Origin of the sequence: Pseudoalteromonas simplex, from assembly GCF_015278155.1 — a bacterium.
GTDB classification, from domain to species: Bacteria; Pseudomonadota; Gammaproteobacteria; order Enterobacterales; family Alteromonadaceae; genus Pseudoalteromonas; species Pseudoalteromonas simplex.
The window spans coordinates 57,162-114,832 of record NZ_JADILN010000006.1; the positions used below are offsets into that span (position 1 = coordinate 57,162).

Here is a 57,671-nt window from a genome sequence, read left to right on the forward strand (position 1 = left end):
ATGGCATCCTGACTTATTTTGCAAAACAAGCTGCAAAATGGTTAAAAAACAACTAACTTAAAAAAATGTTCTTAAAATAGGTCATTATTTCTATTTTATTAACATTTTGTATTTAATTTGTCATAGATTTTTCTTAAAGTACTGTGTCCCATATTGGGACTTTAATAATACATACACGGGAAAAATAATGATAAATACAAAATTAACGCCGCTCGCGCTTGTTATTGCAAGCCTGAGCGCGCCTGCTTCTGCCAACCTAATCATCTCTGAATATGTTGAAGGAAGCTCTAACAATAAAGCGGTAGAGCTATACAACACATCGAGTACTGAACTATCGCTTGACGGTTACACCATCTCTTTATACTCAAATGGTAACGGCGATCTAGCAGACCCTAATAACAGCTTAGCTTTAACCGGTACTCTTGCAGCAAATGCAACCTACGTTATTGTAAATGCGGGCTCTGCTGATGAGTTAAAAGCCAATGCAGATACTGAATCAACAATCACTTACTTCAACGGTGATGACGCATTAGTGCTAACTAAAGATGGTGCAATTGTTGATAGCTTTGGTCAACTGGGCGTTGATCCAGGTTCAGCATGGGATGAAGGCGGCGTTTCAACACAAAATAAAACACTGCGTCGTAAAGCAACGGTTACTACAGGCCGAACTGATGCAACCTCTGCGTTCAACCCAAGCGATGAGTGGGAGCAATTCGACCAAGACGATTTCAGCAATATTGGTCAATATGGTGAGAGCACAGAACCAACGCCTGAGCCAGAACCTGTCACTCCCCTTGAGTGTGGTGCAGCAAAAACCTTAATCAGCGCAATTCAAGGTGAAGGCGGCGACAGCCCGCTTATTAACACTGAAGTAGAAGTTGAAGGTGTTGTTACAGCTGACTTCCAAGGTGATGATCAACTAAAAGGTTTCTTCATTAGCTCACTTGCTGCTGATGTTGATACAAACCCACTAACTTCTGAAGGTGTATTTGTTTATTTCGCAGATACCGACGTTGCAGTTGGTGACCATGTGCGTGTAAAAGGTAGCGTTGCTGAATACTACAGTGCAACACAACTAGGCGATGTTAGCCAAGTTGAGATCTGTGCGACAGGTTTATCTACTGATGCAACCGCTATCACTTTACCAGTTACTGACGTGGCAGACCTTGAAGCTTACGAAGGTATGTTAGTAACCATCGCGCAACCTTTAGTCGTTAATAACAACTACGGCCTTGGTCGCTATGGTGAAGTTGACTTAGGTACTGAGCGTTTATACCAAGGAACTCAAGTAGCGCTTCCAGGCGATGCAGCAAATGCTGTTGAAGCTGAAAACCTGAAAAAACAAATCTTAATCGACGATGGTTCAACAAAGCAAAACCTTGATCCTATTGCTTACCCAGGTACGGGCCTTGATGCCTATAACACATTACGTTTAGGCGATACTGTTAATACGATTACCGGTGTAATGGGTTACAGCTTCGACCGTTATCGTATTCACCCTACAGTACAACCTGAGTTCACTGCAACTAACCCTCGTACAGATGCACCAGAGCTTAACGAAGATGCAGATCTACGTGTAGCAAGCTTTAACGTATTAAACTACTTTAATGGCGACGGCCAAGGTGCAGGCTTCCCAACTAGCCGTGGTGCAGATAGCGAAGAAGAGTTTACTCGCCAAGAAGCTAAATTAGTTAGCGCAATCACGGCTATAAATGCTGATGTGATTGGCTTAATGGAAATCGAAAATGACGGTTTCGGTGAAAATAGCGCCATTGCTAGCCTAGTATCTGCACTTAATGATGAAGATGCAGAAAATACCTACGCATTCGTTGATTTCGGCGTTGACCAAATTGGTACTGATGCAATCACAACAGCACTGATTTATCGATCAAATAAAGTATCTGAAGTTGGTAAGGCTGCTCATACTACAGTAGAACCTTTCGATTACAGTAATCGCCCGCCAATTGCACAAAGCTTCCAATCTCTTGAAAGCGAAGAAATTTTCATTGTTGCCGTTGCCCACCTAAAATCTAAAGGCGGCTGTGGTAGCGCTGAAGGTAATAATGCTGACCTAGGCGATGGTCAAGCATGTTGGAATGAAATCCGTGTTGCGGGTGCAAATGCATATGCTGATTGGTTAGCAACTTACCCAACTGAAGTTGAAGATGAAGATATCATCCTAGTCGGTGATATGAACGCTTATGCGATGGAAGATCCTATCCGTGCATTTGCAGATAAAGGTCTGAAAAGTGCAGTTGCTGAACTAGACGGCGACACATTAGGTTACTCTTATAGCTTCTCTGGCCGCATTGGTAGCCTTGACCACGCACTAGTCTCTGAATCTATGCTTGCTAAAGTTGTTGCTGCTACGGATTGGCATATCAATGCCGATGAGCCAATCAGCCTAGACTACAACCTTGAGTATAAATCATCGACACAACAAGCTAGCCTTTACGCTGACGATGCATACCGTGCATCTGATCACGACCCAGTGATTGTTGATATCCAATCTGCTGAGCCTGTTCCAGAACAACAAGCGCCAGTAATCGAAGTTCAGCAATCATTCGAAATCGTTGAAAACAGTGAGGTGGGCGCTGTGATTGGTCAACTTGTTTTCTCTGATGGTGACGCTGATTATACACCTGTCGTTAGCTTTAGCATTGAAGGTGAACATGCTGACGCGATTGCAATCAGTGCTACAGGTGAAATCACAGTAGCCAAAGAGCTCGATTTTGAAGAAGAAGACAAGCTTACATTAATGATCCGTGCAGAAGATAGCGCAGGCAACTTATCAGAAGCACAATTACTCTACATCAACATTACCAATGATGTGGCAGATGATGTAACCGAAGAAGTTGAAGAAGATGAAACTGAAGAAGAGTCAAAAGATGATGATTCTGGTTCATTTGCTTGGTTAAGTCTACTTGCTTTACCATTTGCACTTCGTCGTCGCATGAAAAAATAAGCGACACCGCATTAAGTAAAAAGGCCGCTTATCGCGGCCTTTTTTATATTTCACACTCTAAAACTGATTCAACTCTAGAGTTGGCTTTTGCCTTATAGAGTCTTTCAATCTCAATTTTTTGCTCATCGCTAACTTGCCAATTAAAGAATTGGCAGCTTTTTCCATTTACTAAATCTACTTTAAAAATAGTTAGAAATGCGAGCTGAGAGAACTCAACTGCAGCAATATCTTCAGTGTTAATATAACGCTTTTTAATTCCACGCGAATAACAAATTCCCGCTTTATAACAGTGTAAAAAGCGCAGTTGTAAGAAATTTAAAATAGTTATAAAGAGCAAAATAGGTAAAAGAAACAAAAGTAGCGATGTTCCAAGAAAAGTAACGCTTAATAAAACAAGAATAGCAAACGCTATCTTGGTTCCCTGTAGAGTCCAATTAGGACTTAACTTTATCGTTTTCATGAGGCTGAATCTTAAAATTTTAATGATAATAAGCTGACGTTTAATACAAAATGATTAAAGAATCATTCGATTGCTATTTTACAGAGTCTAAAAAAGGGACACAAGGTACAAAAAAAATACTTTTGTACTAGAAAAAAGAAACTGGACCACAACTCATTATAAAACCGCTACTTTTTACCTATCATAGATTTAAATTAAAATATTATAATTTATACCACTCATACCAATCCGCCTAATTAAGTTGTCTATTTTGAGGCAATAAAACCTCAAAATGATTAAGTATTATTGCGGGTTGGTATCACACCAATTCATTTAATAAGCGGTCTATTTTAGGCAATAAAAAACCCGCAACAAGTGCGGGTTTTTTTAAAAGAAGTTAAAAGGCTAATTACTTAGCAGCTTTTTTCTCTTTTTCTGCAGCGATTACTGTTTCAGCAACGTTTGCAGGACATGGTGCGTAGTGTGAGAACTCCATAGAGAACTGACCACGACCAGAAGTGATAGTACGTAAGTGGCCGATGTAACCGAACATTTCAGAAAGTGGTACATCACCCTTGATGCGAACGCCCATTGCGCCAGCTTCTTGGTCTTTGATCATACCACGACGACGGTTAAGGTCACCGATTACGTCACCTACGTTGTCTTCCGGAGTGAATACGTCAACTTTCATGATTGGCTCAAGAAGTTGTGCACCCGCTTTAGGGATAGACTGACGGAAAGCGCCTTTAGCAGCGATTTCGAACGCGATTGCTGATGAGTCAACTGCGTGGAAAGCACCGTCGAAAAGTTCAACTTCAACGTCTAATACTGGGAAGCCAGCTAGAACACCTTCTTGCATCATTGATGCGAAGCCTTTCTCAACTGCAGGCCAGAATTCTTTAGGTACGTTACCACCAACAACTGATGAAGAGAACGTGAAGCCTGAGTTTTGCTCGCCTGGCTTGATGCGGTAATCGATCTTACCGAATTGACCAGAACCACCAGATTGTTTCTTATGCGTGTAGCTATCTTCGATTTCTTTCGTGATAGTTTCACGGTAAGCAACCTGAGGTTGACCAACAACTAGGTCTACGCCGTAAGTACGCTTAAGGATATCTACTTTGATATCTAAGTGAAGCTCGCCCATACCTTTAAGGATGGTTTCGCCTGAATCTTCGTCAGTTTCAACTTGGAATGAAGGATCTTCTGCAACCATCTTACCGATCGCGATACCCATCTTCTCGTTACCGCCTTTGTCTTTAGGAGCAACAGCGATTGAGATAACTGGATCAGGGAAGATCATCGCTTCAAGTGTACATTCGTGCTTAGGATCACAAAGAGTGTGACCAGTTTGAACGTTCTTCATACCAACAACAGCGATGATGTCACCCGCTTGTGCTTCAGTAAGTTCGTTACGCTCGTCAGCTTGCATCTCAACCATACGGCCGATACGCTCTGTTTTACCAGTTGCTGAGTTAAGGATTGTGTCACCTTTCTTCATGCGACCAGCGTAGATACGGATGAACGTAAGTGCACCGAAACGGTCGTCCATGATTTTGAACGCTAACGCTTTAAGTGGCTCATCTGCAGAAACAGTTGCTACTTCACCAGTAGGCTCACCTGTTTCAGGATCAGTTAGAGGTTGTGGGTCAACTTCTGTAGGCGAAGGTAGGTAATCTACAACCGCGTCTAATACTAACTGCATACCTTTGTTTTTGAATGCAGAACCACAGTATGTTGGGAAGAACGCAAGATCACGAGTACCTTTACGGATACAACGTTTGATGTCTTCTAGAGAAGGCTCTTCACCTTCCATGTAAGCCATCATTAGGTCTTCGTCTTGCTCAACAGCAGACTCAACAAGCATCTCATGGTATTCGTCAACTTTGTCTACCATGTCAGCTGGAACGTCTTGTACTTCGTAGTTTTCAGGAAGACCAGTCTCGTCCCAAACGTATGCTTTTTTCTCAAGTACGTCTACAACACCAGTGAATTGGTCTTCGATACCGATTGGTAAAGTCATAACTAGTGGGTTAGCACCTAGTACTTTCTCAACTTGACCTACAACGCGGTAGAAATCAGCACCCATACGGTCTAATTTGTTTACGAAGATTACACGTGCAACTTCTGATTCGTTCGCATAACGCCAGTTAGTTTCTGACTGCGGCTCAACACCACCAGAACCACAGAATACACCGATACCACCGTCTAGTACTTTAAGTGAACGGTATACTTCTACTGTGAAGTCAACGTGTCCCGGAGTATCGATAACGTTTAAGCGGTGGCCTTTCCACTCACAAGTTACAGCTGCTGATTGGATTGTAATACCGCGCTCAGCTTCTTGTTCCATGAAGTCAGTAGTAGACTCACCGTCGTGTACCTCACCAGTCTTATGAATTTTACCCGTAAGCTTAAGGATACGCTCAGTGGTGGTAGTTTTACCCGCGTCAACGTGGGCGAAAATACCAATATTTCTGTACTTCGATAAATCTGCCATTATTTTACTCTTAATAAAGTCGAAAAATTATTCGGCGGGAGTATAGCATTACTTAAAGCGAACATCACCATCGAAGTCGCTTAAAATGCAATCAATTTTATAAAATTTTTCTATGCTCAGGATAAGCGGCACTTTTTAACGTGCCGAACAGTGAGTTTATGCTACTAAAATCGCTAATTTAGCGCTGATTTGGCAATTAAATGATGCGATTAGCTACTTGTCATTTTATAACAACGCTCGGGTCGCCCGATACTTCCGTAGCTCTGATCAGCACTGACTTGCTCAGCTTCAAGCAAGTATTCAAGGTAACGACGGGCTGTTGAGCGGCTTACGCCGACTAAATCACCCATTTGCTGAGCAGTAAAAGCCGTGCCAATATTCGCTTTAAACGCTTTTAAGATCTTTTGCAAAGTAAGCTGATCCACCCCTTTTGGCAACCTGACCGGGGCTTTTAACTGTTCTTGCGATCCAAATAAAGTATCGACCATAGATTGAGTTACTTCATCGGCATCTGACAAACATTGTTGCCTTGCTTCGAATCGCGCCAGTGCTTGATCTAAACGATTTAGCATTAATGGTTTTACTAAGAAGTCACAGGCGCCAAGTTGCATGGCTTTTTCCAGTGTTTCTACTTCTTTTGCTGCGGTTAATAGCATTACTTCGCTTTTCATTTCTTCGCGGCGTAATTCATTAAGTAAATCAAGGCCATTACCATCGGGTAAATGAATATCGAGCAAAATTAAATCGGCATTAATCGCCGATAATAGCGCTTTCGCAGTAGCAAGATTGCCTGCAATACCAACAACCTGATATTGCCCCTGACGCAGTGTTTGCCGCGCCCCTTGTTGGCCAGCAACGCCATGAGGAAGTAATAAGTATTGCGCCAATAATTGGGCTACTTCAACTTCGTCTTCAACAATGACAACTGAGTAAGTCATGTTCTTTACCTTTTATTTATAGGCTGATCATTTTTTATTATTTTGGAATGTAGACACTTAAGCGTGCCCCCATCAGATCAGACTCACCTATTTCTAAACTACCACGACACGAATCTAAGTTGGTTTTAACTAAATAAAGGCCGATACCATGCTCAGCCCCTGACTTAGAACTGTATTGTGGTGTAAATATCACATCCTTGTCATCGCCTAAACCAAAACCGCTGTCTTCAACATCAAACAATAGTGTTTTACTGGTTTCATCAACCGTAACACGAACCTTAGGGGTACGTGTATCGCTAGCTCGAATAGCAGCTTCAATTGCGTTATCAATCAAATTGCCAAGTATCGAGACAACCCGTTCAAGCATATCTTTACGGGTGATCGATCCTAATAAGCTATCTGGATTAAGCTCAAGTATCACGTTTAATTCACGGGCTTTGTGGTATTTACCAACCAATAAACCTGCTAGTACCGGATCTTGGATCCTTTCGAGTAAATGATGGATCTGCGCTTGCGAGCCTTTACTTTCTTGACCAATTAACTCAATTGCCTGATCCGTTTGCCCCATTTGAATTAACGCACCAATTAAGTTTAGCTTGTTCGAGTAATCATGCGTTTGCACCCGCAATAACTCAGCAAAGGCTTGCACTTTAGTTAATTGCTGCGATAAATATTCAAGCTCATCCGCAGGGCGCATACTCAACAAAATACCATCAGCCTGACCTTGCACTTGCAATGCATATCGCGACAACACAATGCGTTTATCGGCGGCAAACAATTCAAAACCTACAATCGGACGCTGTTGGTTATGCATCAAAAATTCGCTATGTTCAGGAAGCAAATCTGCAAGCTTAAGAGGCTGATGAATACAGCTAATCGGTTTACCGAGAATTTCGCAAGCACGTTGGTTTAAGTTACGCACGTTACCCTCAGGATCGAGAGCGATAATGCCGCTACGAACAGTGTTCAAAATAGCATCTTGCTCCGAGAACAACCGTGCTATTTCGTCAGGCTGTAAACCAAAAATAGCGTTACGTACCCGTTGACCGATATATACCGCAGCCAGAATGCTCAAGCCCACTAACAACAAGCCCCAAAGCATAATTTCAGCACTGCGAGCACGAATAAGCGGTTCAATTGACTGCACTAAAAAGCCAACCGAAACCAAGCCGATAACTTCGCCCTGCTCTGAAAGCACAGGGACTTTGCCACGAATAGACTCGCCCAAACTCCCTTTTGCAATCGACACATACCGCTCACCACGTAGCGCCGCTTTACTATCACCACCCACCATCGGCTTACCGAGCTTGTCGGGGTCGGGGTGAACAATGCGGCGAGTATTTTTATCGCCAATTACGATAAAGCTGGCAGCGGTGAGTTCACGAATATGCTCTATTTGCGTATTTAACTCATCAAGCCCTTGCTTGGTTTGCAATGCATTTTGTACGTCATCCCGTGAGGCAATACTGGTTGCGAGCGCAAGCGCTTTATCACCCATGTGGTTATGTAAGCTTTCTGCAGTGATCTGATACACCAATGCGCCAAACAACACAGCCTGTAAAACACATAGACCAGTAACCCAAATAATGAGTCGCGTTTCTAAGCGCTTAGGTTTTTTAACCATATGCTGAAATGGGTTTAGCTTATTGGTGTATCTCATATCAGTGCCTTGTTCTACGCATGTTGCTCTGCTTGCGTAGCTGCTTTTTCTTTACGACGTTGGACAATATAGTCTTTCAGTGGGAACAACAACACTAAGATCGAAATCACAAAAATACTCAGTGTTAATGGGCGGTCCCATAAAAAGCTCAGCGAACCATCTGAAATCATCATGGCACGGCGGAAGTTTCGCTCAATCATATCACCGAGGATAAAGCCAAGTAATAAAGGTGCCATCGGGAAAGCTAACAATCGAAGCACCAAGGCCACCAGCGCAAAGCCCACCATCATAAATAAATCAAAGGTGTTAAATGACACTAAATACACACCAATTAAGCTGAAGAATAAAATCATCACTGTCAGCACAGATTTAGGCATTGCCAACACTTTAGCAAAATATGGGATCAACGGCAGATTCAAAATCAGCAGTACAATATTGCCAAAGTACATACTGACAATGACAGCCCAAAACACGCTTGGGTTTTCTTGCATTAACATAGGGCCCGGCTGAATACCGTAGGCAATTAATGCACCTAGCATAATAGCTGTTGTACCAGAGCCTGGAATACCTAAAGTCAGTAGTGGTACAAATGAGCCAGTACAAGCTGCATTATTAGCCGACTCGGGTGCCGCTAAGCCACGCATCGAACCCTTACCAAATTTATCTTTCAGCGCTTTTGGAGCAAGGTTACGCTCAGTAGCATAGGCCATAAAGCTGGCAATGGTTGCCCCTGCGCCCGGTAAAACACCGACTATAAAGCCAAGTAAAGATGAGCGGCCAACCACAGGAGCCATATCTTTTACTTCTTCTTTAGTCAGTTTTGTTGAACCAATTTTTGGCGTATCAGGATCGTCAATTTTTTTATCTGGCTCAGCTTCTGGGCGCGCCACATTAATCAGTGCCTCAGCCAACGCAAACGTTGCCATTGCTACTAATAAAAAGCTAATACCATCTAATAAATCAGCTTGGCCAAAGGTAAAGCGCTCGGTACCTGAAGAGGGATCAATACCTACCGTTGCCAGCATTAAACCAAATACCGTCATCATCATGGCTTTTAAAAATTGCCCTTTATTAGAGAACGCAGCGATAGCCGTTAAGCCTAAAAACATCAGTACAACATAATCAGGCGACTGAAAACTTAATGACACTTTCGCTAATAATGGCGCAGCCACCATCAATAAAATGGCGCCAATGGTCCCGCCTATAAAGGATGAATAAGCTGCAATCGCAAGGGCTTTACCGGCCTTACCTTGTTTTGCTAGTGGGTAACCATCAAACGATGACGCTACTGTCCCCGCTACACCCGGCGCATTAATCAAAATAGAAGAAGTAGAGCCACCGAATATAGCCCCGTAGTAAACACCGGCCATTAAAATCATGCCCGAATCAGCACCGATGCTGTAAGTGATCGGGATCATCAACGCAATCGCGGTAATTGGACCAAGACCAGGTAGCATACCAATGAACGTGCCAACAAAGCAGCCTACAATCACATATAACAAATTGTTCCAGTCGAGTACGGTCGACAAACCTAACATAATTCCATCAAGCATAACTTAACTCCACAGATTGCCAGGTACTAAGTAAATGCCCAGTACTTGTGTCATTAAAAACCAAAAAACCACGGCCACAGGCACAGAAGCAAACAACAACACTGCCTTACGGCGTTCGCCCATGATAAAAAAGCCCGTAATTAAAAAGGCACTGGTGGCAATTAAAAAGCCGAACGGTTCAAGCATGGCGCTATAAGCAACCATTAAAACCAACAGTGCAAAGGTACGTAGTAAGTTGCCCTTACTGAGTAGCTCTGCTTTTTCTGCAGGCGCTTGCTTTAATAAGTTGGCACCAATCGATAGTACACACACCACGATACCGAATACTGCATACACTTTTGGTAAGGTTGCAGAAGTAACGCTTTCGTACTCTTCAAATGGCATAAGTGGAATTTGCCAAGCCACAAGGGCGTAGAGGGTAAAGAGGACCAAGAATAAACTTGGTCCTATTAGTTCACGGTTTAACATCGTCTAACCTTAGCCTCGGATAAAACCAAGTTCTTTCATTACAACGCGTAATTGCGCTTCTTGCTGCTCAAGCGATTTAATAAACGCTTCTTTTTCTTGAAATAGATTTAGCCAACCATTGCGGGCACGAACCGCTTCCCATTCAGGGGTTTGTTGCAACTTACGTAGCTTTTCTGTGTACTCTGCAAGTTTGTCTGCTGGTAAATCTGGGGTTGCAAAAAAGCCGCGCCAGTTTACGAACTCCATGTCGTAACCTAGCGACTTTAAGGTTGGAATTTCTGGGTAATCTGGCAATTTATCTGCAGAAGTCACCGCTAAAATACGTGCCTGACCACCATTAGCGACTTCGAGTGCTTCACTTAAGCCTGTTGAAAGTAAGTTGACCTCACCCGACAATAAACCAGCTTTCGCTTTACCACCGGCATCGTAAGGAATGTAACGTAATCGACGACCATCAAGACCCGCCGCTTTCACCGCTTGTGCAGCCACTAAGTGATCCATGCTGCCGCGCGCAGAGCCACCTGCTACTTTTACAGAGCCTGGGTCTTTTTTCATGGCATCAATAACGTCTTGCCATGTTTTAAATGGCGAGTCATTACGCACCACAAATGCACCATAATCAGCAATCATGCTGGCAACTGGTGTTAAATCGCGATAGCTGTAAGGAATTTTGCCTGATAATGCGCGCAGAACGATAGGCGTTGAGTTAACCATCAACATATCGCCTTTTTTAGTGCCCGACTCAATCAAGTAAGCAATTGCACGGCCACCGCCGCCGCCCGACATATTCTGAAACGATGCATTATCTTCAATGCCCGCTTTTACCATTGCTTCACCAACACCACGTGCTGTGGTATCCCAACCGCCGCCTGGGCCACCTGGTACCAAAAAGTGTAAGTTTGCCAATGCCAATGGGCTGGCTACTAATAATGAAGCTGCTAAAACAGATCTTTTTAATGATTTAAACATAGTCATAATGCACGACTCCTAAAATAAGTACTGCATACGAGCACTGATGCCCATACCTGAATCTTCATCACCTACCAGCGTAGAAGCACCGGCACCATCAACATCGCTGTAAATCAGGTTGCCCATAAATTTGATATCGCTGCTTAGGTAATATGATGTGCCTAATGTATAAGTGGTTACATCGGTACCTTGCTGTTTGCTGCTGGCGTTCATTTGTGACACACGTGCAACCAGCTCCCATGCATCTTTAATCCCTTTTGGTTGTACAAATAATGCTGAGCCTGCTTTGTAACGGCGCTGCTCACCGCCTAAGAAATAACTCGCCGAAACATGAAAGCCATCAAAACGCTCACCATCAAGTTCGTTGCTACTATCAACCGTATCGAGGTAACGGCTGGCATATTCAGCCTCTAGAGTGAATGCATTCGCTTGGTAGGCAAATTCAAGACCGCTTTGCGACATGCTATTTAGCGCTGCGGCTTCACCACCGACTGCGTAATCCACTAAGCGCACATTGGTTTCACGCACTTCACCACGGGCAAAACGAGCGCTCAAATCATTGTCGCCCATATCACGATAAGAATGCCAAGCACCTAAATGGATCACATCACCCGGCGCTGCACTTGACCAAGTTAAGCGACCTGTTACAGCCAATGTCAGTTTGTCATTTTCGTCATGGCCTGAAGCACCAAACGCATCGTTTTTGTAAACACCCACCGCGTAACGTAAGCCTGAATCTTTAAAGTATTGAGAAGCTGAGATACCCCAGCGGAAGAAAGGCGAGAAGGTGTTAGCAAGGGTGCTACGCTCAATGGTATTAATGTGTTTAGAACTGGTTAGCGCATTGAGCGACATGTCTTCACGGATTTTACCGGCTTTTACTTTTAAGCCGTTGTCGAATGCATAACGTACCCGCGCTAACACGATTTCAGCCGAGCCTTCAGAAAATTCGAGTAGTAATTTGTGATCCCAGTTACCATGTTCACTTTCAACATAAGTACGGATACGACGTGGGAAGAAGTCGCTGCCTCCAGCGCCATCATTGTCGGCATTGTAAGCACCGTCGAAATAGTTGTAATCAAGTTGCACGCGACCACCAAATTCTAGGTTGAAGCCGCTAGATGTTTTTAATGAATCCACTTCTTTTTGAAGTGCATCGAGTTGTTGCTGTAGTTGTTCAGTGTCGCTTTGTGCGAATGCTGATGTACTTGCTAACGCCGCTGCAACGGCTAAAGCGAGCTGTGTGTTACTTGCTTTCATGAATTACTCCACACCAGATTATAATTATTTGTTGTCGTTGATCGGCCTACTGCAAACGGCGATCTGGTTTGGAGCATAGTGTTAACGATAGATTAACGAAATGTTTAGGGGGTAAGTTGCATTGATGGTGATAAATGGCTTTTTGTTCATAAAACTCATGAACAAAAAGCACATTACTGGGGGTTAGTATAAAATCTAGGCAAATTAGCTGCTTAAAAGTCGCAAAACTAGCTAAAAGTCATCTCAGGAACGTCACCAGATACAATCAGCTTGCCCTGTGTTTTAGCAATAATCTCATCAACCGAAACACCCGGAGCACGCTCTAATAAATGAAATGCACCGTCTTTAATTTCTAAAAGTGCCAAATCGGTGATCACTTTATTGATACAACCAACGCCCGTTAACGGCAAACTACATTCGGTCAGCAGTTTTGATTCACCATGCTTGTTGGCATGGGTCATGGTACAAATAATGTTTTTAGCACCGGCCACTAAATCCATCGCACCGCCCATCCCTTTAACCAGCTTTTTCGGGATCATCCAACTGGCTATGTTGCCGTTTTGGTCTACTTCAAACGCGCCCAGCACGGTTAAATCAACGTGGCCGCCGCGGATCATGGCAAAGCTTTCTGCAGAGCTAAATATAGCCGCCCCCGTTGCAGCGGTGACCGTTTCTTTACCTGCGTTGATCATATCAGCATCAACTTGGTCTGCACTTGGGTATGGCCCCATACCGAGTAAACCATTTTCTGATTGCAGCATCACTTCGATGCCATCAGGGACATAATTAGCGACCAAGGTTGGAATACCTATACCTAAGTTAACGTAGTAACCATCCTGTAGTTCCATCGCCACGCGTTTAGCGATTTGTTCTCGTGATAATGCCATCAGCGTGCTCCTTATTGATTCTCTTGCTTAGTGGTAACTTTCTCGATGCGCTTTTCAAATTCACCTTTAATCACTCGGTCAATATAGATACCCGGCGTGTGAATTTGGCTTGGCTCTAGCTCCCCTGGCTCAACAATTTCTTCAACTTCAAGAACCGTAATTTTGCCAGCGGTTGCTGCCATCGGATTAAAGTTCATCGCCGTATGACGATAAATGCAGTTACCATAACGATCTGCTTTCCACGCTTTAACTATCGCAAAGTCGCCAGTAATGCTTGGCTCCAATAAATAGTCACGACCATTAATATTGCGGGTTTCTTTACCGTCAGCCACCGGTGTACCGACACCCGTTGCGGTATAAAATGCAGGAATACCCGCGCCGCCAGCACGCATTTTTTCAGCTAAGGTGCCTTGCGGTGTCAGCTCAACTTCTAGTTCACCATTTAATAGTTGCTGCTCAAATAACGCGTTTTCACCAACGTAAGAGGCAACCATCTTGCTGATTTGCTTGTCTTCAAGTAGCACCCCTAAACCAAAACCATCAACACCACAGTTATTCGATACCACGGTTAAATCTCGGGTGCCTTGACGTTTAATTTGCGCAATCAAGCCTTCAGGAATACCGCATAAGCCAAATCCACCGGCTATCACTGTCATGCCATCTTCAAGGCCAGCCATTGCTTCGCTATAACTTGTAACTACTTTATCAAAACCTGCCATTGGCTCCTCCTATTGTGCAGTCCAACCGCCATCAATGGCGATTGCTTGGGCGGTAATATTGCGTGCTGCATCGGCCATTAAAAAGCTAACGGTATGCAGGATCTCATCTAAGCCGATAAATGCTTTTTTCGGCATTGGTGCTAGCATAATTGTGTCGATCACTTGTTGCTCAGAAATGCCATGTTCTTTGGCTTGCGAGGCAATTTGTTGCTCCACAAGCGGCGTTTTTACATAGGCTGGGCACACAGTATTAATCGTGATGTTGGCATCACCAGTTTCGAGTGCCATGGTTTTAGCAAAGCCGATTAAGCCATGTTTTGCAGCGATATAAGCCGACTTATATTTAGACGCCACCATGGCATGAATTGAGCCAATATTAATGATGCGACCAAAATCTTGCTCACGCATGCGAGGGAGTACCGCCTTGGTCATCATCGCCGGGCCAACGAGCATAACTTGCTGTAAGAACTGCCATTTATCAGCAGGAAAATCTTCAAGCTTTGCCACGTGCTGAATACCTGCATTATTAATAAGTACATCAATTGGCTGATTAAGCTCAGTGAAAAACTGCTCAATTGCATCACTATCTGCCACATTAAGCGCATACCCTTCGGCGCTACCACCTTGCTCAACAATGCCTGCCGCCGCTTGTTGTGCTGCTTGCTGATTTAAATCAGTCACAATAATAGTGTGACCTTGCATCGCCAGTTGCTGGGCAACATATAGACCAATCCCACTGGCTGCACCGGTAATTAAAACTGTTTTGCTCATCGGGTTACTCCTCTAAAAACTCACTGATAAGCTGCGCTTTCGGGGCGATTGAGAAAATGCCATCAAGGTGTCCCCAGCCCCCTTCAATTTCTGAAATCTCAACGTCTTTACCTGCCGCTTTCATGGTGTCAAACACAGTACGCATGTTTTCAGGGCGAAGCAGTAAGTCGTTCGTTGCGGGTAGTAATAATGTTTTGGCAGAGACATTTTTAAGTGCCGTTGTTAAATCGCTTTGCATACCAGCGGTAAATAATTGTGATGCCCGGACCAAATAAAGTACATGGTTGGCATCTTGCGTTTTCGCTCGTGCCATTGCGCGCTGAGCGAGTACTTGGTTTAACTTAGGCAAGGTACGAATATCTTTTAATGCACCTTCATCCAATACATTAAAGTCAGGGAAGCTCGCGTTATAAATAATTGGATGCATCGCATCTTGCGTAATATTAAGCATGGTTGCCGCTAAACCATCTAACGGGCGCTCTTTGCCGTAGTAATTACCTTGCTGCCAGTTTTTATCTAGACGAATTGGTAACGCCCATTTTTCAAGTGCCGCGACTGTCCATGCATCCATCGTTGCAGCGCCAATCACATGAATTAAACGCTCTACTTTATCTGGGTAACGTGTTGCCCACTCAAGTGCTTGAAACGACCCCATTGATGCGCCCATCACAGCATGTAACTTAGTGATACCTAGGCTGTCGAGTAAACGCTTTTGCACATTCACAAAGTCAGTAATCGTAACCACAGGGAAATTCAAACCATAAGGTTTACCTGTTTTTGGATTAGTTGACGCAGGACCTGTGGTGATTACATTTTCATCATGCCAGTTGGCATTCACTAAGGTATCTGAGCTAATCACATAATATTTATTCGTATCGATAGCTTTACCTGGGCCGATAATCGCATCCCAATAACCCGGTAGGGCATCATCCGCTTTATATTTACCTGCGGCATGAGAAGTACCAGAGAAGTAATGAGTGATTAAAATCACGTTATCTTTATTGGCGTTTAGTTTTCCGTAACTTTCCCAACCAATATCCACTTGCTCTAACGTCACACCAGACACAGTGGTAAAATCTTTTGTCGTAAAATGCTGCTTTTCCACCAGCATGGTGTCGGCTTTGTTTGCAGCGCCAAACGCGGTGCTACTAAATACAACCAGCCATAGCAAAATTATTAATTTGGTTTTCATTGCTGTTCCTTAAAAGAAAATAAAGAGTCCGAGTGCCAATGCGACACCGATAAGCGGAATGACCGCAGTCAGCGCTGCCATTGACCAATACGCACGTTGGTGCGTTTCTTTACAGATAGCGCGTATTGTTGTGACCACATAACCATTATGCGGCAAGGTATCGAGGGCTCCAGAGCTAATTGCCACTACTCGGTGCAGTTGTTCAGGGTTTACACCCATGTCTAAATAACCTGGTGCGACAAGGGGTAATGCAATGGCTTGCCCGCCAGAAGCAGAGCCAGTTAAACCAGCAATTACACTAACCGCAACCGCAGCACCAACCAACTCATTCCCCGGCATATGGGTCATCACATCGACAGCGGCGGTAAATGCCGGTGATACTTTCGCCACAGCGCCAAAACCAACCACAGCAGCGGTATTACCGATTGCCACTAAAGCGCCGGTTGTACCAACATTAATAGCGTTACCCATATCGTGAAAATGCTTAAAATTGATAATCACAATACTCAGTACACCACCAAGCAAAGCGACAATAAGCGCGGTTTGCTGCAGTACATCATGTAGCGTAAATGATAAAAGCAGCACCACAATCAGTGGGATCACACCCGTAATTGGATGCGGACGACGACGCTCAATAATGACAGGATCATCATCACGCGCTTCAAAGGTTTCGCCATTAGCAACGGCTTTTTTGATCATCTTGTTCAACCAAAAGTAACCTGCTGTGGCCATGAAAATAGCGACCACTAAGCTCACTTCCCACGCTGCATAGGGTGACGTACCAAGGTGCTTAACCGGGATCCAGTTTTGAATTTCTGGCGAGCCTGCCGAAGTCATGGTAAAGGTCACCGAACCAAATGCCAGCGTTGCTGGAATAAAGCGGCGCGGTAAGTTTGCATCTTTAAACAGACTTAATGCCATTGGATAAACGGAAAACGCAACAATAAAGACGCTCACGCCACCGTAGGTTAAAACAGCACAGGCAATCACAACCGCAAGAACGGCATGCTTCATACCTAGTTTACCCACAATGTAGCTTGCAACACTGTCTGCAGCACCGGTGTCTTCCATGAATTTACCGAACAACGACCCCAGTAAGAACATAAAAAACCACGCACTTAAGAAGCCTGCAAAGCCATCCATATAGGCGTTAATAAAGTTTGTATCTGCCGATACAGGGAAAATGGCCATGCCACTACTAAGTGCAACTAACAGTGCACAGATTGGCGCAGCGATAAATAAATTTACCCCACGCAGCGTTAAAATGATCAGCAGTATTAAACCGCCTAACAGTCCTATCATGCTCAGCATAGACATTCCTATAATTATTGTTATTACACAGATGAGGTGACATCGGAATAATGCTTTCAGTCTTACCCTAAGCGCTCAAAAAATACATAACACTAAGGTACTATCTGCTTTAAAAATAGCTTAATTGCTTGATAAATAAAGGGCTGTGGCGGGTATAGCACTATGGTACTAATTCAATTTCTGCAACTATCTTCTACATTAACTGACAGGTGACACGGGCAAATCTTATTCAGTCTTCGGCAACATCGATGTGAGTGGCCATAAGACTAATGACAACAATAACAAGGAATACAACATGATAAAGCTTAACCCAAAAGTCGCGCCACTTACTCTGGCTGTATCACTTGCTTTGGCAGGTGTCAGTACTCAAGCGGCAGAACAAGCCGAACCTGCAGCAAAAAAAGGGGAACTTGAACGTATTCAGGTAACAGCACGTAAAACTGTTGAAAACCTGCAAGAAGTGCCAGTCGCAGTCACTTCAATTGGTGCTGAAGAGCTGGCTGAAAATGGCATTGTCGTTATGACCGAAGTTCAGCAGTTCTCGCCAAATACTACCTTGCAAGCAAGCCGTGGTACTAACTCTACAATTACTGCGTTTATTCGTGGTGTAGGTCAACAAGATCCACTTTGGGGGTATGAGCCAGGCGTAGGTATTTATATCGATGATGTTTATCTTGCTCGCCCTCAAGGTGCCGTGCTTGATCTACTTGATGTTCAACAAATCGAAGTATTACGCGGCCCGCAAGGGACGCTTTACGGTAAAAATACCATTGGTGGTGCCATTAAATACGTCACCAAAGAAATGAGCGGTGATGCAACATTAAATATTCAAGGCACTGTAGGTAGCTATAACCAAAAAGATTTAAAAATCACTGGCCAATTACCGATTGTTGACGAAAAACTTTACGTGGGTTTTGGTTTTGCAACGCTTAACCGTGATGGCTTTGGTGAGTTTTTAACATCGGCTCTTGATAACCAAGACCGCGAAAACTACAACAAAGACGTAACCGCAGCTCGTGTTACACTCGAATACACACCGACTGATGACTTATTCTTCCGCCTCGCGTGGGATAAAACAGAAGACAAATCAAACGCAAAAGGTGGTTACCGTTTACTACCAAGTATTCTTACTGATGCACCAGTTCCAGACAGCGTGTATGACTCTTACACCAGCTTACCAACATGGAATAAAGTTGAACTCGAAGGTTACAGCCTAACTGCTCGTTGGGATATGACTGACAGCACTAGCATTAAATATATCGGTTCAAGCCGTGAGAGCTACTCACCAACCAATATCGACTTTGATAACACGTCACTGCAAATTTTCGACGTACCTGCTATTTACGATGATGAGCAAACGACTCACGAGTTGCAGCTAAATCATCAAGGCGATAACTACAAATTGGTTTCAGGTATTTACTACTATGATGGTGAATCTTGCGGTCAATTTGAGGCTATTTTAGGTATCTTAGGTCAAAGTCTAGGTGCTCCGGGTCTGACTCGTGAAGTAAGCGGCTGTAGTAACTCAAACAGTAAAGCAGCGTATATCCAAAGCTCGATTGATTTAACAGATAAATGGTCAATGACACTCGGCGCACGTTACACCAAAGACAAAAAAGAAGCGCAGGTTAACAATGGCCTAATCTTTGACATTGTTTACCCTGAATCAGGTTGGGTACCAGGTTACACTCGCCCAGAAGGTCAGCTTGTACCAACGGTACTCGATGATGAAGAAGAATGGTCACGCTTCACACCACGTGCTGGCGTTGAATACCAGTACAATCGTGACATCATGTTCTTTGCAAGTTATGCGCAAGGCTTTAAGTCAGGTACTTTCAATCCACGTGCAACCACTGCAGAGCCAGCTGCAAAGCCAGAAATCGTCGATTCATTCGAAATCGGTATGAAGAGTGAGTGGAACAACAACTTACGTGCAAACGTCACGTTATTCACCCTTGACCATAAAGACCGTCAATATATTTCGGTATTACCGGGCGATAGCGCAGCAGATCTGAACCAACGTTTAGGTAACATTGGTGAGTCAACCTCAGATGGTATCGAGCTTGAACTAAACTATGTTGCATCAGAATCACTCAGCTTTGATGCGTCAGTGGGTTACATCGATAGTAACTTCGATAACGTAATTGATTACGACCCAGAAACCGGTGAAGCATTCGATAAATCAGACCGCTTTACGGTATCAAACACACCTGACTTAACCTTTAATCTGGGTGCAACGTACCGTATGTACACAGAAATGGGTGACTTCGTTATCAATGGTAACTACTACCACAGAGGCGACTACGCGCTATTCGAAGAAGATAGCCTACTAACGCAAGATGCTTACGGTATCTTTAATATGGGTATTACTTGGTACAGCACAGATGGTCACTGGACGGCAGGTCTTTACGGTAAAAACTTAACGGACGAAGAGTACATGATTGGTGGTTACCAGTTCGTGGCACCGGATCCAACAGACCCAACAGATACCAGCAAATACACCCCAGGTTTAGGTGGTGATAATACGCTAATTGGTTACTACGGCGACCCTCGCACTGTAGCCTTCACTGTTGGTTACCGTTTCTAAAATAGAATCTAAATCCTTGTGTGAGAAAGGTTTGTCTGAAACTTCCCCTCAGGCAAACCTTGTTTCAAAAGGCAAAATCACTTATAACATAACGCATTGGAGAATCGAGGGAATGTCTTTAGCTGTGAACACCATAATCGCCGATGATCACCCGTTATTTAGAAGTGCGCTGCGTCAAGCTGCCGCGACATCAGTGCCTGAAGAACATATTAAAGAAACCAGTGACATTGATGGTTTGTTTGCACTGTTAAGCGCTCATCCTGAGATTGAACTGATATTTTTAGACCTCACCATCCCAGGTGCAAATGGCCTGCAAGCCCTTTCGCAACTGCGTAACCACTACCCTGATATCTTGGTAATCATGGTCTCTGCCAATGAGACACCCGCCATAATCAAACAAGCGATGAGCCTTGGCGCTGCTGGCTATATTCCTAAGTCATCTTCTTTAGATGTTATTAGTGAAGCAATTAGTCATGTACTCAATGGCGACACTTGGTTACCACCTGAAGTGGATTTAACCGATGTGGTGATCAACGACGAACAAAGCGAATTTGCTCGTAACCTTGAAAAACTAACTCCGCAGCAATACCGCGTACTAGCGATGATTGCCGACGGTTTATTGAATAAACAAATCGCCTTTGAAATGTCGATTCAAGAAACCACAATAAAACAACATGTGTCAGCGATTTTACGCAAACTTAATGTCTATAACCGCACCCAAGCAGGCATTTTGTTTAACCAGCTTTCGCAGGTTGGCAAAATCGAAGAAAGCTAATTTAAGCATTCACTCCCAGTTTTAAAACTCGCTTTCCCAGTAGTGGGAAAAGCTCACGTTGCAAAAGATAAAAAGTTACTACTTTTCAACACCTTAACTTTTGGCACAAAACTCGCCTTAGCTATTCCATGATTATTTATTTTTCTCAGTATCATGGATTTAGACAGCACACTAAAACGCAAACCTCAGCAATCAAAAGCTAAAAAATGGCTGGCTGTTGCAGCCATTGGCGTATCGGCTCTTGGCGCTTTAATGGTGTATCAATGGACAACCCCCACAGTGGTTGCTGCAAGCCAGCTGCAAATAGCAACCGTAGAACAAGCCGATTTTGTGGTAAAAATACGTGGCTTTGGCCGTTTAAAGCCAAAGTATCAACGTTATTTAACCAATACCGACACCGCAATGGTCGAAGCTATCCATGTATACCCCGGCACTATCGTCAAAAAAGACACAGTGATTTTAAGCCTCGTCAACCCACAGCAAGCGCAGCGTTTATCGGTCGCTCGGCTAGAACTTGCTCGCCAAAAAGCCAGTGTTAATGAGCAAAGAATTAACCAGCAAAGTGAACTACTTGAGCGCCAAGCAAATCTCGCCATATTAAAAAGTGAGCTGCAAAGTGCAGAGCTTAGAGTCGATGCTGAAAGCAAACTGATCGAGCAAGGGATTGTTTCAAGCCTCGATTACAAACGAAGCATGCTAAACGTTGCACAGCTTACAGAACGCGTAAGTATCGAGCAACAACGCCTTGCACAGCTTAAAGAAATGCACTTACAACGTAGCAAAATACAGCAAGAACTATTAAGCCAATTTGAGCTTAATTATCAAGTTGAGCAACAGGCTTTTGATCAGCTGCAAATAACGTCAGGTATCGATGGCATGCTGCAAGAATTGAATGTTGAACTTGGCCAAAACCTCGTGCCCGGTACCCGCCTTGCGGTGGTTGGCTCAAATAAAGCACTCAAAGCAGAGCTAAGCGTTAAGCAAGCAGATGCCGAAAAAGTGGCACTCAATATGGCAGCGAAAGTAAATACTTTTAGCCAAGCAGACCACGGTGAAGTTGATGCCAAAGTCACCCGAATTGACCCTATTGTTACCGATGGTCGAGTTATTATCGAACTTGATTTACAAGGCACACTGCCCGCTAATGCTCGCCCCGATTTAAGCATCGAAGGCTATGTCGTTAGCAACATTATTCCCGATGCATTAACCATTAACGTGCCACAAAAAGCACAAGCACACAGCGAAGCCACGCTGTTTAAACTTAATCCAAATACCCAGTTAGCAACGCCAACCAATATCGAATTTGGTACACTTAGTGACAATCAAATTCAACTTTTGAGCGGTGCCACCGTGGGCGAACAGCTGATCATTTCAGACCTTTCTAAATGGCAGCATTTGGCAACAATAAAAATCGAACAGGACAGTTTATGAAAACCAATACGCTTATCTCATTAAACAAAATCGCCAAAGTTTATCGCGGCCAAAATGTTGAAACCTATGCATTAAAAGACATCAGCCTGAATATTAACCAAGGTGACTATATCTGCATTAGCGGCCCATCTGGCTGTGGTAAATCGACGTTACTGTCATTATTAGGCTTACTCGATAGCCCAACTGCTGGCGACTATTTCATTAAAGAAGTCGACACAAAAACCCTTGATATGGATCAGCAAGCTGAACTTAGAAACCTTCACATTGGTTTTATATTTCAGTCGTTTAACCTAATTGATGAATTATCGGTATTTGACAACGTAGCACTGCCGCTCACTTATCGAGAGCCAGCCATGAGCCCAAGCGAAATTGAGCTTGCTGTAAAACAAGCCCTTGATGAAGTTGAGATGGGCCATCGTGCTCAGCATAAACCAAACCAATTATCAGGTGGTCAGCAACAGCGTATTGCTATTGCCCGCGCACTGGCTGGCAAGCCAAGCATTTTATTGGTGGATGAGCCAACTGGTAACTTAGATTCAAAAAATGGTGATGCCGTCATGGACTTGCTTGATGAGCTGAATAAAAAAGGCACCACCATTTGTATGGTAACCCATGATTTACGTTATGCCGGACGTGCTAAAACGCAACTTAAATTGCTAGATGGTGAAATTGTTTCCTACTCTGAAGCTCGCCAAGCACCTAGCAGCGACAATACTGAGCATGCACTTGAAAGCGCTGAGGTGATGTAATGAAATTAACCAAAACACGCGCCCAATTTAGCTTAGCGTGGGCATCATTAATGAATGCTCCGGGCTTTGTAACAGCAGTTATCGCAACGCTTGCTTTAACTCTTGCCACCTTGTTTGTGGTGCTTAGCCTTGTTAACAGCTACTTTTTAAAGCCCCTTGATGTGTACGATGAAAGCCGTATGGTGGTGGTTGAGCAATCACTTACCTATGATGACTACGATGCTACCGGCTTTCAAAGCTATCAATCGATGGTGCATTGGCTTAAGCATAATCAAAGCTTTGAACAAAGTATGATGATCAATGCGGGTGAGCAAATCTTTGCAAACCTAGATGGCGAACCGAAAGAACCAGTGCTGTATGTTGGCGGCAACTATTTTGACTTATTAAACACACCATTTTTAATGGGACAAGGTTTTGACCTTGGAGAAACACTCGAAACTCCTGATGACCGCGTTGTTATCTCTGCTAACTTCTGGCGCAAGCATTACAACAGCGACCCGAACATTATTGGTAAAACACTTTCAGTCATGGCGGGTGAAACCGATTACGTTCACCGTATCGTCGGTGTTGTTGATGACTCATTCAGCCCACCCTACATGTTTAAAGCAAGTGACGTTGAAGTGTGGTTTCCATCCAGTGCGGACCGCCGTTTCTTTCACAATGACGATTGGCAAAGCCCGTGGACAAACACTTTCAAAAACCTAAAACTGATTGCAGTTTTAAAGCCTGGGGTCACCATAGATCAAGTTAAAGTCGATTTAAAACAGCAAATTGATACGGTTAAATCAGAGTGGCTAAACAACGGGGGGATCACCGATGTAAAACCTGAAGTAACCCCGTATCGTGACGTTGAGCTGGGTAATAACGATGACTTAAGCTTAATGATGTTAGCCGGTGCAGTAGGGCTACTGATTATTGCAGTACTTAATGTAAGCACGTTGTTTTTCTCACGCGCTCTTGCTCAACATAAAACCCTCGCTTTGCAGGCGGTATTAGGCGCTAAACGCAGCACATTATTTAAAAGTATCTTTTTACAGTCACTGATTTTAATGACCTTATCGGTAAGCATTGCGCTGTTTTTATCGGTATGGGGCATACGTTTATTTAAAGTACTAGCAGAAGGCCGACTGCCACTGGTTAATAGCTTGGCCGTGGATAGCACGTTGGTCATTGTTGCCATCATACTGTGTATTGCTCTTGCTTATATTTTCTCTGTAATTACAGCGCGTTTGGTGAATTACAAAACCCTAAATACGCAAATGCAGAACAGTGGTAAAGGCGGGGTTTCACAGGTATCTGGCCGTACAGTGCGTATTTTAATTGGTTCACAAATGTTTGTTGCCGCGCTGCTTGTGAGTTTTTCGGTGATGGTAGTGAGTAAAGCCATGGGCACGATTAACCGCCCACTCGGCAGTGATACCGAAAACCTATATTTTGCCAACCTTTTCCAGCCAAATAATCAGATGTCATTGGCTGAGCGCTACGAACATATGCTGCAATACAAGCAGGTTTTGCTTGATAGCCAAGGCATTGATGATGTTGCCCTGGGTCATAGCCCGGTTTCGCAAAGACAAAACGCCAACACCTTGACTGATGTAAACGGTAAAAGCTCCGTTTTCTTCCCTAGTCAGTGGGTAGGGCCTGATTACTTTGTGTTAGTTAACACCAAAATTCTCGCTGGCCGCACCTTTACTGAACAAGCAATACGCGGTGAAACTAACGAGATACTGGTATCGGTCAGCGTGGCTGAAAACTTATTACCAGGCCAAGACTATCGAAATATCATCGGCAAGAGCTACCAAGGCTTAGAAGAAAAGATGTATGAAGTGGTGGGTGTAACCGAAGATTTTAATCACCCTAAATACTACGATGAATCGTTTGGTCGTCACATTTGGTGGCCTGCGACACCGTATAGCTACATGTTTACTATCAAAGCTTCTGAAGGCGTTAAGCTGACTAATAAACAAATACTTAATACGCTAAAAGAAAAAAACAGCGACCTAACCATGTGGCAGTTTAATGACCTGCAACAAGAGTACGACAATTTACTGTACATGAGCCGACTGACCGTGGTTCTGTGTAGTACCTTAGCGCTATTTACTCTATTATTAGCAGCAATCGGTATTTTTGGGGTACTGAGCTACAACCTGGGTCTGCGCCGCTATGAGTTTGGTATTCGTATGGCATTAGGTGCGAAAAAAGCGCGCTTATTTAAGCTGATGAGTGTTGAAGCTATTATCCCTGTGCTCATTGGTTTTGCGGTTGCTCTCGCCGCAGTAATAGTGGGTTTTTACATGTTACAAGGACAGCTAATGTCTTGGCTGATACTTGATGTAAGACTGCAATTACTCGCTTGGAGTATTACCTTATGTATTGCGCTATTCGCTTGCTTTAGACCTTTGGTTTTACTGCTTAAAGCAAAACCTATGGCCGCACTACGTAACGATTAACAGCACAAAATGGTGGCTTAAATTTAAGCCACCTCAACAGGATAATAAGAAAACATCATGGACAAAATCTTAGTCATAGACGATCAAGCTGATGTGCGTCTGGCTGCTACTGTTGCATTACAACAACTGGGCTTACATTGCCTTGAGGCCGAAGGCCCTGAACATGCCCTTGAATTATTAAAATCGGAGCACATTAGCCTGATTTTGCTTGATATGAACTACAAGCTCGACACGACCTCAGGTGAAGAAGGGTTACGCTTTTTAAAGCAACTAAATCAATTAGGTTCGACCATACCTGTCATTGTCATGACCGCATGGGCCAGCATTGATGTCGCTGTTAAAGCCATGCAATTAGGGGCTGTCGACTTTGTTGAAAAGCCATGGAATAACTTACGCTTAACCGCCGTTGTGCAACAACAACTCAAGCTCAAGCAAAGTAATCACGACAACGCGTGCTTAAAGGCGCTAACCAGTGACACAGAAGCACATTACATAGCTCAATCAGAAATCATGCAGCTGTTGCTTGCCAAAGCTGAGCGCGCAGCTAAAACCGATGCCAGCATTTTAATTACCGGCGAAAATGGCACTGGCAAAAGCTTATTAGCACATTATATTCACCAGCATTCACTCAGAGCTGATAAACGCTATGTCAGCGTGAATGTTGGCGCCATTGCGCCAACGCTATTCGAAAGCGAATTATTTGGCCATAAGAAAGGTTCTTTTACTGATGCCAAAGAAGACCGCCTAGGGCGTTTTGAAATTGCCGAAGGCGGTACTTTATTTTTAGATGAAATTGCGACTTTAAGCCTTGAGCTGCAAAGTAAAATGCTCCGTGTGCTAGAAAGCAAAGAATTCGAAGTGCTAGGCTCAAGCCAAACCAAAACCGCGGATGTTCGGATTATTTCTGCCACCAATAGTGAATTAGCTACGACCATTGAGCAGGGTGAATTCCGCCGTGACTTATTATTTAGACTCAATACCATTGAACTACACATTCCACCGCTTCGCGACAGAAAAGACGACATCGCTCCCTTGGCAGAACACTTGTTGTTAGTGCATGGTAAAAAATACCAACGAGCGAATATGGCGCTAAGTCCTGATGCCCTAAACGCGCTAAAAAATTACAGCTGGCCTGGTAATATTCGTGAGCTAAGTCACTGCATTGAACGCGCGGTGATCATGAGCGATAACAACAATGTTCAAGCCAATGACCTCATTTTAGATCAACCAAGTTGCGAGCAAACAAATAGTAATGCAGAACAAGCTTTGCCACTATTGCCCCTTGAAGAGCTTGAAAAACAGATGATTCAAAAAGCACTGCTGCAATTTAATGGCAATGTTATCGCCGCAGGAGAGTTTTTAGGATTAAGTAAATCAGCTATTTATCGTCGCATTGATAAACATCAGCTCGATTTAAAAGAAGTAGAACGCTAAATGAGTAGCAAGTTGTCGTTAGAGCAGCGTGTTCGACGCTATTTTTATATGGTTATAGCGGTGCTATTAGCACTTGGTATTGCCCTTTCGCTCAGCTTAGAACTAGATTTGTTTGCCAGTATCAGCCTATTATTGCCGTTTATCGGGATAAGCGCTTTTGCTTTAATTAAAAGCTACCGTGCGATCACCGATGTGGTTGAACGCTTTGGCCTGCAACTAGATGCACTGGCAAATGACGAAAGTAATAGTTGGCATTTAGCGTCTTATCAAAGTGGACGAGTCGCAGCGCTTAAGCAAGATTTTGCCAAGCTCAGCAATAAAATAGCCAAGAACAAACGCCATTATATGCAAACAGAAGAGTTTGTTTTTGAGTTTGCCAGCATGCTGGACTTACCCATCGTTATACTAGACCCCCATGGCTTGATTTACTTTAGTAATAAGGCGTTTATCAACAGTATTAGTCATCGCCAGATTGAAGGTAAATCGGCCAGCGACTTAGGCATTGCACTGCATGATGGCGAATGGCAACAAAACAGTGACTCACTGTTTAAACAACGCTTTCAAATCTCATCGCAGACTTTTTGGCGGACCGGCAGAAACTTTGAATTACTAACCTTCTTTTCAATTGAGCAACAGCTTCGCGATAACGAACAACTTGTTTGGCAACGTTTAATTCGCGTGTTGAATCATGAAGTACGTAACTCACTCACGCCGATTTATTCAATGAGTCAATCATTGCAAACCCTCAAGCGCCAAGGACAAATTAGCAGTCACGATGATCTCGCCCAAGATATGCTGCAAGTAATAGAAAAACGCGCTCAACACTTGCTTGATTTTGTAGCCAGTTACAGTGCATTTGCCAAGCTACCACCCGCACAAAAACAAACAATCAGTAGCGAGCAACTAAACACACGTTTAAACGCTATCTTTCCTGAACTAGTAATAAATAGCAGCGAAGAGTTACATGTTAATGCCGACTTTGGTCAGCTAGAACAAGCATTGATCAACTTGATAAAAAATGCCTTTGAAGCAGGCAGCAATTCTGCCCCAACCCTCACTTGGTCAAGGCAAGGTGATAACTTAAATATTGCAATTAGCGACCAAGGTTGTGGTATTCAAAACCCCGATAACTTGTTCGTACCATTTTACTCAACCAAAGCAAATGGCACAGGCATCGGGCTTGTGATCACCCGAGAACTTGTGCGCAACCAAGGTTTTGAGTTATCGATAAATTCAAAACCCCAGCAAGGCACACAAGCTATAATTACTGTGCCCTGCTAACTTATTTTACAAATGTGGCTTTCACACGCTTAGATAAACCTAAATAAAAAGCAAAACTTCAGCGCCATTTTCTAGGCATTTATATGAGCCAAATTAAAAAAGCCCTAAATAGTGAATTTTATTTGGCTCATGCAGCGAAATTCAGTAATTTGTCATATAAAGCTAAACGTAATTAGAAAATAACAATGAAATGGATGCACTTACAACTTAAGCTACTGGCTGTTTTTTTATTCTTTGTGAGCTGCTTTGCAGCCGCAGAAGAGTATCAAGTTGCGCCCGCAGCTAACTGGGTAAAACAACATAAGTTACTCACCCCTGAGATTCCTCGAGACCAAATACGAGACGGGACTTTCTACCTGATGCTCGACACTCAGCTTCAGGTATCTGAGCAAGCCCCACAGCAACGCTTTAATCGTACTGTAATGCAAGCGGTCAATCAGTCTGGGGTTGATTATATTAGCCAGCTGAATATTGATTTTGACCCAAATTATCAATCTCTTACGCTCAATAGTTTAGGCATCATTCGTGACGGCCAATATATAGATAAACTAAATAGTGCCGAGCTACAGGTGTTACAACGCGAGACTGACTTAGCAAGTCGTATATACAATGGCACCTTAAGCCTAAATGTCATTATTGATGATATGCGGGTCATGGATATTTTAGATTACAGCTATACGGTTTCGGGGAGTAATCCGGTTTATCAACACTTCAGCACCATGCGCACACTAAACTGGTCGGTGCCGATAGTGCAGCAATTTATGCGGGTAAAGTGGCAAAAGCCTACGCCCTTATATATTAACTTTATGAATGGCGAGTCACCAGTTACTAAAACCAAGCTCGATACGGGTTTTGACTACCAAATTAGCCAACACAATGAGCCGACCCTTAGCTCTGCAAGCGAAGTACCGCATTGGTATTCACCTTACAAGGAAGTGTATTTCTCTGAAGTAAATAATTGGCAAGAGGTGATCAATTGGTCGTTACCTTTGTACCAGTCGGCCATCGAAGTAAGCCCTGCTATTGAAACAATTGCCCGTCAAATTAAGTTTCAACATATCGATTTAGAGTCTCAAATTGTTGCAGCCCTGCGCTTTAGCCAAGACGAAGTACGTTATTTAGGCCTAGAAATGGGCACCAACTCGCACCAGCCTACTCCTGCATCAGAAACCTTGGCACTGCGCTATGGCGACTGTAAAGACAAAACCGTCTTGCTCATTTCTTTACTTAAAGCGCTCGGCGTAGAGGCTCATCCAGCTTTAGTTAACACCGAAGACAGAAAACGTACTGCCAGCTTACCGGTCTCTCCTAGCTTGTTTGACCATGTCATTGTCACCTTAGAGCATCAAGGTAAACGATATTGGCTTGATCCGACCATTTCGTATCAACGCGGCGATTTAGAAAATTTAGCTCAACCGAACTACGATGTAGCGTTAATAATTAAACAAGGTGAAACAGGCTTTACGGATATGTTCACTGAGCCTGCCCTAAAACGCATACAGGTTTTTGATAATTATCAGATCCCAGAAGGTATTGATGAGCCAGTTAGTTTCTCAACTCAATATAAATACGGTGACTTTGAAGCAATTAGCCGCCGCAGTTCAATCGCTAAAAACAGCTTAAAAAGCATAGAAGATGATTACCGCGAATATTATCAAGATACCTACAAAGGCTTAAAAACTGCCAAACCTATGCTAGTTGAATCCCCAGAGGACACCGGTCAGCTAATTACCAATGAGCACTATACTATTGATAACTTTTGGCGACCTGAGGGTAATGATTTTCAAAACGACTTTTACGCCAGTGAAATTCAAAACTCAGTTTATAAGCCGGAGCAGCGAGAGCGAAACAATGCACCAATGTGGTTTCGTTACCCAAATAATATCGAAACAACCATAAAGGTTACGTTTACGGACTCTAATTGGCAGTTTGATGATGAGCAAGTCACGATCGACAACCCATTTTTTCATCTCGAAAAGCGCGTAACATTTAAAGACTCAGTGTTGACCTTATACTTTGATTACAGTGCTAAGCAGGATCATATTCCAGCCGATCAAATAGACCTTTACCTAAGCGAGCGCAAAAAACTCAATAACGCGACCCATTACGGCATCATTAAATACGGCACAAATAGGGCCACAACCACACCAGTAGATGACGAAACCAACTGGTATAGCGTTTTTATTTTAAGTTACTTAGCGGCAATCATCTTTTTCATCGCGGCTTGGCGTTTTGAAGTTCGAAAACGTCCAGAATTTGAAGGTGTGCAGTTTTACCCTGTAAGCAACAGTAAATTTTACCTTTATAGTTTATTCAGCTTGGGCATATTTATTAATTACTGGAGTTATCGCAATTGGAAGTTTATTAAGCAGCAACAAAACAGCCATATGATGCCCATTGCCCGAGGTATTTTTGCGCCTTTATTCTTTTTTGCACTGTTTCTTCAACTTATAAAACATAGCGAACAAACCTTTAACAAAAATAAAATATTACCAACTGCGGTTGCTTTTGTAATTTGGCTAATGATTATTGTATGTGAAATAGCAAGTTCACTAGGTGACTATGGTATGTGGCTATTCTTAATCATTCCTTTATTGTGGCTACCAATTGTTAACTACATTCAAAACCTTAACCAACCTAAAGATGCGTTAGAGTACAACTCAAAATGGCGTGCAAGACAGCTGCTAATTTCTGTATTCGCGACGCCTTTACTACTTTATGGGCTAATTGCTGAATTATACTTATTGCCTAATTCAACCATAGTTACAGGTGACAAACTTTGGTCTTATCAGGTTAACTTTTTAAAGCGTCAAGAGATTATGCCTAGTGATGAAAATGTGGAGTATTTTTATAGCGATGCATTTTTTGATTTCAGAGATGATGGCAATGGCATGACGAAAAATACGCTTTTTAGTTACTGGAAAAATGAACAAGGTGTAATTGAAAAAGATCTGCTCTACTTTAATGAAATAAAAGAAGTGAAAGCAGACTATGCAAAAAGTCCTCTAACAACATCTTCACTTACCGTTATTGATCATGACGGTAATGAGATGCTTTTATTCTTAAGCAATGAAGACGACCTAGATAGACGCTTTGTTGCCAAGGTTAAGCAACGCCTCAAAGAGTCAACCTTAGCAACTGAGCAAAACGCAGATTAAGTCAGTCGCTTAATCATGCGTTTTAAGGCGGGCGCTTTCAGAGGCTTATAAAGCAATGGATAGCCCGCATCGAGCACTAACTCGCGTATGCCTTCATCATGATTCGCGGTATTAACGATGGCTGGTAAGCGTGTTAGTGCCGCTTGCTCAATCACTTCAAGTCCCGTTACTCCATCATCAAGCTGATAATCAATAATCAACAATTGCGGCAGGGCTTGACTTGCCTTTAACTGCTCAAGCTCCGCTAAGTTAGTGGCTATTGAAATTTCACAGCCCCAATTTTCGAGTAGCTGCTTTAATGCCTCTAACACGTTGCGGTCGTTATCAAGCAACCAAATACGCAATTGCCCCAGCTCTGTTTCTTGTGATGCCTCAGCGCCTTTCGCTTGCGCAGGCGCAGTACTCACTCTACAAGGCAGGGTAAGGGTAAATTGCGTGCCTTTACCAAGTTCAGACCCCATCACTAAGGGTATTTTAAGTAAGTCACATATACGTTTAGTGATTGCCAACCCTAAGCCTAACCCCTCGGCGCTTGGCTTTGCACCAAGCTGTTTAAACTCTTGGAAAATAGTTTGTTGATCGCTCGATGCAATCCCAATCCCTGTGTCTTCAACAATAAAGGATACATGATCATCGTCGTACTGCATTTTTAAGCGCACTTCACCTTGCTCAGTATAACGAATCGCATTACTCAAAAGGTTACGCAGCACTCGTCGCAGCAGTGCTTTGTCGGTATGCAAGCGCACATCGCAGGTTTCAATAATAAACTTTAAGCCTTTTTCGCGGGCAAGGGCTTCGTAGTCATTACGCAATGGTTCAACCAACGAGCTGGCAGCAAACTCGCTCATTTGTACTTTAAACGAGCCCGAATCGAGCTTAGTTAACTCTAAAATACTCGATAATAACTCTTCGGCGCTGCCCAATGAATTCTTAATATTCATCGCCAGCTCTTTAAGTTCGGTGTCTTGGGCTTTTTCATTCATTAAAGAACAAAACAAGCTCGCAGCATTGAAAGGTTGCAGTAAATCATGGCTAGCAGCGGCAAAAAAGCGCGTTTTACTGACCGTTGCTTGCTCCGCCACTTGCTTTGCCATCGACAACTCTTGGTTTGCTTGAGTCAATGCTAAGGTGCGTGCTGCGACTTTTTCTTCAAGGCTAACATTGGCTTCGGTTAACGCTTTTTGTTGTTTTACGAACTCGGTGATGTCGGTATAGGTTGTTACAAAGCCGCCACCTGGCAGTGGGTTACCTTGCATTTCAAACACGCGACCATCATTGTGCGAGCGCTGGTATTTATAAGCGCTGCCTTGGCGTAAATAGGCTAAGCGTTTTTCAACTTCGCTGGTCATGCTCTCGCCGCTAAATAAACCGCGTTCGGCATTAAAACGAATAATGTCGGCAACCGGGCGGCCTATGTAAAGCGCATCATCTGGGTAGGCGAACATGTTTTTGTAGCCTTGGTTCCAAGCTACCAAGCGCAGCTCACTATCAACTACACTGATCCCTTGTTGAATATTTTCGATTGTTGATTGCAGTAAGTCACGATTAAATTTAAGCACTTGGCTTGCTTCGTCAACAAACTCAGCAACCTGCTCTAGAGGCTGGCGCTGCTCATTCTTAGCCACATCTAAAATAAGCCGTGCCGATGCGCCGCCGATCACCGCAGACATCTCACGCTCAACTAATAGTTCTAACTCAACATTGGCAGGACGTTTCCACTTACTTTTATCATCCGGAAAGTAATGATTTACCAAAGACTGTGCCGCTTCTTTTTCGGCAAATCGTTGCAATAGTGCACCTAGATCATGGTAACTCAAAGGCTGTAGATGATTACTCACTCGAGAATCACTAAGCTGCGACACAAACTTATTGCTCTGCAAGCGTTCAGCTAAGGTTGCTCGACTAAATAACGGTACTAAGAAATACACTAAACAGTTCGCACCTAGCGATAGCAATAAAGCTTGGCTAATGCTTTCCATGCCTAATGAGAATAAGTCGGTTGGCGCTAACCAGCTTATTCCCCAAGGTCCATTTACAAGCCATAAACTATCGCTTCCTAAACCTCCGGCGATATTCGGTAGTAAAAGTGTATAACCCCAAATAATAAAACCGCTTAAAATCCCTAATTGCGCACCGCGACACGATGCTTGTCGCCACCATAAGCCTATAATCATGGCTGGCGAAAATTGCGCGACTAAGGTGAACGACATCAAACCCACATTGGCAAGGGTTGTACTTTCGCCCAGCACTCGGTGAGTGAAATAGCTTAGCAATAAAATCAATACGATAACGATTTTACGTGCATGTAATAGGTTATTTTTATCAAGCCCGCGACTGCTCGATGTAAGTTGCGAGCGGCGTAAAATAAATTGGTTAATAAAGTCATTAGTGATCATCACTGAAAGCACAATTGATGACACTATTACCATACTTGTTGCCGCTGAAAAGCCACCTAAAAAGGCTAATAACGCCACAAAGGCATCATCAGCTGCCATAGGTAAAGCCAATACAAAGGTGTCGTAGCCGACTTTTTGACCTTGAAAGTAAATTAATCCGGCGTATGCAATCGGTAGAATAAACAGGTTAATAAGTAAGAGGTAAATCGGAAATAGCCAACGCGCCGAGGCCAGCTCTTTATCGTTATTTTTTTCGATAAAGCTCATGTGGAATTGTCTTGGCAAACATAAGGTCGCCAAAATACCAAGCAAAGTATGAGCAACATACACATAGGTTGGACTTTGTGTGGCAGCCACTTGCTGATCAATATTTAGGTCATGCGCTTTTTCAAACAGTGCCACAGGGCTGTCGAATAAAGCAAAGCACACATACAAACCCACCGCTAAAAACGCCAATAATTTAACCACAGATTCAAAGGCTATACTGGCAATCAAACCAGGATTATGTTCGCTGGGCTTTAACCGCCTCGCGCCGAATAAAATAGCAAACAGTGCCAATACAATCGTGATGTAAAAAGTACTGTCGGCCCATACTTCATGGCTTTGTGTGGCAGCACGGTCGGTAAGTAAGTTGATACTTTGTGCAGTTGCACTTAGCTGTAAAGAGATATAGGGCACAATGGCAATCACTGAAATCAATGAAATGAGCCCAGACAAACTCGACGATTGACCATATCGGGTCGCAATAAAATCTGCCATTGAGGTTATTTTTTGCTGCCGACAAATATGCGCTATGCGGCAATAGACTTGCCAGCCAAAAATGAATAACAAGATAGTGCCTGCATAGGTCGGAGCCAACCACCAACCGTTGTATGCAGCTTGTGCTGTGGTGCCAAAGAACGCCCAAGAGGTGCAATACACCCCAAGTGATAAACCATAGGTTAAGCCTTTAAAAGGCAATACTTTTCTTTTATCAGCCCAGCCTGCAACCGCAAATAAAATTGCCAGGTATACAATTGCAAGAAGGCTTATTGACCAAATTGAGAACATCGCATGTGATTATTTTAATTGTTATAGCCCCAGCATAGTTTTTATTGCACGTAATTTACAGCCTAACTTTAGTGCTAATGCATTGTATTACGGAAGTTTAAAAAACAAACACAAAGAAATGAGAATTATTTTCAATTGAGTGTTGACAGACATGTAAATCTAATTGATAATCACTATCAACAAGACGATAAAGTACTTGTTCGGAATAAACTGATTTGTTTCTCGACCCTGAAACACGTGTGGCCCACGATAAAGCTAAGATCGCCTGTTGCTAATCGCAACGCCCCTTGATATTGGCAACAGGTGATCGCCCTACTATTTTACTTGCTACATTGCTCATATCGGTGACGGTAGATATGAAACTCAAAAAGCCCTTACAGGGCTTTTTTTATGTCTGAAATTCGTACAAAACCTGCAATAAAACTAAATGAGAATTATTTTCAAAAAAGTATTGACAGCATCACAAACCTAATTGATAATTAATCTCAACAAGCCAAGCGAAGTATGATGACTTGTTGAGATTGAATTTGTTTCTCCCCAGAAACGCGTGTCGCCACGTTAAAGCTTTAGCTTATATGTTGCTAATCGCAACGCCCCTTGATATTGGCGACATATAAGCGACCCTACTTATTTTACTTGCTACATTGCTCATATCGGTGACGGTAGATATGAAACTAAAAAAGCCCTTGCAGGGCTTTTTTTATGTCTAAAAGTTAATGCGTTAACTTTATCGACGGTTCTTACGTGCACGTGCACGGCGTTGTTTTTTCTCTTCTTCTTTAGCGGCTTTTTTCGCCTCTGCAGCAGCGCGAAGCTGTGCAACCATTTGCTCTTCTTCTTCACGCATGGCCGGTGTTTCCATGGTAATACGACCAATAATGCCATCGCGTAATTCGTTGATAAGAATTTCAGACATTTTGTAAGTATCGATTTGATTACCACCGCGGATACAACCACGCTTTTTACCTGCCATTTCAACAAACTCCCAGTCAGACTCTGGTAGCTCATCAATTTTATAGCGGCTTTTTAAAAGCTCTGGGTATGCATGCAGTAAATATTCAGCGGTGTAACTTGCCACTTCTTCGTAGTCGATAGCGGTATCACGAATTGCACCAGTTGCCCCTAAACGATAACCAGAGTTTTCGTTCTCTACTTTAGGCCATAACATACCTGGCGTGTCGTAAAGCATAATGCCATCGTCAAGCTTAATACGTTGCTGCGCTTTGGTTACCGCAGGTTCATTACCTGTTTTTGCCACGATACGGCCGGCCAAGGTATTAATAAGAGTTGATTTACCAACGTTTGGAATACCCATGATCATGGCTTTAATTTGTTTATCAGCGCCTACTTTATGCGGCACTAACTTTTTACAAAGCTCATTAATACGGTGCACTTCACCCGCTTTATCATTACCAAAATCAATCGCTTTCACACCACTTTGCTGCTCAAAGTAGTCTTTCCAAGCTTGCGTTAACTTAGGATCAGCCAAGTCCGCCTTGTTCATGATTTTGATCACCGGCTTGTCGCCACGCAGCGCAGTAACCATTGGGTTTTCACTACTGTAAGGAATACGGGCATCAAGTACCTCAATGATCACATCCATCTGTGGCATGATTTCTTTAATTTCGTTTCGGGCTTTGTTCATGTGACCCGGGAACCACTGTATTCCTGCTCTACTCATTTGATTTATATTACCTTTATTTTCAGGCCCTTGGCCATGGGTACTAATGTGGGTACTAAAAGTAAAGATATGCTATTAGTACTTAGCTAATATGGGTAGTTTACTACATTGAGTAGGATTATTTAAAAGTTTACTTTACTCCTAAACCTAACAATCAAGAGTAAATACGAACAAATAAAAATATCATTTAAATTTTAAGAGGGGCAAAAATGAGTTTATATAAACAAGAATTTGGTCGAGACTTTGATTTAGGCTTTGATTTAAAAGAGCATCCATACCTAATAGATAAAAGCTGGCACAATGATGTTTGTCCAAGCTTTTATTTTAATGTAGGTGAACAGTATTATGTACTTTGGGTTGATTATGCTGATGAAGAGCAAAGAGAAGAGAATACAACGCGATATACAGTTATTGAAGCTATTAATGAAGGGAGTGCGGAAGAGCCTGAAATTTATAATAGTACCAGAGCCAAACTTCTAGAGTATGACAACTTTCATGAGTTAGGAGTACTTTTTCTATCACTGGGTGTAATCTCAACTTCAAATTAAATATTTTCCCGAGAAGACTTTAGAAGCAATAACTTGTAGTATCAATTTTAATCAAAGGATTTTGCTGGATTTTTATGACTACATTAACAAAAAGTATAAGGCCTGCTGCTCGCTTATTAAGAACCATTGGCCAAGATTTAGTAAAAGATAGTTATGCAGCTATTGTAGAGCTCGTTAAAAATGCATATGACGCAGACTCACCGGATGCGAGTATTAAATTTAACTATGACAATGAAAAGGCAAACCTCATTATTGAGGTAATTGATCAAGGTCATGGCATGAGCTTAGACACCATCGTAAATAAATGGTTAGTCCCAGCAACAGATGATAAATTATTAAGAAAAAAGAGCTCAAAGAATCGAGCTTTACAAGGAAGAAAAGGTATTGGTCGATTTGCTGCCTCTATCTTAGGAGACATAATAATCCTAAGCTCAGTTCAAGACGGTAAAAAAACATACCTCAAGCTTGATATGAAAAAGCTAGCTGAAGTTGAGTTTTTGGACCAATTTAAACTTGAAGTTAAAGAAACTGATACGGACAAAAAAAACGGAACATCTATAAAAGTTATCAAAAAGAATGTTACTGAAAAGGTTGTTAACGACATTTGGAATGATAAACAAATACAAAAGCTCCTTACTGAACTTAGAAACCTTTTATCACCTGAAGAGGTCTATAAAGCAGCTGAACAACAGGGTTACGAAATATCTCATGATAGTTTCTCGATGACTCTTGAATTCCTAAACTTCCCGAATCCTCGGTACGCATCAAGAACTATTAACTTAAAACCCTTCCCAATTCTCTCAGTTTATGACTATAAAATTTCAGGTAAAATTAGTTCAAAGGGAAACGCTACTCTATATTTTGAAAATCAGAATTTACCAAACTTAGGCCTAGAAAAAATAGAAGTTAACATTCCAATCTCTAGAAAAGAAAACCAAAATAGGCCCGGTGAAATATTTATTGACCTTAGAGTTTATGACAGAGACCCAAGCAATATTGACAATATCATAAAGCGGGGCTTAAAAGATCCTGATACTGGAGAGTTTGTTGGCAAACAAGATGCTCGTAAAATTTTAGACGAAACATACGGCGTTGGCCTTTACAGAGAACAATTTCGGATCAGACCATACGGCGATCCTTCATTTGATTGGCTAGACTTAGATAAGCGAAGAGTACAGCAATCAAATAAAGTCGGGCATAATCAAATCATTGGTTTGGTATATATCCGTTCTGAAGAAAGCTCTGGTTTAGAAGAGAAAAGTGCACGAGATGGGCTTGTAGAAAACAATTACTATTTTGGCCTTATCCACTCTGTAAAAGTAGTTTTAAATGAATTAGAAGCAAGACGAAGTCAGTATAGGCGTCTAACATCTAAGTATTTCAAAACAGGTGCTGTTGATGCCGAGCTCGAGGAGCTTTTCGACTTTTCATCAATTAAAAAGCGAATATCCACTCAATTATTAAAGCATGGCTTATCTCATGGAAACCTTTTAACTGTCGAAAAAGTTGTAAGCAAAGAACTAGAATCGGATAGTGAGAAAAAGTCAGAATATCTTAGAAAAATCAAAGAGACTATTGCAACTTATCAAGGACAAGCATCTCTAGGTAAAATTACTCACGTTCTTCTACATGAAGGCCGGAAACATATTAAATATATTTCCGAGACAGTTCCTAGAATAACAAGTTGGGCACACAAGTTAGGACAGGAACATGATAATATTCTTGAGGAGAAGCTCAGAAAACGTTCACAGTCTGTTAAAGAACACACTAAAGGACTTACAAAACTATTTAAGCGAATAGAGCCTTTGGCAAGAGTAAGAAAAGGCTCTGTAAAAAGCTATAACTTAGTTGATCAAGTATCTGAATGCTTTGATATTTTTCAATCAGAGCTTAAGTCTGAAAATATTGTCTATAAAATCAACTCACCAAGTAATGATATTGAAATAAAAGGCTATGACTTTGATATCATGACTGTTTTCTCAAATTTATTAGAAAATAGTATTTATTGGTTAAAAGACCAAGATGAAAAGCTAATATCTGTCGATATTTATCAAGAACATAACAAAGTTTTTGTTGAGTTTATTGATAATGGCCCTGGGTTTGAAGGTAATAATTTAGAGCTTATTTTTGAGCCTAACTACAGTATGCGGCCAGACCAAAAGGGCACAGGCTTAGGCTTAGCCCTAGCAGGTGAGTCAATGAAAAGAATGGGCGGTAGCATTTCTGCTCAAAGTTTAGAACGTGGGGCATGTTTTGAACTAACATTCAACTTGGAAGAATAATTATGATACAAAAATTAAAGCTTTTAATCGTGGAAGATGATAATGATCAATATGACTTATACACAGATGCAATCGAAGAACTAAATGAAGACGATACTGATAAAATAAGAATAGAGATCACTAGAGAGAAAAATTCCGATAATGCGCTTCAACAAATATCTTCTGAAAAGTTTGATGGTGCAATAATCGACTTAAACCTTGAAGGTGAAGAAAATAATCAAGCATCAGGGAACAAAGTAATTAGAAGAGTTTTAGAGCAGCATAGATTTCCTATTTTTATCGTGTCCGGTAATTTAGGCAACCTAGATGATGACATAGTAAATTATCCTAGCCCATTCATTACCTCATACAATCGTGATGACGATGTTCAATATGCTGAAATATTGAAAGAATTAAAAGAAATTTTTAAAACTGGGATTACTAAAATTCTTGGTGGAAGAGGTTTGATCGAAGAGCATTTAAAAAAGATTTTTTGGGAGCACCTTGCAAATGACTACAAGAATATCGCCTCAACAACCGAACAAAGTTCAGAAAAAACCCTTTTAAGGTATGCTTTGAGTCATTTGAGTGAGTATTTGGCAGAGTATAGTGATGGGGAGTCAAGGTATTTCCACCCAGCAGAGTATTACATTAAACCTCCTATACAAAAACATATAGCTACTGGTGATATTATTAGCCAAAACAATAAGCATTTTATTAATATCTCACCAGCATGTGATGTTGCCGTAAGAAAAGTTAATGAAGATGGCACGTTAAAAATAAACGCTAACAAAGTAATACTAGCTCCATTAATACCTGTTTTGAGAGAATCATTTTTAGAAAAGGGAATTATTAAAGCACATGATCCAGCAAAAACGATTGAAAAAATCATAGGGGAAATAGTCAAAGGGCAAAGAGATAAATATGCTCTTTTACCAGAGTATAGTGATCTAAATGCCAAATTAATTGACTTCCAAAATATCGAAACCATTGAAGTTAACGAATATCAAGAGTTCAATAGGGAAGCTACAGTGGCAGGTATTTTTTTGAAAGATATTCAGTCTAGGTTTTCATCGTACATGGCGAGGCAAGGACAACCGGATCTCGATAAGAGCATTTTAATAGGTAAATACAAAAATATATTAAAGCCTGAATAAAATCCATAAACAGCTACGGTACATTAGAAGTGTACCGTAGCTGTTAATTAATGTATCTATCTGATATGTATATCGATAGAATTTTTGTTGGGCAGTGAAAAAGACAAGAGATCACAGGATATTCATCAAGCAAGTTTTCCTCTTGAATCTCGCACTTAGTTGGCTCAGCCATTTGTGCAGATTCAATTGGTCCATTCTTACCAGGGAAAATAAACATATTAGAGACATTGCTCTCAGGATATATTGATTTCACAGCCCTAGCGTAGAAAAATTGCTTAACTAAATCAGGCCATCCTGGAGCCGTCTCAATGCTTTTTGCAGAGTAATATTTAGCATCAATAACAGTGAAGTCACCAGTTTTAGGATCTCTAAGCACTATATCGGTTCTTTGTCCTTTCCTACTAGCTAGCTTCAATTCACCATTTATTTTATATACAGGCTTAGCTAGCTTTTTGTTAATAGGAAATACGTCTTTCAGTGTTTTTGACAGCATATGTTCCCACATGCCTTCAAACCTTTTTACACCAATAGAAAAGTCACTTTGCTGAGACATACTTTCTAATTTAAGATAACTTATTAACTGTTTAATGAGATAAATATCGCGATCTGAATATGCTCTTGTTAGCTCATTATTCAGGTGATAAAGCTTAGCATCATTATTCAGTAATGAGGCAGGAACATCGATAAGCTGTCTAGTTATAGCTCCATCAACATTAATTAACCACCCAATTTTTTGATCTAACTTGCGTAAGATTTCAGCATGGATCCTCGCAGTTTCACAATTAGAGTATACGCGTTTGATAGAACCAGCTAACTCTAAATAAACAGGACTGTCACCTGACATATATGGTATAGATTGCTTAATAGTACGGTTCCAATCTATTTTACCTGAGTTTACCTTCCTCTCGGTTACTCGACGTGTAAATAGACCATTGTTGAAGTAGTCTTCAAATAAGGCAAATATTAAACCTAAGTACTCTTTTCCATATACCCCTTCATCAATTAATTCATCAGCATTTATAGCGTTGTCTTTGTTATCTAAATAACGCTTCAGTGCCTTCAAAAGTGTCGCACATACCTCCTTTTGACTTAATTCATCAGCTTCTACAAAATCACTGTTCCGTGGAAGGAACACTGCAATTTGATCATCAAAGCTAATTAAGCCACAAAACATTACTTTTTGCTTATTACTGTAAAGAAGCCCTAGTTGATCCAGTTTTTGAACTAACTTCTTGGGCATTGCTTTTACAATACTTTGCCTGTCTTCAAATAGGTGTAATTTACGCATTTTTAATTACATCTATTCTGCTTGTTCATCTGCGGCCACTTCTTGGGCTTTTTGTGCGCTGTTTAACTTCTCTTGTAGTTTAGTTTCAAATGTTTCGGAGAAAATAGGATCACCTTCTCCAAATTTATGCGACAACTGACCAAAAGTGCTTACTTCTGATGTATTAAAAATCACATCACGCTTTCCATGACGAAGTACATCATCCCAGAGGTAAACTAATATTTTACCTTTTAATGTATTATTGGCTTCCTCAATGCTCGTAAGCTCATCATCAGATACAAAGCGGTGCCCTAGTAGGCGATCTTCAGGTACTTGTAAGGAAGACAAAGTATCATTAACAACTTCTGCAAATACTTTCCAAGGCACTTCTATCTTCTCACCATCAGAAAGTGCAATCTCAAAATTACCATCACCTGCTTTAGTAAAATCTATTGGTAAATATTCGAATAACCAACGTCTCTTAAAGGCTGTATCCATTGGCATGACTGATTGATCGCTACTATTCATAGTTGCTAGAATTGAGAAGTTTGAAGGTAAGTAAAGCTTATGAAACTTATCAGGCTCATTTAGATGCTCCTTGATATGGAGTAACATATCGGGATCTGATACCTCTATCTTATATTGGCTTTCGCCCTGCGCATTTCTATCTAATAGTTGGAATACCTCACCAAAAACAGCTGCTGCAGGTGCTCTATTAAGTTCTTCAATTACAAGATAAACATGTTTATTAGTATCATTTAGAGCCTCTATAAGCGCCTTAGTGAAGGGCCCTGGCCTAAACTTATAAGAAATCTTCTTTTCACCATTGGCATCGACCATAACAGGCTTTAAAACACCTACAAGATCACTATATTGCGTGTCTGGGTGAAATACTGTTACATAACGGGAGTGGTTTTCTGTTACTTCATCTATACAGTGGCTTTTTCCTGTACCTGGAGCGCCGTAATAAACCTTATTACTACCTTTACCAGCATTAGATTTATATTGAAATAAGCTTTTATCTTCTACGGATTTGGTATTTCTTAGAACCTCGCCATCAGGGATGGTATTCTTTTTTTCTAGGAATTTTCTTAGGCTTGGCTTTTCACTCAATAACTCAATAAGTAACTCTATTTTTCCAGAATTCTCTTGGATGAGAGAACAAACTTTGATCACACTTGAGGCAATTATTTCATCATTTCTTCGTGACAGCTTTCGACCTTGTAACTCTCCCTTCTCTTCATTCTTAACTTCTAGCCAGCTACGCCCCTCTAAGAAGTCTTCAAAAAATGATATATCTTCTTCATTCAAGTTATTATTCAGAAAAATATATAGCTTATCTAACTCATCATTTGTAAATTTTGACTTCCAATTTAGAGAAGGTAGCGATTCAAATACTTTATGATCAATGCCAGAGTCGTTTTTAATTTCATCTAAAACAGCTAGGTACTCAATTAACCCTTCAATAAAACCAACACATTGCTGTAAACGAGCAAACCAACTAAAGGGAATGTATGCTGTCTGTTTGCTCTTATTTACGAGTTTTATAGAGTCAGATAAGAGACTTGTATTCAAGTTATTAAAATAGCTAATAAACTCTAAATAGATTTTTTCTTTATCTGTACTTGATAAACTAATTTCATTAAAAATATTAGCTTGTACCTTCTCTATTGCTTCAATACGTAATGTAGAAAGATCTTTTAACATTGTTTCCCTTGCCTGATCATTTATACAGTGCTATATTCACCGGGGTTAAAACCGGACAAGTTTAATAGCATCATGAGTAAAGTTTTAATGAATAACGATATAGCAAGTCAAATCAAAAGTATACGAGAAAGCTTAGGTTTAGGCCGGACTGAATTTGCGAACTTACTTGGTATGGCCTCTACTGGCGAACGAACAGTTAGAGGGTGGGAAACAGGTGAACACAAACCGACTTCAAAAAAGCTTGTCGATATTCTCAATCTAGAGTCAGAATTAAAATCACATCTAGATAACGCGCCATTTAAACAGAAACCTTTATCTCGGTCTGAATTTTCATTCATAGACTTATTCGCAGGGATTGGGGGTATAAGGTTGCCTTTCCAAAAACTCGGTGGGCACTGTGTTTTTACTTCTGAGTGGGATAAGTTTGCTCAAAAAACATATTTAACTAACTTTGGTGAAATGCCCAACGGTGATATCACTCAAATTGCTGCATCAGATATTCCAGATCATGACATACTTTTAGGTGGTTTCCCTTGCCAAGCTTTCTCTCAAGCTGGCCTAAAGCAAGGTTTTAATGATACCCGTGGAACAATGTTCTTCGAAATTCAAAGAATTCTTACTGAAAAAAAACCCAAAGCTTTTGTACTTGAGAATGTTAAACAGCTTCAAGGGCATGATAAAGGCCGTACTTTAAAAACTATTTTAGATATTTTAAAAGGTAATTTTGACCTAGAAATACCTGATGACGTACCTCTAAGTGAAGAAACACGACATGCGTTATCAGAGAAACTAAATTATTGGGTTGATTATAAAGTACTTAGAGCTGGTGACTTTGGTGCCCCACAAAATAGAGAGCGGGTATTTATAGTTGGATTTGATAAGAATCAATTTGATGGATGTGATTTTGATGAGTTATTTAAATGGCCTACGCCTCCTAAAACACCAACTAAAGTAGGTGATATTTTAGAAGATTTAAGTGAAATAGCACCGAGTGATGATAAATTCACGATATCTGAAAAGCTTTGGGCTGGCCACCAGCGGAGAAAAGAAGAACATAAAACGAAAGGAAATGGCTTTGGTTATTCACTTTTCAATGCTGAAAGTGAATATACAAATACAATAAGTGCGCGCTACTATAAAGATGGTTCTGAGATACTAATTGATCAATCTGAGCTAGGTAAACGCCCTAGGAAGTTAACACCTAGAGAATGCGCTCGATTACAAGGCTTCCCTGAAGAGTATATTGTAGATGCGGTATCTCAAGGCCAGATTTACAAACAATTTGGCAATTCCGTTTGCATGAAAGTCGTAGATGCTTTAGCACTACAAGTCACTCTCGCTCTGAGAAGTGCTAGGGATTATTGTGAAGTTCAGAAAGCCTCTTAAATAAGCCTATAAGTGAGGAGCTTTGAAGCTCCTCACGTAATTTGAATTATAATTATGAAAGAGCGTCCTAGCTTTTTAAATTCTATGTCCAGATAAGGATGCTGAAATGAAGCTTACCGACTAAAACTTATCTAAATTCAGCAATCTCAAACGTTTGACATCACAGGACTATTTACCACAAGACACCTAATTACAGTAACTAGGCTGTTCAAACTCATCAACATTAAAATGGTAAAGTGTACTTTCGTCACATTCGCCATCTTTTTCACACAGTTGATAGAAATATTTATTTTCACGAGTATTGATGTCGCTTAAGATAAAATTCACATCTGATGTTGTTAATAATGTTCGAGTGTTCGTATCAGAGATTTCTTCACTCATAGGTGCGCTCATGATACGAAACGCTGTTTTACCATCATCAAAATGAGGTGTGATAGTAAACTCTGATGATGCACATAAGCGATCAAGAATACCCGTTGCCGTTGCAAACAATTCATCATCACATTTCTCATTTGATAATAAAGCGGGTGCAATTGCACCAAAGCCATTTTCTTGTAGATCAATGGCAGCCTCAGTAAACGCTTTTGCATCAAGCAAACCAGCACCACAACCTTTCAGTGAGCACTCAGGTCCAGTAAGCTCTCGCGCCGTACTTTCTGATAGTTTACGCAATGTTGAACCCGATAATGACGGAGCGTGAGATTTAGCTAAAGCATACGCACCCGCCACAATTGGTGCAGAGAATGACGTACCCGACCAATTTGCCACAAGTGAACTCGCATTTTTGTAAAAAGACGGGACAGATACGCCTTTTGCTGATAATGATACGGTTTCACCATAAGATGATGTTGTGTATAAATCACCCGTATAATCATCAATATTAGAGACAGAGACAACGCCTTTACAATTTGAAGGTGTCATGTTTTTGATGTCGTTAGCGTCATTACCTGATGATGTCACAATTGTAATACCTTTAGCAGTCGCAGCATCAATAGCATCTTGCATGTAATAAGGACATTCGAGTTCTGCACCTGAAGATATATTGATAATATCAACAGGTTCGCTCAAGCCTTGGATATTAAAGTAATCAATACCAGCGAGCCAATAGATTGCTTTAGAGACAATATACAAGCTACTATTCCCGCATAAATGGCTTTGGGCCATAACCATATCTGCATTGGCGAGTCCTGAGATGCCATCATTGTTATTGCTCACGGCACCAATAACACCATATACCGCTGCACCATGACCATTTTCACAACTCATATCTTCTTCGGTGTTCCACGCAGTTTGTCCGAGACGATCATGTGTTAATGATTTTTCTGCAACAGGAAGGCGCATATCAGGAAAAAAGCCTTCCGTTAAGAATCCACCGTCAATAATACCTACACGCGCTTTGCTACGTGGTTCACCTAACCCCCAAGCTCCAACAAAGTTGTTGCCCACAAGGTTGTCTTCGTTAAATGGGTGTAGGTGTGTTTGACTGTCGAAGTAAGGGTCGTTATAAGTAACTGTTTGTGTGACGGCTTGCCCTTCAGTTAGTGCAGATAGTGTTTTATTGCTAACTTTAGCAAGTGAGTTAAAGTCAGGTTTACCCTCAGGGTAAATAGGATGATCGATAGCGACTTTGAAGCCTTGGCTTTTAAGCAACTCGATTTGGTATTCCACATCAGATTTAGGAGCATCAATCAAAGATAGCTTTTCTGATTGTGAACTGTTGCGCTCAGCGCTGATCATGCTAATACCCTGTACGGACTGAGAGTAATTTTTTGCGGTTGACTCTAGTCGTGAGTTAGCATCTTTCACAACAACGAGTGTCACTACGTCTGAATTTGCTTGGATGGCAAAGCTAGTTGCAAGCATGACTGTCAGTGCAAAAATATGTTTATAACGTGTTTTCATGTTTGTGGCCTTTTTCGCGATTATAAATTTAAAGAACACTGTCCATAGCGAACAGTTAGCGATGATAGGAATTCAAATTCACTATCAAACAGCCATACGCCAGTACCATTTTCGTAACTGCCAAATTTCGGGTTGCCGATAAAGAAAGAGAATGAATCACCATTAAAAGTCGGTTTTTCAACGCGTAATTCAGGCATGTAGCCTTGTGATATCAAAGAATAAACATCAAGCGAATCAAATGCGGTCTCTGTGAACTCTACGATAACACTGTCAAATTCAGCCATTAATGCGTCAACACTGTTTTCACTCAGCGATTCATTACTTTTAAGCTCATTAAGACCATTACGTACTTCATATATCGACATATACGTATTGTCGTTGTTGTCACTAATGATTTTACTTGATTCAATGACTAACTGTTGCGCTTCGCTTGCTGTCGCAAGTCCAGCACGATAAGTAAGAACAGAGAAAAAATCAGTGATATTAATCAATTCATAAGAAGGTTGAGTGAACTCACCATCAGTATAAAGAGCAATATCGTCTTCTAATTGACTGATTTTGTCATCAAGTGAAGTGTTGTTTAGTTGCACAGTTAACGTTGCTGAGCTTGATACATCGCCATCACTCACAGTAATTGTGTAGTCAGTTGGCATATACCATTTAGCTAAGTCATCCACATCAAGAGTCACTGTACTGTCTTCAAATGTTGCATTGATAGGCGCTGCCATTGAGGTTGTGTAAGTAAGCTCTTTACTGCCTGTGTAATCAACAGTCATTGCTAATGAGTACGAATCTAACTCGTCAATTTCAACCGTTTCTGTAGCAAGCGTTAAAGTGATTGTTTCTGGCTCCGGTCTAGGCTCTGGCTCTGGCTCTGGCTCTGGCTCTGGCTCTGGCTCTGGCTCTGGCTCTGGCTCTGGCTCTGGCAGATTATTATCATCAGGGGCTTGAGCAACATCTTTTGATGTATCCGAAGATTCACTTGCTCCTCCGCAAGCAACTAGTGAAAGCAATACAAACTGTATTGCTATTAATTTTATTAGTTTCATTGTTCGAGACCTTTTTAATACCAATTTTGTGGAAAATCATATTTTTCAGGCAATAAAAAGCCCTACCGATTAATGAAAACATAATCAGAACAATGCTTTTTATTGCGAGAAGAGATGAAAGATTGTAGAAGCGTATTAATGTAAACAGCGACAATACACACTTCGATCAAGCAGGGTTTTGCTTACCTAAATACCTTTGGGAACCCAAACTTTACGTATTTCGAAACCATTCCAAAGATCATGCATTTTCTTTTGCATTTGCATACTTGATTCCACACCTAAAGACGTTAATACTCCACTGCGAAAAGCATGCTTATGTTCTTCAATAAACAACATATTTCGTTTTACTAGCTTTTCAAAAAACTGAGGCGGCGGCCGGCTATCAAATTTACCGTTGGCTCCTCTATTACATGCTTTACATGCAATTACTAAGTTCCAAATACCGTCTTTATTTATAGATAAAGCTCTTTTATTTCCCTCCGTCTTGAGTCCTGAAATGTAGGAGTGAGCAAAGAAATGATCTACATCGGGAAATAAATCTTCACTACTCTGACTAGTTTTATCAACCAGAGCATCACAGTAGAAGCATCGCCCTTTCTGGTAGGGTAATAGGGCTCCTAAAGCGCTACGAAGGCTAACTCTTTTACTGCCATTTTGAGACGAGATTACAAGTCCTTCTGCTTCTGAGTGAGTCACAAGATTTGTAGATACACCATAAGCCCAAGCTGATTGCACAATTGACCAACGAGCTAATATTTCATTAATCATTATTTCTTTTTCAAATGAACTTTCTCGCAGTTCAAGTAGCCTATCCGTGAGTACTAGAGACTTGTTATTAGAGTCATGCTCGAATAGCCACCACTTATCATCAATAGTACCCCCTCCAACATTATGAAATGCATCAAAAACATAGTTATGCCATAGAGCAGCGGTACTCTCTTTAAGAACTTCAAAAGCTGAATGCGTTTTCCCTGCTTTAATATAAAGATCACAAGCTTCTGTAATTCTGGTTGGTTTTCCGCTACTAAATTGCTGAGGAACTTCTTCATAATGAAGGAGAAATTCTTTCAAGAAGCTTTCTTGAAGATCTGCGAATTTCATTGTGGATTGATTTGACTCTACCTTTAGAAGAGCAAGAGCTAAAGCAAATTTATACGTCGCCACATTCTTTCCAAACAAAGTAATAGTTCTTAAACTTCTCAAACTTTCACTATGGTTTTTGTCGCCGATGTATTCAGCAATGCTAGCTTTCTTGATACCTTGCTTCATAAATAAATCTCCTACACTTTATATAAAATAATATTTAGCCAAGCTGGGCGCTCTTCCCCACGTACATCTTTAGTTATCCAGAGCTCTTTTAACTTTAAATTTATTAACTTCTTTATTATTTTTCTTAAGCGTACTTCAGTCATATCAAGAAATAGACGATCCCCATCTTGGCGTTCACCATCACCAAGTTTAAAGGATAGGTAAAATACTCCTTGTTTCTTTAGGAATAGTGCTAAGTGATTAATAGTTCCTTCTATCTCACTTTCTTTTACATGTAATAAAGAAGCGCATGCCCAAATTCCATCAAAATTACTCTTTGTATTAAACTGTAAGAAAGAAGTAGTTCTGACCTGAATTCCACTGTATTCTGACGCATACAAAGCCATTTTTTCTGAGGCATCAAAAGCTTCAACTTCATAGCCTTTGCTTCGAAAAGCACAAATATCTCTACCAGCTCCACACCCTGCATCTAAAATTAACCCTTGCGGCCTAATATGTCGTAAAAAACGGCTATATATTTCACTCATATCAAGAGCTTTTGTCTGCTCTATAAATGCTCCTGAATTATTCTCGTAGTACGAGATGGAATTAACGTTAGTGCAGCCTTTGCGCATAAACACTGTCTCCTTGTTTTTCGAGTTCGATAAAATTTAATGAAGATTCGAGAATATAATCGTCATTTAAGAGCATATCAGTAACTTGCTCTATTCCCTTTTTATATTTATTAACTAAGCTCTTTGCTTCTTGATAAGCAGTATTGACAACTTTATTCGCTTCTTGGTCAACTTTTCCTTCAAATGTTCTAAGCTGACTGACATCAACGCCCTCGCACTGACTAATTGCTCCGAGGCTAACCAAAACCTGCTTTGCCATACTGGTAGCGCGCTTCATATCATCCGATGACCCATGGCTGACTTGCTCTTCTCCATACATCACTTCCTCAGCAGCTCTTCCTCCTAACAGAATAATCAACTCTTTATTGAGTCTCTCTTTCGTGAAGATATCTAAACTATCGAGCTCGTCAGACACTGTTACACCATATTTCCCTGAAATCATTCTGACGCTAGCACTAGGAAATTGCGATTTAATAGCAATAAAATGCCCAGCCTCATGGGTTGCTTTTACATGTAATAGCTTTTTACTTTTAAAGTCATGCTCATTAGTAGAACCAGAGCTTAAATTTGTTAGCAGTGTGACCAACAGCAGGTTAAAGATACTTTTTTGGCTAGTATCATTTGAGTAAACAACGACATCTCGAAAAATATTTTGAATCGCTTTATGGGTTTGTCCAGCAGTCAAACTTGCTAATACTCTGCACTCTTCTTGTGACAGCCTAGTCTCAAAAAGCTCTGATTGGACTTGAATGGTTTGTAAACGCTCGTCTTCTGTAGGGTAAGTGAAACGCACTTCACGCTCAAAACGACCAGCTCGTAAAAGAGCTGGATCAAGTAACTCAGGATGATTAGTCGCCGCTATAAAAATACAGCTATTATTACTAGATGTAACACCATCCATTTGAGCTAGTAAGGTATTTACAGCTAAGCTATGGACAGGGTTATTTTCATTTCTAGCTCTACATAAGCTATCTGCTTCATCAAAAAAGACTAAACAAGGTGATATTTTATTTATTACCTCAAATAACTTCTTAATATTGGTAACCGCGCACCCTTGCGAAACCACGTCGGCTCCATTAATTACAATAAATGACAACCCCAATTCATGGGCAAATGCCTCTGCCATGAATGTTTTACCTGTCCCTGGAGGACCTGAAAATAACAACCCCTTAGGAATATTATCTTGGCTAATATTTTTACTTTTAAATTGCTCTCTAATAAGACGCATTTGGCTTTTTAGTTTTTCATTTCCGACAACTTTAGAAAAGCCAAATCTAGCTTGGTGGAGACCCATGAAAGGCACATCAAAATCATTAGGATCAAATGATGTTTGAAACTCTGGTGCAGGCACTTCAACTACAGCAACACCATTGTCAAACTTTACGCTAGGATTATATATAGTTTGTAAAAAGCGACGTCTTCTATCATTTAGATTTCTTAAGACATCTGTTCTATGGTTTGCACATAAACTTAATTCGCCAATATCTACGTTATTAGATTCGATCAATTTAACGCCAATACATGCTAGTTGTTTATATTCCTCTGCTCCACCCAAATGGGTAAAACCGACTACACCTAAGCGGTTCAAATCAATTTTATCCAGCTCTGTAAGCCAATATTCAGGGTCTGCGCTATTCAAATCTAGTAATAAAGAAGAACATTTCACTTCTTCCAACATAAAATTTTGTACATGATGAAATGCGCTTATTTCTAAACTTAAATATTCTATAAACCAATCGTTTGGTTGTGTGCTCAAAATATAAGTTGTTTCGTTTAATACAGGCACCGCTCTTTTAATTTTAATAATGTCAACTAACTCATCCACTTCGTCATAGACAAGAGATTCATACCTAAGCACCATCTTTTCAAATTCTGAATCAATATTTCTGGCGTAACAGTCTTTGCCAAGACTCTCTATGACAAACTCAGACATATTTAAAGGTAATGAGACATGCTCTTTATTTTCTTTAGTAAAGATTTGAACTCGCTGATCAGCGATTTGCAGTAACTCAAGAGGCTTAAGAGGCGAAAAAACAGCAACATGACCCGCCATCAACCGCTCAGAAAGCTCTACTGAAATTCCATTTTTACCTTTTAATAAAGACTTCGCATCAATCATAATTACACCCCAACTTGTTCAATAGCTGAAAACTGAGAAGAGCCCACCGAAGTAGTAAACAAAAAAAAGCATTGTTTAAAATTAACCAGTCTATTTGATGTGTTATCTGGTAGCTCACCAGAGTCTAAAAGAGTTAGTAATGCTTCCTGAACAACAGAATGAGCTTTCTCAAAGTTTTCAAAAACAAAACACATTCGCGGATTTAACTCAGCAGCTAATGTTAAGTAGCCAAGTGCAGAGTCTACATATTGAGAACCTGAACCAATTAACTTCAAAACACTTTTTGAATCAGAATAGCTTTCCATTGGTAGAAATAATGACTCATACCCTACCCCTTCATCGATAAAATTCAGAGCCTCCGAAAAACTATCTGCGAGTAGACTTTTTCCAGATTGAGACGCTCCTAAAAGAATCAATGATTCAACTTTTAAACTCGATGAAGATTGATTTGGATGAATTGAACCAAAGTAAAGATCAGCTGCGATATCTATTGCACACTTCTGGCCAATAACCTTTTCAGCAAGAAAGTTTTTTAATCGATTTGATTTTTTCCTAGCAAGCTGAGCACTCAGTGGCTTTTGATATTCTTGTAGCCATTTAATAATCAATGAATAGTTAATGGTTACTGGTGCGTGAGGTGCCTTTTGTAAAAATAATTCATTAAGTTCATTGTCAGTATTATCTATCTGAATTTCACTTTTAAAGCTCTGAGCATGATGAAAGAATGTTGCCTCAACCCCACAATGATGAAAGCTTTTATTCATCATTGGAGTCTCTTTAAGAGCTTGCCTCGCTAGAATTACATCCCTCGGAAACCTTATTTGTCGGGTAGGTACTCCCATTTCCAAGGCGATTTTTTCCATGACAATAGGTGAACCATAAACGCCCGCAAGAAGAAGCTCTTTATTGATTTTTGGTAATTTAGAGTTATCTTTTTTTATTTCAACTAGAGAGGGGAATTTATTAAACCTATTCGTTTGAAACCCCTTCCCTAAAGACATAAAAGTTAACTGCTCTAATAGCTGCTTTGCATCTGAGGCATCACTGTTAGTGAGATCTGCTAACTTAATGAAAATTGGATCAGCCCTTGAGGGCTCAAGCTCAAGTATTGATTGATTATCAGCTAGTTTTTTTGCCCCTTCTTCAAGCCAATCATCATCTAGATAATATTCAAGTGTTCCCTGTATCTGGTTTGCATCAGAAGAGTTAAGCAAATCTGTTGAGCTGCAATCTTTTAAACTATCAAGTATTGAGCTTGTTAGTTCGTCATCAAGGTCCCAGTTTTTACTTTTTAAATCCTCATTAATCAACAAGCTTACAAACTTACCTAATAGCTCACTGAAGTCTGAAAAGTATCCTATTTCGAACTGATGTCTAAGAGAATCAGCAAACTCCCTCACATGTTGGAAAAATAAACGTTGATCATAGACCTTGTAATGCTGTGCCACTATTTTGGTAAGAGATTTAGTATTGATGATAATTTCAGCTTGTAAGCTTCGACTATTAGAAAGCCCCCTTTCATTGATGTACCAGCTTTCAAGATTTTTTACTCCCAATAGAATGAATGCCTCTACACCTCTCATATCCATATTTGTGAAAGGTATGCTGACGGAAGCATGGAGGTGCTCCTCACCTGCTTTTGAAAAAAAAGTATAAGCTTCATCAAGTGCATTCTCTACCCAGTCAGGCATATACTTTCTACCCAATGAATCAAAAAAACACGTAAATAGATCTGAGCTTTGTTTACTTTTAGGCATAGAGATCCCCTTGCTACCTTAATTGATAACATCCAAAATAGAAAAGTTAAGAAATTTATATAAGCTCTTTCGGTTAACTGAGAGCTAGAAGACTTTAATACGCTTAAGTCAAGCCGTACTTAGGCGGCCAGATTCCAACAGGGTAAAGTATGAGAGCAATCTCTTTCCCAAATTTCTAATAATTTAGAAAAGTTCAATTCATGTTTTTTGGTAAGTAGCTGATAATTTGCAAGTGCAATATCAAGGAGCCCTTCAATACACTCAATGCTGAAGCCTTCTTGAGTATTTACCTGCATAACTAAGCGCACATAGTTACTATTAGTTGTATAGGAAAGTTGGTTCATCATACTCTTACCTCACATCAATAAATTTAGCCAAAGACTCACTGGATCCGCATGGTTGCGGTTGATGTAAACAGGTTAGGCTCTAAAAATGAGCATGACAACATAAAATTAAATTTATGCGCAATATAAAACTTCAATTATCGTAGAAGCTAGTTATGCACAAAAAGAAACCAGTTTATGCACAAAAAGATGCATCACCATTAAATTTGACTCCTCACAAAGATTTCTTTGAATCAAAATATTTATAAGTATAACTAATAATAATTGTCTGGCTCTGTAAACTCTCTAAAACCAGAGAGCGAAATCGTAATTTGATAATTGGCTTGGTGAATTTCATAAATAATAAGCTCTGATAGAGGAAACAAAGTATTTCTGCTACTATCAATAACTTGGATAATTATAAATTTAACCCTCATACAAAGAGCCAAGCCGATATATTCTTTTCTAGACACTGATTCTAATGCATCTAACCAATGCGCATGTTCTGACTTTTCGTTTGTAATATCAGCGATAAAGCATGCTGCTAATTTTTCGAATTGTTCATCCAAAACCATAAGGTCACATTTCACAGTAAAGTCGGTACCTTTTATTTTTTGTGCGTAATCACTGATAAGGTGATCATCAGGGTATTTAAAATTTTCTGTTAGTTCCCTTCTTAGGCGAGATTTGGAAATAGTCTTATCTAGAATATCACCGGGTTCAAACGACTGTTCCAAACGTCTTTCCGCGCATAAAACGTGTATACTTATTGCTAACTTACAGCCGATAAGATCTATTTTAAAGCTCCTGTAAGATTGACTCTCTCGTTTTTTTCTCTTCTCACTAATAATTCTCGATATTGTTGATTGATTAACATGAAGCCTTTCAGCAAGTAGCGACTGATTCGTTATAGCAACATCTTTGTTTAGCTCTTTAGAAAAAAATGTAATAGGTGACGGCCCTGGCGCCATAATTATTTTTAACATTTCTGGGTACGTATAGTTCATCACCTCTTCAAATACATGCGAGCAATCTTCACACGTAACTACATAAGGCTCTTCAGTATCTATTTCATCAGCATAGACTTCTCGAGAAGCACCTTCGGGATAGTTTTTCATTCGGTGTAGATTGATGATAAAACACTCTGTTTTTTTACCATCAAGAATCGTTTGACATACTGCACACCGATGATTTTGTTTATTCAAAGTAAGTTGTTCAATAGGCACCTCCTCATAGTCATCGGTAAAGTGCCATGTAAGTGTTTCTCCTAACTTAAACTCCTCCTTACTATATACTCCCAGCACTTTCTCTAACTTTTGCATTATTTTAGAGCTTGGAAATCGATAATCATACAACTTCAACCTATACAATGTAGACACCGACACAGATGACTTTCTAGCTAACCCAGCTACTGTTAAGTTGTTTTCTTTTAAGCCTTTTTCTAACCACAACCGAATAGACATTTCAAAATCCCTGTAAAATTACCGAAACTAATATATCAACACTTATAGCCTTAAGTTAAAAGATAAATCCCTTTTGGAAAAGGCTAAAAATTACCTTTTCTCAATTTTTTCCATTATCCAATCATCCACTTCTGACTCAACCCAAGCCACTGACTTAGCACCTAACGATACTTGCTTAGGAAAAGTACCCTCAGAAATATATTTATAGATACTCGAATGACCCAGTGATGTCTTTGCCATTACTTCTTTCAATTTAATTAAACGCATGGAGTTTCTCCGGTTGGTTATTAGTACATAACCTTTCCGGGGGCAGTATTTTTTTATGCCTCTCAAATGAAAAACTTACACATATACATCACTAACTTGCATAAACCACTCAAGAGGAATTAATAATGCAAGGTCAACAGTCGTTATATGAATTTAAGCATCCAGTAAATGATAAACAGATACTAGAAGCTGCTGCCTACATCATCGCTCAGAAGCAGTTTAGAGATGGTGTACTAAATAGCCCTAATGATTGCGAAGAGTACTTAAAACATAAGCTAGCAATACATGAGCACGAAGTATTTGCCGTGCTTTTCTTAGATAGCCAAAATCGCATACTAGAGTTTAAAGAACTCTTCAGAGGCACTATTAACGCTGCTAGCGTTTACCCAAGAGAAGTTGTCAAAGAGGTTTTAGAGCTTAATGCTGCATCCGTTATCCTAGCGCATAACCACCCTTCCGGCGTTACTACCCCATCTCAAGCAGACAAGCTTATTACTACCAAGCTTCAACAGGCACTTAACCTAATTGATGTATCAGTGCTTGATCACATCATCATTGGCGAGAGCACGTATTCATATGCTGAACATGGTTTAATTTAAAAGGAGTTAAATATGGCGTTAAAAATAGAGCAAGTAGCAGGCTTAAAAGTGCCTGACTCTTTTATTGGTGTGATTGTAAGCGCTGTTGCTAATGGAGGTGATTCTGTAGGAACAGCTAAGGCGGTTACACTTAACTTTAGAGATCCAGATTACAGCCCTGAAGCTGGAGGCTTTCACCCTGTAGAGGTTAGGTTAGAAAAGAAGGCCACCAGCTGGCAGCTTATTTATATTACTGACTTTTCGTATCAGGGCCGTCATACCCCTGAACTGATAAAAGAAATTGATGTGTGCTTCAGCATTAAGCAGGTTTATCACTTTTTAGCTGGTTGGTTGAACGCTAAGGAAGGTAAAGAGCTATTAGACCTATTCATTTCAAACTTTGTTGAGTACTACAACACAGGTTGTTATCAGGTAACTGTTACTACTGAGTAGAGGGAGGTTTTTATGGCTGAAGTACAAGCAGTTAAAGATCTTGATACTGTAAGGCTCGTTAGCTATTTACTAGAAAAGCGTTGCTCAAGACAAATGAGCCAGATATGGAATATTGGCTTAAATCTCGCACTTAGAATATCTGACTTACTTGCAGTGAAGTTTACTGACATAAGTAACAATAGATTGATTATTTATGAGTCAAAGACCTCGAAATTAGCTGAAATAAAGCTAAATGATAAGGCGCTTACCTTGATCAACGAAATTAAACTAACTCATCCACATCACATCTACTTATTTCAATCATACCGCAATCAACAAGCAATCAATTCAAAGCCTAGACCGCTATCACGCAGAGCTGTCACAAAAGCATTTGCGCTAGTAGGTGAAGAACTAAATATTCATTTGGGGACTCACTCGATGCGTAAAACACGCGGTTATCACTTGTATCAGAAAACCCATGACATAGCCCGAGTAATGAAAATGCTCCGCCATAGCTCCGAAGCAACCACACTTCGTTACATAGGCATAACACAGGAGGAAATAGACAAAGACTTTGAAGAACTAGAGCTATAAACCCTAACAGCGCCATTCTGGTGCTCGTGATACTTAACTAAAAGGAAAACATTATGTCTTTAAATAAAGCCGTTTCGTGCGGCTTAGTCGGTAATGAGTTATCAAAACAGATAACTGGCAGTAGTGACTCTAGCGTAAGCAGAACAGCTGTGGCTATAGGTTCCGGAGCAGCCGCTGGAGCACTTACATCTGGCGCAATAGTAATTGGTGCTGGTGTTGCGTCTGCGCCTGTTACAGTCCCTCTAGCTGTTGCTGGAGGGATAGTTGCTGGCATTGCTAGTTTGTTTGATTAGTCAAATGCGAGTGCTCTAAATGAGCACTCTTTTAAAGTGTAATAACACCGTTTATTTTTAGGTT

General features: G+C 40.9%; 44 protein-coding genes (1 of these 44 only partly in view). 18 read left to right on the forward strand and 26 right to left on the reverse strand.

Going from position 1 to position 57,671, the window contains the following annotated elements; translation table 11 throughout:
* Window positions 1-56, forward strand: partial view of a porphobilinogen synthase gene (gene hemB, locus IRQ78_RS13240; RefSeq protein WP_194442461.1) — the 3' end only. 955 nt of this gene lie to the left of the window's left edge; 56 of the gene's 1,011 nt are visible here — the last part of the coding sequence; its start codon lies beyond the left edge, outside the window; its stop codon occupies window positions 54-56.
* Window positions 57-187: 131 nt separating this feature from the next.
* Window positions 188-2,965: an ExeM/NucH family extracellular endonuclease gene (locus tag IRQ78_RS13245; RefSeq protein WP_194442462.1), complete on the forward strand. Its 2,778-nt coding sequence runs from the start codon at window positions 188-190 to the stop codon at window positions 2,963-2,965.
* Window positions 2,966-3,008: 43 nt separating this feature from the next.
* Here the strand turns inward: IRQ78_RS13245 and IRQ78_RS13250 are convergent, their stop codons facing one another.
* The 13 genes from IRQ78_RS13250 to IRQ78_RS13310 form a co-directional block, all read right to left on the reverse strand.
* On the reverse strand, window positions 3,009-3,425 hold the full coding sequence (locus IRQ78_RS13250; protein WP_138618514.1) for a hypothetical protein: 417 nt from the start codon (window positions 3,423-3,425) through the stop codon (window positions 3,009-3,011).
* A 388-nt stretch (window positions 3,426-3,813) separates the two neighbouring features.
* Window positions 3,814-5,901, reverse strand: a complete 2,088-nt coding sequence (fusA, locus tag IRQ78_RS13255; protein WP_062566304.1) for an elongation factor G — start codon at window positions 5,899-5,901, stop codon at window positions 3,814-3,816.
* 209 nt (window positions 5,902-6,110) lie between these two features.
* The gene (locus IRQ78_RS13260; protein ID WP_054552333.1) at window positions 6,111-6,839 is read right to left on the reverse strand and encodes a response regulator; all 729 of its coding nucleotides are present in this window, start codon (window positions 6,837-6,839) and stop codon (window positions 6,111-6,113) included.
* A gap of 37 nt (window positions 6,840-6,876) precedes the next feature.
* A complete protein-coding gene (locus IRQ78_RS13265) occupies window positions 6,877-8,499 on the reverse strand; it encodes an ATP-binding protein (RefSeq protein ID WP_194442463.1) in 1,623 nt (540 codons plus the stop codon).
* 14 nt (window positions 8,500-8,513) lie between these two features.
* Window positions 8,514-10,052: a tripartite tricarboxylate transporter permease gene (locus IRQ78_RS13270; RefSeq protein ID WP_054552331.1), complete on the reverse strand. Its 1,539-nt coding sequence runs from the start codon at window positions 10,050-10,052 to the stop codon at window positions 8,514-8,516.
* A gap of 3 nt (window positions 10,053-10,055) precedes the next feature.
* Complete coding sequence (locus tag IRQ78_RS13275) at window positions 10,056-10,520, reverse strand: tripartite tricarboxylate transporter TctB family protein (RefSeq protein ID WP_054562934.1); 465 nt, start codon at window positions 10,518-10,520, stop codon at window positions 10,056-10,058.
* 9 nt (window positions 10,521-10,529) lie between these two features.
* The gene (locus IRQ78_RS13280; RefSeq protein WP_407681621.1) at window positions 10,530-11,495 is read right to left on the reverse strand and encodes a Bug family tripartite tricarboxylate transporter substrate binding protein; all 966 of its coding nucleotides are present in this window, start codon (window positions 11,493-11,495) and stop codon (window positions 10,530-10,532) included.
* A 12-nt stretch (window positions 11,496-11,507) separates the two neighbouring features.
* A complete protein-coding gene (locus tag IRQ78_RS13285; protein ID WP_138599087.1) occupies window positions 11,508-12,749 on the reverse strand; it encodes an OprO/OprP family phosphate-selective porin in 1,242 nt (413 codons plus the stop codon).
* A gap of 227 nt (window positions 12,750-12,976) precedes the next feature.
* Complete coding sequence (locus tag IRQ78_RS13290) at window positions 12,977-13,636, reverse strand: 3-oxoacid CoA-transferase subunit B (RefSeq protein ID WP_054562936.1); 660 nt, start codon at window positions 13,634-13,636, stop codon at window positions 12,977-12,979.
* 11 nt (window positions 13,637-13,647) lie between these two features.
* Window positions 13,648-14,355, reverse strand: coding sequence for a CoA transferase subunit A (locus IRQ78_RS13295; RefSeq protein WP_063527828.1), 708 nt, complete (start codon window positions 14,353-14,355; stop codon window positions 13,648-13,650).
* A 9-nt stretch (window positions 14,356-14,364) separates the two neighbouring features.
* Complete coding sequence (locus tag IRQ78_RS13300; protein WP_054552326.1) at window positions 14,365-15,126, reverse strand: 3-hydroxybutyrate dehydrogenase; 762 nt, start codon at window positions 15,124-15,126, stop codon at window positions 14,365-14,367.
* Between the two features lie 4 nt (window positions 15,127-15,130).
* Window positions 15,131-16,318, reverse strand: a complete 1,188-nt coding sequence (locus tag IRQ78_RS13305; protein ID WP_138618520.1) for an E22 family MetX-like putative esterase — start codon at window positions 16,316-16,318, stop codon at window positions 15,131-15,133.
* Between the two features lie 9 nt (window positions 16,319-16,327).
* A complete protein-coding gene (locus tag IRQ78_RS13310) occupies window positions 16,328-17,629 on the reverse strand; it encodes a GntP family permease (RefSeq protein ID WP_054552324.1) in 1,302 nt (433 codons plus the stop codon).
* 295 nt (window positions 17,630-17,924) lie between these two features.
* Between IRQ78_RS13310 and IRQ78_RS13315 the strand changes: the two genes are divergently transcribed.
* The 8 genes from IRQ78_RS13315 (at window position 17,925) to IRQ78_RS13350 (ending at window position 31,494) form a co-directional block, all read left to right on the forward strand.
* Entirely contained in the window at window positions 17,925-20,216 is a 2,292-nt protein-coding gene (locus tag IRQ78_RS13315) for a TonB-dependent receptor (protein WP_138618522.1), read from the forward strand.
* Between the two features lie 112 nt (window positions 20,217-20,328).
* The gene (locus tag IRQ78_RS13320) at window positions 20,329-20,991 is read left to right on the forward strand and encodes a response regulator transcription factor (protein WP_054552322.1); all 663 of its coding nucleotides are present in this window, start codon (window positions 20,329-20,331) and stop codon (window positions 20,989-20,991) included.
* A gap of 153 nt (window positions 20,992-21,144) precedes the next feature.
* A complete protein-coding gene (locus IRQ78_RS13325; protein WP_138599091.1) occupies window positions 21,145-22,422 on the forward strand; it encodes an HlyD family secretion protein in 1,278 nt (425 codons plus the stop codon).
* A complete protein-coding gene (locus IRQ78_RS13330; RefSeq protein WP_055198568.1) occupies window positions 22,419-23,171 on the forward strand; it encodes an ABC transporter ATP-binding protein in 753 nt (250 codons plus the stop codon). The genes IRQ78_RS13325 and IRQ78_RS13330 overlap by 4 nt, the downstream gene beginning before the upstream one ends.
* On the forward strand, window positions 23,171-25,621 hold the full coding sequence (locus tag IRQ78_RS13335; RefSeq protein ID WP_138618524.1) for an ABC transporter permease: 2,451 nt from the start codon (window positions 23,171-23,173) through the stop codon (window positions 25,619-25,621). The genes IRQ78_RS13330 and IRQ78_RS13335 overlap by 1 nt, the downstream gene beginning before the upstream one ends.
* Before the next feature lie 57 nt (window positions 25,622-25,678).
* On the forward strand, window positions 25,679-27,055 hold the full coding sequence (locus IRQ78_RS13340; protein ID WP_138599093.1) for a sigma-54-dependent transcriptional regulator: 1,377 nt from the start codon (window positions 25,679-25,681) through the stop codon (window positions 27,053-27,055).
* On the forward strand, window positions 27,056-28,336 hold the full coding sequence (locus IRQ78_RS13345) for a sensor histidine kinase (protein ID WP_138599094.1): 1,281 nt from the start codon (window positions 27,056-27,058) through the stop codon (window positions 28,334-28,336). It begins immediately after the preceding gene.
* A 185-nt stretch (window positions 28,337-28,521) separates the two neighbouring features.
* Window positions 28,522-31,494, forward strand: coding sequence for a DUF3857 domain-containing transglutaminase family protein (locus IRQ78_RS13350; protein WP_194442464.1), 2,973 nt, complete (start codon window positions 28,522-28,524; stop codon window positions 31,492-31,494).
* Here the strand turns inward: IRQ78_RS13350 and IRQ78_RS13355 are convergent.
* Both IRQ78_RS13355 and ylqF read right to left on the reverse strand, forming a co-directional pair.
* Window positions 31,491-34,940: a PAS domain-containing hybrid sensor histidine kinase/response regulator gene (locus IRQ78_RS13355; protein ID WP_138599096.1), complete on the reverse strand. Its 3,450-nt coding sequence runs from the start codon at window positions 34,938-34,940 to the stop codon at window positions 31,491-31,493. The genes IRQ78_RS13350 and IRQ78_RS13355 overlap by 4 nt on opposite strands.
* Window positions 34,941-35,667: 727 nt before the next feature.
* On the reverse strand, window positions 35,668-36,621 hold the full coding sequence (ylqF, locus tag IRQ78_RS13360) for a ribosome biogenesis GTPase YlqF (protein WP_138558098.1): 954 nt from the start codon (window positions 36,619-36,621) through the stop codon (window positions 35,668-35,670).
* 209 nt (window positions 36,622-36,830) lie between these two features.
* On the opposite strand from ylqF, the gene IRQ78_RS13365 reads away from it, so the two are divergent.
* The 3 genes from IRQ78_RS13365 (at window position 36,831) to IRQ78_RS13375 (ending at window position 40,587) form a co-directional block, all read left to right on the forward strand.
* Window positions 36,831-37,169 carry a hypothetical protein gene (locus tag IRQ78_RS13365; RefSeq protein ID WP_194442465.1) on the forward strand — a complete coding sequence of 113 codons (339 nt, stop codon included), beginning with the start codon at window positions 36,831-36,833 and terminating at the stop codon, window positions 37,167-37,169.
* Between the two features lie 74 nt (window positions 37,170-37,243).
* The gene (locus IRQ78_RS20760; protein WP_194442466.1) at window positions 37,244-39,451 is read left to right on the forward strand and encodes a sensor histidine kinase; all 2,208 of its coding nucleotides are present in this window, start codon (window positions 37,244-37,246) and stop codon (window positions 39,449-39,451) included.
* A 2-nt stretch (window positions 39,452-39,453) separates the two neighbouring features.
* Window positions 39,454-40,587, forward strand: a complete 1,134-nt coding sequence (locus IRQ78_RS13375; RefSeq protein ID WP_194442467.1) for a response regulator — start codon at window positions 39,454-39,456, stop codon at window positions 40,585-40,587.
* 43 nt (window positions 40,588-40,630) lie between these two features.
* Here the strand turns inward: IRQ78_RS13375 and IRQ78_RS13380 are convergent, their stop codons facing one another.
* Complete coding sequence (locus IRQ78_RS13380; RefSeq protein ID WP_194442468.1) at window positions 40,631-41,875, reverse strand: LlaJI family restriction endonuclease; 1,245 nt, start codon at window positions 41,873-41,875, stop codon at window positions 40,631-40,633.
* Window positions 41,876-41,887: 12 nt separating this feature from the next.
* Window positions 41,888-43,561: an AAA family ATPase gene (locus IRQ78_RS13385; protein ID WP_194442469.1), complete on the reverse strand. Its 1,674-nt coding sequence runs from the start codon at window positions 43,559-43,561 to the stop codon at window positions 41,888-41,890.
* 72 nt (window positions 43,562-43,633) lie between these two features.
* On the opposite strand from IRQ78_RS13385, the gene dcm reads away from it, so the two are divergent.
* A complete protein-coding gene (dcm, locus tag IRQ78_RS13390) occupies window positions 43,634-44,947 on the forward strand; it encodes a DNA (cytosine-5-)-methyltransferase (RefSeq protein ID WP_228482629.1) in 1,314 nt (437 codons plus the stop codon).
* A 186-nt stretch (window positions 44,948-45,133) separates the two neighbouring features.
* Here the strand turns inward: dcm and IRQ78_RS13395 are convergent, their stop codons facing one another.
* The 9 genes from IRQ78_RS13395 to IRQ78_RS13435 all read right to left on the reverse strand — a co-directional run bounded on the left by IRQ78_RS13395 (window position 45,134) and on the right by IRQ78_RS13435 (window position 55,710).
* Window positions 45,134-46,849: a S8 family peptidase gene (locus IRQ78_RS13395; protein ID WP_194442470.1), complete on the reverse strand. Its 1,716-nt coding sequence runs from the start codon at window positions 46,847-46,849 to the stop codon at window positions 45,134-45,136.
* Window positions 46,850-46,869: 20 nt separating this feature from the next.
* Entirely contained in the window at window positions 46,870-47,898 is a 1,029-nt protein-coding gene (locus tag IRQ78_RS13400; RefSeq protein ID WP_194442522.1) for a hypothetical protein, read from the reverse strand.
* Window positions 47,899-48,084: 186 nt separating this feature from the next.
* Window positions 48,085-49,167, reverse strand: coding sequence for an HNH endonuclease family protein (locus IRQ78_RS13405; protein WP_194442471.1), 1,083 nt, complete (start codon window positions 49,165-49,167; stop codon window positions 48,085-48,087).
* 11 nt (window positions 49,168-49,178) lie between these two features.
* Window positions 49,179-49,781, reverse strand: coding sequence for a class I SAM-dependent methyltransferase (locus tag IRQ78_RS13410; protein ID WP_194442472.1), 603 nt, complete (start codon window positions 49,779-49,781; stop codon window positions 49,179-49,181).
* Complete coding sequence (locus IRQ78_RS13415) at window positions 49,762-51,900, reverse strand: AAA family ATPase (RefSeq protein WP_194442473.1); 2,139 nt, start codon at window positions 51,898-51,900, stop codon at window positions 49,762-49,764. The genes IRQ78_RS13410 and IRQ78_RS13415 overlap by 20 nt, the downstream gene beginning before the upstream one ends.
* A 2-nt stretch (window positions 51,901-51,902) precedes the next feature.
* Window positions 51,903-53,657, reverse strand: coding sequence for an AAA family ATPase (locus tag IRQ78_RS13420; protein WP_194442474.1), 1,755 nt, complete (start codon window positions 53,655-53,657; stop codon window positions 51,903-51,905).
* A gap of 119 nt (window positions 53,658-53,776) precedes the next feature.
* A complete protein-coding gene (locus tag IRQ78_RS13425) occupies window positions 53,777-54,004 on the reverse strand; it encodes a hypothetical protein (RefSeq protein WP_194442475.1) in 228 nt (75 codons plus the stop codon).
* Between the two features lie 251 nt (window positions 54,005-54,255).
* Entirely contained in the window at window positions 54,256-55,443 is a 1,188-nt protein-coding gene (locus tag IRQ78_RS13430) for a helix-turn-helix domain-containing protein (protein WP_194442476.1), read from the reverse strand.
* Window positions 55,444-55,533: 90 nt separating this feature from the next.
* Window positions 55,534-55,710 (reverse strand): AlpA family transcriptional regulator, encoded by a 177-nt coding sequence (locus IRQ78_RS13435; RefSeq protein ID WP_194442477.1) that lies wholly within the window; start codon window positions 55,708-55,710, stop codon window positions 55,534-55,536.
* Between the two features lie 125 nt (window positions 55,711-55,835).
* On the opposite strand from IRQ78_RS13435, the gene radC reads away from it, so the two are divergent.
* The 4 genes from radC to IRQ78_RS13455 are packed head-to-tail and all read left to right on the forward strand — an operon-like array spanning window position 55,836 to window position 57,607.
* Entirely contained in the window at window positions 55,836-56,309 is a 474-nt protein-coding gene (gene radC, locus IRQ78_RS13440; protein ID WP_194442478.1) for a RadC family protein, read from the forward strand.
* A 12-nt stretch (window positions 56,310-56,321) separates the two neighbouring features.
* The gene (locus tag IRQ78_RS13445; RefSeq protein WP_194442479.1) at window positions 56,322-56,741 is read left to right on the forward strand and encodes a DUF2787 domain-containing protein; all 420 of its coding nucleotides are present in this window, start codon (window positions 56,322-56,324) and stop codon (window positions 56,739-56,741) included.
* Between the two features lie 12 nt (window positions 56,742-56,753).
* A complete protein-coding gene (locus IRQ78_RS13450) occupies window positions 56,754-57,314 on the forward strand; it encodes a tyrosine-type recombinase/integrase (RefSeq protein ID WP_036973950.1) in 561 nt (186 codons plus the stop codon).
* A gap of 53 nt (window positions 57,315-57,367) precedes the next feature.
* Window positions 57,368-57,607 (forward strand): hypothetical protein, encoded by a 240-nt coding sequence (locus IRQ78_RS13455; RefSeq protein WP_036973951.1) that lies wholly within the window; start codon window positions 57,368-57,370, stop codon window positions 57,605-57,607.
* The last annotated feature ends 64 nt before the right edge of the window (window positions 57,608-57,671 follow it).

Excerpts from the sequence above, each read along its gene's own strand:
- IRQ78_RS13245 (WP_194442462.1), top strand. The coding sequence starts at position 188 with ATGATAAATACAAAATTAACGCCGCTCGCGCTTGTTATTGCAAGCCTG.
- IRQ78_RS13250 (WP_138618514.1), bottom strand. The coding sequence starts at position 3,425 with ATGAAAACGATAAAGTTAAGTCCTAATTGGACTCTACAGGGAACCAAG.
- fusA (WP_062566304.1), bottom strand. The coding sequence starts at position 5,901 with ATGGCAGATTTATCGAAGTACAGAAATATTGGTATTTTCGCCCACGTT.
- IRQ78_RS13260 (WP_054552333.1), bottom strand. The coding sequence starts at position 6,839 with ATGACTTACTCAGTTGTCATTGTTGAAGACGAAGTTGAAGTAGCCCAA.
- IRQ78_RS13265 (WP_194442463.1), bottom strand. The coding sequence starts at position 8,499 with ATGAGATACACCAATAAGCTAAACCCATTTCAGCATATGGTTAAAAAA.
- IRQ78_RS13270 (WP_054552331.1), bottom strand. The coding sequence starts at position 10,052 with ATGCTTGATGGAATTATGTTAGGTTTGTCGACCGTACTCGACTGGAAC.
- IRQ78_RS13275 (WP_054562934.1), bottom strand. The coding sequence starts at position 10,520 with ATGTTAAACCGTGAACTAATAGGACCAAGTTTATTCTTGGTCCTCTTT.
- IRQ78_RS13280 (WP_407681621.1), bottom strand. The coding sequence starts at position 11,495 with ATGACTATGTTTAAATCATTAAAAAGATCTGTTTTAGCAGCTTCATTA.
- IRQ78_RS13285 (WP_138599087.1), bottom strand. The coding sequence starts at position 12,749 with ATGAAAGCAAGTAACACACAGCTCGCTTTAGCCGTTGCAGCGGCGTTA.
- IRQ78_RS13290 (WP_054562936.1), bottom strand. The coding sequence starts at position 13,636 with ATGGCATTATCACGAGAACAAATCGCTAAACGCGTGGCGATGGAACTA.
- IRQ78_RS13295 (WP_063527828.1), bottom strand. The coding sequence starts at position 14,355 with ATGGCAGGTTTTGATAAAGTAGTTACAAGTTATAGCGAAGCAATGGCT.
- IRQ78_RS13300 (WP_054552326.1), bottom strand. The coding sequence starts at position 15,126 with ATGAGCAAAACAGTTTTAATTACCGGTGCAGCCAGTGGGATTGGTCTA.
- IRQ78_RS13305 (WP_138618520.1), bottom strand. The coding sequence starts at position 16,318 with ATGAAAACCAAATTAATAATTTTGCTATGGCTGGTTGTATTTAGTAGC.
- IRQ78_RS13310 (WP_054552324.1), bottom strand. The coding sequence starts at position 17,629 with ATGCTGAGCATGATAGGACTGTTAGGCGGTTTAATACTGCTGATCATT.
- IRQ78_RS13315 (WP_138618522.1), top strand. The coding sequence starts at position 17,925 with ATGATAAAGCTTAACCCAAAAGTCGCGCCACTTACTCTGGCTGTATCA.
- IRQ78_RS13320 (WP_054552322.1), top strand. The coding sequence starts at position 20,329 with ATGTCTTTAGCTGTGAACACCATAATCGCCGATGATCACCCGTTATTT.
- IRQ78_RS13325 (WP_138599091.1), top strand. The coding sequence starts at position 21,145 with ATGGATTTAGACAGCACACTAAAACGCAAACCTCAGCAATCAAAAGCT.
- IRQ78_RS13330 (WP_055198568.1), top strand. The coding sequence starts at position 22,419 with ATGAAAACCAATACGCTTATCTCATTAAACAAAATCGCCAAAGTTTAT.
- IRQ78_RS13335 (WP_138618524.1), top strand. The coding sequence starts at position 23,171 with ATGAAATTAACCAAAACACGCGCCCAATTTAGCTTAGCGTGGGCATCA.
- IRQ78_RS13340 (WP_138599093.1), top strand. The coding sequence starts at position 25,679 with ATGGACAAAATCTTAGTCATAGACGATCAAGCTGATGTGCGTCTGGCT.
- IRQ78_RS13345 (WP_138599094.1), top strand. The coding sequence starts at position 27,056 with ATGAGTAGCAAGTTGTCGTTAGAGCAGCGTGTTCGACGCTATTTTTAT.
- IRQ78_RS13350 (WP_194442464.1), top strand. The coding sequence starts at position 28,522 with ATGAAATGGATGCACTTACAACTTAAGCTACTGGCTGTTTTTTTATTC.
- IRQ78_RS13355 (WP_138599096.1), bottom strand. The coding sequence starts at position 34,940 with ATGTTCTCAATTTGGTCAATAAGCCTTCTTGCAATTGTATACCTGGCA.
- ylqF (WP_138558098.1), bottom strand. The coding sequence starts at position 36,621 with ATGAGTAGAGCAGGAATACAGTGGTTCCCGGGTCACATGAACAAAGCC.
- IRQ78_RS13365 (WP_194442465.1), top strand. The coding sequence starts at position 36,831 with ATGAGTTTATATAAACAAGAATTTGGTCGAGACTTTGATTTAGGCTTT.
- IRQ78_RS20760 (WP_194442466.1), top strand. The coding sequence starts at position 37,244 with ATGACTACATTAACAAAAAGTATAAGGCCTGCTGCTCGCTTATTAAGA.
- IRQ78_RS13375 (WP_194442467.1), top strand. The coding sequence starts at position 39,454 with ATGATACAAAAATTAAAGCTTTTAATCGTGGAAGATGATAATGATCAA.
- IRQ78_RS13380 (WP_194442468.1), bottom strand. The coding sequence starts at position 41,875 with ATGCGTAAATTACACCTATTTGAAGACAGGCAAAGTATTGTAAAAGCA.
- IRQ78_RS13385 (WP_194442469.1), bottom strand. The coding sequence starts at position 43,561 with ATGTTAAAAGATCTTTCTACATTACGTATTGAAGCAATAGAGAAGGTA.
- dcm (WP_228482629.1), top strand. The coding sequence starts at position 43,634 with ATGAGTAAAGTTTTAATGAATAACGATATAGCAAGTCAAATCAAAAGT.
- IRQ78_RS13395 (WP_194442470.1), bottom strand. The coding sequence starts at position 46,849 with ATGAAAACACGTTATAAACATATTTTTGCACTGACAGTCATGCTTGCA.
- IRQ78_RS13400 (WP_194442522.1), bottom strand. The coding sequence starts at position 47,898 with ATGAAACTAATAAAATTAATAGCAATACAGTTTGTATTGCTTTCACTA.
- IRQ78_RS13405 (WP_194442471.1), bottom strand. The coding sequence starts at position 49,167 with ATGAAGCAAGGTATCAAGAAAGCTAGCATTGCTGAATACATCGGCGAC.
- IRQ78_RS13410 (WP_194442472.1), bottom strand. The coding sequence starts at position 49,781 with ATGCGCAAAGGCTGCACTAACGTTAATTCCATCTCGTACTACGAGAAT.
- IRQ78_RS13415 (WP_194442473.1), bottom strand. The coding sequence starts at position 51,900 with ATGATTGATGCGAAGTCTTTATTAAAAGGTAAAAATGGAATTTCAGTA.
- IRQ78_RS13420 (WP_194442474.1), bottom strand. The coding sequence starts at position 53,657 with ATGCCTAAAAGTAAACAAAGCTCAGATCTATTTACGTGTTTTTTTGAT.
- IRQ78_RS13425 (WP_194442475.1), bottom strand. The coding sequence starts at position 54,004 with ATGATGAACCAACTTTCCTATACAACTAATAGTAACTATGTGCGCTTA.
- IRQ78_RS13430 (WP_194442476.1), bottom strand. The coding sequence starts at position 55,443 with ATGTCTATTCGGTTGTGGTTAGAAAAAGGCTTAAAAGAAAACAACTTA.
- IRQ78_RS13435 (WP_194442477.1), bottom strand. The coding sequence starts at position 55,710 with ATGCGTTTAATTAAATTGAAAGAAGTAATGGCAAAGACATCACTGGGT.
- radC (WP_194442478.1), top strand. The coding sequence starts at position 55,836 with ATGCAAGGTCAACAGTCGTTATATGAATTTAAGCATCCAGTAAATGAT.
- IRQ78_RS13445 (WP_194442479.1), top strand. The coding sequence starts at position 56,322 with ATGGCGTTAAAAATAGAGCAAGTAGCAGGCTTAAAAGTGCCTGACTCT.
- IRQ78_RS13450 (WP_036973950.1), top strand. The coding sequence starts at position 56,754 with ATGGCTGAAGTACAAGCAGTTAAAGATCTTGATACTGTAAGGCTCGTT.
- IRQ78_RS13455 (WP_036973951.1), top strand. The coding sequence starts at position 57,368 with ATGTCTTTAAATAAAGCCGTTTCGTGCGGCTTAGTCGGTAATGAGTTA.